The sequence below is a fragment of the Bacteroidota bacterium genome (assembly GCA_013360915.1).
In the GTDB taxonomy this organism is placed as follows: domain Bacteria; phylum Bacteroidota; class JABWAT01; order JABWAT01; family JABWAT01; genus JABWAT01.
The window spans coordinates 115343-160093 of record JABWAT010000006.1 but is presented as its reverse complement, the minus strand read 5'-3'; the positions used below and the strand labels follow the sequence as shown (position 1 = coordinate 160093).

Below are 44751 nucleotides of genomic sequence, written 5' to 3'. Positions count from 1 at the left end.
AAATACATGTGATTGGTAAAACCCGGACCCTGAGGTTCTCGAAGGGTGAGGGGTTTTTCCCAGTTAAAAGTTAAGAGTTAAGAGTTAAAAGAAAATACAAGTGATCGGTAAAACCCGGACCCTGAGGTTCTCGAAGGGTGAGGGGTTTTTCCCAGTTAAAAGTTAATAGTTAAAAGAAAATGCGAGTGATCTTAAAAACCCGGACATTGAGGTTCTCGAAATGACCGGGTTTTTCCCAGTTAAAAGTTAAAATAATTCATTAAAAAACCGTTAAATGAGCAACCAGCGATCAGAGAACAGGCACTGACGGATTTTCACCTCCTGTCTCCTGACTCCTGTCTCCTGACTACTGAATAATATGTCACAAACTGCAATACAAGTCGACAACATTTCCAAACTTTACCATCTGGGTAAAAAAGCGTCCGGTTCCCTGCGTGAAACCATTTCGGCAGCTACCAGCCGGCTCCTTTCACGTAAAGACCACGAACAACCCGATGAGACCGAGTTCTGGGCATTGAAGGATATTTCCTTCACCGTTAACCAGGGAGATGTGGTTGGGATTATTGGCAAGAATGGGGCGGGAAAAAGCACCCTGCTGAAAATTCTTTCCCGAATTACCGAACCAACCACCGGACGAATTCTGATCAATGGCCGGGTCGGCTCCCTGCTCGAAGTCGGGACCGGATTTCACCCCGAACTTTCCGGTCGGGAAAACATCTTCCTCAACGGATCCATTCTGGGAATGCGGCGCAGCGAAATTCAGGCCAAATTTGATGAAATTGTTGAATTTTCCGGCATAGAGAAATTCATCGATACTCCGGTTAAACGGTATTCCTCGGGAATGTATGTGCGACTGGCATTCTCGGTTGCAGCCCATCTGGAACCCGAAGTCCTCATCATTGATGAAGTACTGGCTGTCGGCGACGCCGAGTTTCAGAAAAAGTGTCTGGGAAAAATGCAGGATGTGGCCGGTCATGGCCGTACCGTCCTGTTCGTCAGTCATAATATGACGGCGGTCAGGAATTTGTGTACCAGAGGCGTGTTGCTGTCTTCGGGAAAGATTAAAAGCATCGGCGCCGCATCGGATGTCATCAGCCACTACGAAGAAATATACCTTGAGACCGAAAACCGGCTGAAATTCCAGCATCCGCATCCGGACCGGGAAAAAACCCAGATAACCACCGTTCACCTGACAGTGGATAACTCCACCATCAGCAAAGTGCCTGGAAATCGAATTGATTCCTTTTCAAAGCTGTCTGTTGACTTTGAACTGAATGTAACCGAAAAACGACCGGGTGTTACAATCGGATTTTACCTGTACCGCAATGACGAACATTTATTTACCAGTTTCGATACGGATCAGAATCCGGATCTGCTGAATCAGATACGCACCGGTGCATTCAGATTGCATGTAAACCTGCCCTCTCCTCTGAAAGCCGGACATTACCACATGGATGTTTTTGTCGGATATCTGAATGGCTCTCCCGTTGATTTTCATGAAAAAGCACTTGTTTTTCAGGTCGAGGAATTGTCCTTTGACCCGGCATTTCACTCCATGTCAGAAAAACGACGTGGTGTCATCCCGGTACTAAACAAATGGCAACAGGTTTAAATGACAACCTCCCCCATTTCCAGACTGCTGATTGATTGTAAATCAGAAATACTCGCTGCCCTGCCCGGCATCCTGGAAAAACGTTTTCAGTTTTCTTTTAAACCGGATAACAGTCCGGTAACCCAGTCTGATGTACTCATCGAAAATCTGATCATCGCCTTTTTTAAAAAGTGGGATCCTGATATTCAGGTTATTGCAGAAGAATCGTTCCGGAATCATTCACCGCTGCCATCAGGCAGAATTCTGGTCATCGATCCCATTGATGGAACCGAAAATTTCCTGTCCGGACTGAAGGAATGGGGTGTCTCGGTGACAGTCTGGAACCAAGGGCTTCATGAAGGAAGCATGTTGCTTCTTCCCGAATTGGGTGAGGCGATTATTTCGGGTGAACCGGTCAGCCGGTTTAATTCACGGATTACCGGTTTTTCTTCTTCTTTCAACGAAGCAATTGCCGACGGAATCCGGTCTGCGGCCGAGTATCGGGTGACCGGTTGTGCAGTGTATAATCTTTTCTGTGTCATCACTGGCAGGTTTCACCGGTTCGTGAATCCGAAAGGTGCCTACATCTGGGATTTGTTACCCGGCATCATGCTGGCCCTGGAGCATGGCTGCCTGGTTAATTTAAACGAACAATCCTTCGATGGAACTCATTTTCTGGACCCAACCTGCCGGTATCGGGTCGACATCACCAATCCGAACTCCATCCTGAAAGTCTGATATGGAAATCACCTTATCACATCTCGACACACATCTTGAACATCTGGCATCGTCCTACACCACCGATACCATCTTTATTCTGGGAAAGGGACCCAGTATTGACCAGATTGATCCATCGATTTTTAAAAATTGTTTTACCATCGGAATCAATGACTCTGAGCGGATTCATCCTGTGGATGTTTCCATCTTTCATGCCGATTGGGCAGAAAAGGCAGTCTCTGAAAACGGTCAGAAATCCAGGTTTTATCTGATGGCCGGTCAGCCCTCCCTGCTGACCCGTGATTATTCTGTTCTTCCGTATATCCCCCTTACTCAGGCTTCGTCTGACCTGATCATGCAACGTTTCCTGGCGGACTCACTTGAGATCGAGGACATCATGTTCCTGTCTGCCCTGAAGGTGGCCCGGAAAATTGCCGACATCCGGAAAAGACCGCAGACGGTGTACCTGGCCGGATTCGATTTTGATCTGAACGCAGGTTTCAGCACAAAACTGGGGAAAGTATATGCAACCGAATCGTTCGAGGAAGGATCGATCCGCGTTCTGATTCAGGAAAATTATTTTCTGAGTGCGCTGTATTTTCTGAAAGAGTCAAACCTGCGTGTTTTTCATGTGGGAGGCCGTCCCTACAGCGCACTGTCACCTGCTGAACTCAATTCAAGACACTCGAAGACTTATGCAAAAAGTCAGTATGTCGGCAATGTTCTGATTGTGGCCGAACTGACAACCAACCATTTCGGCGACCGGATGCGTCTGGAAAGAATGATCAGAGCCAGTAAATCGGCTGGTGCAGATTTCATCAAATTACAGAAACGGGACGTGGACTCTTTCTACACACCCGACCAATTGAAATCTCCCTACTTTTCCCCCTTTGGAAACACGTTTGGTGATTACCGGTACCAGCTTGAACTATCAAAGGACGATTTTGCCTTTGTCGATCAGCTTTGTAAAGAAATCGGGATCGGATGGTTTGTTTCGGTGCTTGATGAGCCCTCTTTCTATTTCATGCTCGATCTGAAACCGGCCATGATCAAACTACCAAGTACCATTTCTGAGAAAAAGGATTACCTGAAGTTTGTGGCCGGTCATTATCATGGTGATCTCGTTCTTTCCACCGGAATGACTACCATGGATTATGAGCAGTTTGTCATTGAAAATTTTAAAACCAACAATAAATTGTATCTGCTGCAGTGCAATTCTGCCTATCCCACACCCCTGCACGACTGCCATATCGGGGTGATCAGGCATTACCATGAACTGTCCCGGCAATATCCAAGAATCATACCCGGCTACTCCAGTCATGATCTTGGCTGGAAGGCTTCTGCATTAGCGGTTGCTGCAGGTGCCAGAATGCTCGAAAAGCATGTAAAATGGGGCAACACTGAATGGGCACATTTTGATGCCGTGGCGGTGGATCTCACCACTCAGGCCTTTACAGAATATGTGGATCATGTTCGCGAAGCCGAGCTGATTGTAGGCAGTGAAATCAAAACCATTCAATCCAGTGAGCACCACAAATACTAAAACCATACATATAGGAAGTTAAATATGCAGATTAAAAGTCTTTTCTCTAAACCTATATATGAATACAATAAGGTCCAGTTTTTTATTTCACTTTTAAGAAGAAATTCAAAGCTACAATTAAATCAGAGTGATAATCGTAAATACCTTAACGTTGGTTGTGGAGCTAATATTTATCCACAATTTGTAAATCTTGATTGGCAATGGAGACCTGGTGTTGATTACTGTTGGGACATTCTTCGTGGATTACCGTTTAGCAATGAACAATTTATTGGAATTTACTCCGAGCACTGTCTTGAACACCTTCCTTTTGATCGAATTCAATTTGTTTTAAGTGAGTTTTATAGGGTACTAAAAGCTGGGGGAGTTGCACGCATTGTTTTGCCTGATGGACAAAAATATATTGAAACATATTATAAAAGGATGAACGGTGAATTTGTTGAATTCCCATATGAAAATGATTTAACATTAAAAACCCCTATGATGCATGTCAATTCTGTATTCCGATATCATGGGCATTTGTATTGTTACGATTTTAATACATTGAAGTTATTACTTGAGGAAATTGGATTCGTTAATATTGTTAAATCCGGTTTTAACGAGAGTCAGGACTTAAATTTCAAATGTGACACAAAACACAGGGAAAATGAATCTCTTTATCTCGAATGCACCAAATGAATTAGCAATATTGAAAATATCTGCATACGTGAATTGGAAATATAATTGACCGTATTATTTATGCAATATTACATTGCTTTTTTAATTTTACTTGTCTTTTTCTAAATTAGTTTTAACCCAATTACCATGAATCATAATCTGGTTGCAGTCATACCTGCAAAATCAAACTCAAGTCGGGTTCCTAATAAGAATTTCAAACCATTTTATGAAAGCCAGTCTTTGCTGGAAATAAAAATCAGACAGGCATTGGATTCTGGTATTTTTTCAGAAATCTATGTTTCCAGTGATTCTGATGAAGCCCGGCATATTTCTGAGCGACTGGGCGTTAAATTTCTACTTCGTGACTTTTCTTTATGCGTCGATGAGACACCATGGGGAACTGTTTTGCGTGGTATTCTGAATCAGGTCCCGGTCAGTCAGGACACATTGATTGGATGGTTAATGCCAACCTCACCTTTGTTTTCTGATTTCAAATCTGCTTATGCACGCCTCTTAGCTGAGCCTGAAAAGGATTCATTATTAACAGTGACACGTTTGAAACACTTTTACCTGAACGCTGATTATATTCCAATTAATCATCAATGGGGAGTCTGGCATTCCTATTCACAGGGAATCCGTCCCATTTTCCACATGAATCTTGCCTTTTTTATTTCACCAAAGAGTATGATGATGGACAATCAATACCAGATCGGGAATAAACCCATCTTTTATGAAATTGGTCCGATTGAAAGTCAGGATATTGATACGCCGACAGAGTTCGAAACCTGTCAGGTTCTTTATCAGGCAATTATTCAGAAACGAATCACACTGTAAACCAGATGGTTATAAAGATTACTCCTGCCATTTTAAACCTGCTTGAAGAAACCGGAGTTGCCCATCAGTACACGATTGGTGATTTTGACCGGTCAATTGGCTGGATTAAACCTGGTGACGATTACGAGATCAATTCCAGAATTGTAATCGAAGGACCATGTGCTTTTTATGGTGGACCTTACAATCCCTCTCCGTGGCAAAAGTCTGGTTTTTTATGTCAGATGGGTGCCTGTTCCTATTCTCATTCTGCTTTGCCGGAAGGATTCATTGTTGGTCGCTACAGTTCTGTGGCAAAGGGTCTTCGTTTCCTTGATTTTTCTCATCCAACCGATTGGCTATCCTCATCTGTTGCCTTTTTTAAACCAGAAAACACTCCGCATCTTACCACGATTCATCATCTGATCGACCGGCAGTTGGCAGAAACCACCATTCGAAGACATGAATTTGACCCGAAAACGGGAAAACAATATCCGGTTATTGACCATGATGTATGGATTGGTGAAAATGTAACCCTGGGAATGGGAATCCATATCGGGACAGGAGCCGTCATCGCATCGGGCAGCATTGTTACCAGAAATGTTCCCCCCTATGCTATTGTGGCAGGCATACCGGCCACAGTAAAAAAATACCGGTTCGACCAGGAACTGATAAAATCGCTTCTTGCTTCGGAGTGGTGGAAATACAGCTATGCTGACCTGCTCGAATTGGATTATAAAAACCCAGAGAGATTTCTGGAACAATTCCAGGAAAACCGAAATTCAGGAAAATTACAGGAATGGAAGCCAAATACCCTGATCCTGCCTGAATCATTCGAACGACTTACCTGATTTACCAATGAATATTCTTCTTCTCATTGAATCAGATACCAATACCAGTCTTGAAATACAGCGACTCGTCAGTTATATCCCTGTGTTTTCCAGATTGATCATCCGGCGCCAATTTCTGATTACCGATTGGCTACTTTTCCCGATTGTTATTGATCTGAGAACCACCAATTATACCAAAACATACGGATATTCAAGGTTTTTCCGTAATCGTGTGTTCCGTTTAAATCCGGAATTGTCTCCTTTTGGCGCCTGGGTGTTATGTGACATTGGATTCAGTATTTTTTCAACAACCGTATTCAGCCAGGAAAAGATTATCCACGAATCCAAATCCAGATTGAATCAGATTCAGAAGGAACTTGCAGGCAAGTCTGGTGGTTCTCCTGTTTTCATTTTTGGGAACGGACCATCACTTCAATTGTTTGATTTATCTAAAACGAAGAACTCTGTAACCATTGCAAGCAATGCATTTATAAAGAATTCTGCTGCCATTTCAGCATGTGAACTCAACTTTATCGTAGCATCAGATGCCGCCGTATACTTTGGACCATCCACTCTGGCGAAATTGTTTTTGAACGATTTATCAGAAAGACTTTCATCTAACAATCATTTGTTTTTTGTTTATCCACTTAATTTTCACCAGATTCTGCACTTTAATATCCCTGCCTCACTGCACAGCCAATTAATTCCTGTACCCAGATACAACAACAAATCTCTGACAGCCCTCAGAGACCATTTCGAACTCACCGATATCGGAAACACTTTAAATACCATTCTCTTACCTTTGTCCTTGCTTTTCTCCAAAACAATTATTCTGGTTGGCTTTGATGGAATTGGATCACCGGCGGTCAAAGGTTCTGTTACCGCTAACTACCAATGGAGTTACAGTGACGCATTTTCCTATGGGACTTACTCAAAAAGCACCCGGTTATTCGAACCCGGCTTTACAAACGAACATAAAAAAATGATTGATAACGGAACCTATACTGATATTTATTTTGGCAACGATTTTGAAAATAATCTGGCACATCTTGAGGACCAGGGTTACCAGATTTTTTCTGTTAACCGTTCAACAGTGCCCTCCATCGAAAAACGATTTAATCCTATTTTAGCCGAGAATTATCTTGCACACTAATCCTCTTGTTTCTGTCATTATTCCTTGCTACAACTCAGAGCTCTTCATTAAGGACACCATTGAAAGTGTTCTGAACCAGTCCTACAGCCCAGTTGAGCTTATCATTGTGGATGACGGTTCTGTGGACAAAACAAAGCAGATCATTGAAGAATGCATTGCTGAAAACAAGAATATTTTCCTTTATTGCCACGAAGACAACAAGAATCTTGGAGTCAGTAAATCTAGGCAATTGGGTGTAAAGAAAGCCACGGGAAAATATATCGCCTTTCTTGATGCAGATGATGTCTGGCTTCCGAATAAATTATCCGGGCAGATAGATATTCTCGAAAAGGATTCTACTATTATACTCTGCCATTCCAGTGTCACCCCGTTTTCAGATGACTCTGAAGCCAAAACAAGCGAACTACATGATTTTATATATCAAAACAAAAGCTGCAAGTATCATATAAAGTATTTGTCATTTCTTGTTCATAACCACATTTGCAACTCAACTGTGGTTTTAAGAGCTGACGTTTTGAAGGGGATCACCTTTTCAGGTTCTTTTCTCTTTCAGTTCGAAGATTGGTTATTGTGGCTACTGATCGGAAAAAAGGGATATTTTTATTATCAAAATGATCCGCTTATCCGATACCGGTATCATGAGTCCTCCTCAACAATGGGAATATTGAAGAGCCCAAATCAATTAAAGCATAATTACAGCCGGATTGAGCTTTATATTTCTTTTCTCAAGTTTAGCAGGCAACCACTTTATGTACCTTACGTGTTATTCCTGTTAGCGAAGGAGATTCTTCGCATTTACCGGAAGTATTGATAAAAAAATCACCAGAATTCAGTTGGTCGCCTTTTCTTAATTCTGATCTTACCATTTCTGAGATCTTTAAATGTCATCTTTAAATAGTTTTATTGTTTCTACCAAACCGGTTTTCAGATTTTTCCAATGAAAATCCTCTTTATCGCCCATGAGCTTTCCCGTACAGGAGCACCCCGGGTGCTGTTTCTGTTTATCCGGTGGCTGAAACAACACCATCCGGAATGGGAGGCCGACCTTGTTGCCTTGCAGGGCGGACCGCTGATCGGGGAAATCAGGCCTCTGGTCGGAAACCTGATTATCTGGAATCAGATACAGCGCCCGGGCCGTCTGAACCGTCTTATCGCCCGGCTTGCCTCGCTTGCAGGAATTGATACCGGTCGGCTCGCCACCAAAAGAATGGTCAAGAAGCTTGCTTCTGCCGGATATCAGATCATTTATGGTAATTCAGTGCTGACCACTGATCTTGGGATTGAGATTAAACAGGCAACCGGAGCCAGATTGCTCATCCACGTTCACGAACTGGAAACCATTATCGGGTTGTTTGCTCCTGGTTTTGCCCGCCAGGTTCCCTCGGTCGACTGGTTGGTTGCCGCCAGTCAGCTGGTAAGGCAATGTCTGACCGATCGGTTTAACGCCACCGACCAGCAGTTAAAGGTCGTGTATGAAATGTCAGAAACCGGGCTGACGCCGCCAACCAGACAACCAGGTAACCGGTTTGTAGTCGGGTGTTCCGGGGTGGTTCACTGGCGGAAGGGTGATGACGTGATGCTGCAGGTCGCCCGGTATCTGAAAGCGCACCACCCTGATGTTGAGGCCGAATTCTGGTGGACCGGATTTATAACCCCCGATCAGCAATTGATACTGGAAGCAGACATCAGAAAACTGAATCTGGAATCCACCATCCGGTTTTTAGGCCCGGTGGCCGACCCCATGCCACTTTATCAGCAATTTTCGGTCTTTTTTCTTCCTTCAAGGGAAGATCCCTTTCCGCTGGTTTGTATTGAAGTGGGGCTTATGGGAAAACCGATCATCCTTTTTGAAGGTGCAACCGGAATTGCCGAAATAACCGGCAACGAGGGAGGTGTGGTCGTCCCGTATCTGAACATTGAAAAGGCTGCCGATGCCATTGCTGCCTATTTCAGAAACCCTGCTCTGGCAGAACAGCACGGGGACTATAGCCGGAAGGCCTTCAGTGCCTTTACCCCTGATCAGATTTCACCACAGTTATATGCTGTTTTCGGAGGTTCCGATTGACCCCTCAGGTGTCGGTGATTATTCCCAATTACAATCATGCGGATTTCCTTGTTCAGCGCATCGAATCGGTTCTCTCACAAACCTACCAGGACTTTGAAGTCATTCTGCTCGATGATGCTTCCACTGACAGCAGCCACGAAATCCTGAATCGCTTTCGCAACCACCCAAAAGTCAGTCAATTGATTATAAACACCACCAACAGTGGGTCCACCTTTCATCAATGGAAAAGGGGAACATCGCTTGCCACCGGCAACTGGATCTGGATCGCCGAGAGCGATGACTGGGCGGAACCCACCTTTCTGGAAACGGTGATGTCCTTTGTGGCGGAGCATCCGCAGGCAGGAGTGGTCATGACCCGTTACCAGGTGGTATCTGTGGAAGGGGCAGTCAAGCATGATGGTCTGATGTATCAGGAATTGTATGGCCCACCCGGCCGGTGGAACCGGACCTATTGCTGCAGCGGCCATGAAGAAGTGGTTACCTGCATGAACCATTTCAACTCCATTCCCAATGCGAGTTGTGTGGTTTTCAGAACCAAGTACCGGGAACTGATATCCACTCTTCCCGGATTCCGGTTTAAAGGAGATTGGTACTTCTGGTGCCTGGTACTGGCTGATACCTCTTTCGGGTTTATCGATTCGCTCCAATCTTATTTCAGATTTCACAGTTCAACCACCCGAAGCAAGGCAGATCTGGATTCCAGATTAAAAGCTCATAACGAAGAGCTGGCCATCGTCTGCGAAATCAGCCATCGCTATGGGACCGGTAATCGTCGTTTTCTGCAGAAAACCCGCGATTGGTACCAGCTGGCCCTTGCCTTTTACTGGGTCCCGCCCGGGTATCAGGTCCCTTCCCTGACGGGTCAGTTCCGGTGGATGTTTCTGGCTTCCGGTTTGATTTGGACCCCATTTTACTGGTACCTTAGAGTACAACATAAATTTTTACGTTCATTTTTCTCCGGAAATCAGCCATAAAGGACGTTTGTCCGTTTCCGACTAACATGATAATCAGAAGCCATTCGACTTCCGGGCTGCTTGTGTGGTGTCCACTCAACCCACGCTCTGGATACAGCCGACTTCCGGAACAACGGACATGAATCATCCCACCATTGGTTATGTATTGTGCGGACCTGCCGGCTCCTACTTTTCTATTTGCACCCGTGTATCGATTTCCACCCTTCGCCTGACCAATCCGCACCTGAAAGTGGTTTTGCTGGTTGATCCGAAAACACATCGGTCTTTGTTAGCAGGCTCTGATCCGGTTCTGAACCTTCCCGATGAGGTTATGCCGGTTGAAACGCCATATCAGGATGATATGATGAACAGCCGGTACCTGAAAATTATCATGCGGTACCTGGTTCCGGAAGGTGATCTGCTTTACATTGACAACGACACCGTGATCCGCGGCCCGATTGATGGCATACCGGGTGGAGATTGTGATCTGGCAGGTGTAAGGAATCACAGTCAGGATTTAAAGCGAAAACAGATTTCGCCCGAGGATCAGGACATCCTGAACCGGATGAATGTCACCATCCACCGTGATATTTACCTGAATGCCGGTTTGGTTTGTTCGCTTCAGATCTACAGGGATCAGCCTTCATTTAACGCCGCCATCAATGAGGTTGACGCAAACATCCTTTTCATGGATGACCGTTATAACGCACAATTCCTTACCAGAAACCAAACGGCCGCCAATGGCATTATCCTTCACTACTATTCCTCTTACCGTACAAAACCGGTTACCAATTTTGATGATTATGTCATCAGGGTACTGAACGGAGAACCATTCAGCGACAAAGCCATCAGACAGTTGGTGCGCGCACGCCATCCATGGAGAACCCGTATTCCCTTCCTTGATGAATGGTATGGCCGCTATCTGACCAGAAAACCATATCTGACCCCGCATGACTGGAACTGGCTGCAGGGGAAGCGACTTCAATCGATCTGGGATCGGTTGTCCTTCGTAATTTCCTCTTTCCTGTTACATCTCAGAAAAAAAGCCGGCTTTCACCGGTCAGATTCCACCCCAGACTGATCCTGACTGATTTTCATGAAAACCAACCGTAAACAATCTCTCTGCGTCACCATTGACAGCTACCATGATGGAGGGGCCGAAGCCTATGCCATCCGGTTAGCCAATGCCCTTTCTGACCGGTACCGTGTGGTATTTATCGAGTTATTGCCCGAGAGAACCCATAAGAAGGGCATGAAAAACCTGCTGAATGCCGCCATCAGCAGCTATCAATTATTCTCATTCGACCGCTGGATTTTCAGAAACCGGTTTTACCGGGTAACCTTTCCCATCGTGAAATACATTCAGCTGAGATGGCTCTTCCGGAAACATGACATCCGGACTGTGCTTTCTCATTCTCACTATTCTGACAGTTGCCTGACCAAATGGGCACCGGCCAACACCTCGATTGTATCGTTTTTCCACGGACACTACGAAATGGAAATGGAAAAACCCGATGTCATCTTCAGTCAGATACCATCCATCATCCGCCGGTTAAATGCCGTGATATATACCAGCCGGAATCACCTGAGGACTTTATCTGAACTCGGTTTTCCTGCCAGCAGGCAACTGAAACTGTTTTATGGGTATAACGGTACCCGAGCCAGTCAGTTAACAAAGTATCAGCCAGGAAGTCCGCTCAGACTGGGTGTCATCAGCCGGGCCATTGAAGGCAAAGGATGGGAAACCACGATCCGGCTTTTTTCCGACTTAAGCAGGGAATACCCCGGGCGTCTGGAACTGCACATGGTCGGCGATGGTCCTGACTACGAACGGTTTAAAAATCTGGAAAGTGAATCCATCCGGTTCTACGGATTCCAGGTCAATCCCAGGCCGGTGCTCGACACCCTTCACGTGGGCATTCTTCTTTCGACCTATACGGCTGAAAGCCAGCCCAACACAGTGATCGAATACCTGTTTGCTGGTAAACCGGTCCTGGCCACCAACATGGGGTCTATAGAGGATATGATCACCATTGACGGAAAAACGGCAGGTAATGTGATACCCGTTACTGACCAGGGCATCGATGAAGTTGCATTTTTGCAGGCAGTCCGGTCCTATCTGTCTGAACCAGGTCTGATAGAACAACAGTCTGCGCTTGCTTTGGAATGTACCAGGCATTTCGACATGGCTGCCATAACCGGCACATTGATGAATTACATAGAAAAAAACCTCAATCCAGAGATTAAAGAGGCACTGACTGAACCATCCGGCCATTAAAACAATCGGTTTCTTTGTAAACCCGAACCCAAACGAACAGTCAGGCAATCTGCCTGATCAGTTTTGACCACTATCTAAATCAGTCGGATCCGTTTTATACATGACGCCAACAACCATTGCCTTCACACTCTGCTCGAACAACTACCTGGCCATGGCAAAAACCCTGGGCGAGTCGGTGCTGGCGCAGCATCCCGACTGGACCTTCGTCACCGGTCTGGTGGACCATCCGGAATCTGCCATTGATTATTCGGCCTTTCCCGGCTTGGTAATTCCCGTAGAAGAACTTGGAATCGGCGGCTTTGACCGGATGCAGCTGAATTACAACATTATCGAACTGAATACCTCGGTCAAACCTTTTTATTTTCAGCACCTTTTCAAAACCAACCCATCGGCCGATGTGGTGGTGTATCTCGATCCGGATACCTATGTGTATAACCGTCTGGATGCGGTGTTGCCAGCCGGCGGGACCGATCTGATTGTTCTGACTCCCCATATTTCACAACCCATTCCGCTGGATGGATTATACCCCGACGAAAATCTGGTTCTGAATCACGGGATTTACAACCTGGGTTTTCTGGCCTTACACCGTTCCGGCGATGCGGATCAGTTACTAACCTGGTGGGCTGAACGAATGGTGGATCATTGTAAAATTGACCTGGTTAACGGATTTTTCACCGATCAGCTGTACATGAATCTGGCACCCCTGTTTTTTAACGGTGTCCGGATCGAAAAACATCCCGGTGTGAATCTGGCTTTCTGGAACCTGCATCAGAACCGGTTAAGTTTTCACGGGCAGCAGATCAGGGTCAATGAAACGTTTCCGTTGATTCATTACCATTTCAGTGGTTTTGTGATGGATGGCGGAGAAAAAGTCAGCAAAGGATCCACACGGTTCCGCATCAGTGACAATCCTGTTCTTGTGAAACTGTTTGCAGATTACCGGGAAAAACTGATAGCAAACGGCTGGTCCACCTACCGGGCCTTCACCCCCTGGTACGTGATCAACCGAAACCGGCACGCAGAAGCACAATACCAGGCCAAGCTGTCGAAATACCCGGTTCTTCGGGTGGTTCACTGGATCAAGAAACTCATTCCCACCACTTTGCTGAACCGGTTACTGAGCCGTTTCCGGTATTCAAACTATGCCTAAAGATCTTATCATTACATCCGGGAACAGCCGGTACGACCTCCTGCTCAGACGGTTTGTCTGGTCGCTCCGGCATGAAGGTGAATTTACCGGCGATATCATCATTTGCGACAACGATGTTGCAGGCACGTGGGATCAACCCGGCAAGGCTTCCGATCAACCCTCATTTACTGAGGACTCGACGGTTTTTTTTAAAGATCTGCAGGTGACGGTCATTCCATACGTCGGATTGCTGCAGGAAAATGATATTCTTCGTGAAACCATCGATCAGCTTCCCTCGGCCACTCAACGGTATCCGCATAAATTTGTTTACACAGCCCTGATTTCGAAACGGTATCCCGATTACAACCGGATTTGCTACATGGATTCTGATATTCTGATCCAGGCCCCGGTGCAGGCTTTGTTTGATGCCATGAACGGACCGGGCATATTTATCGGTCCGGAAAACCAGCCCATCGGGAAAAACGGCTATCTGAGTCAGTGGATCCGGCACACCCAATTCGGTGGTCTGAGCGATCAGAAACAATATGAAGCCACCATGGATGGATCCCTGAATCTTTGCACGGGACTCTTCGGAGGGACTGGCAGAGATTTTCACCGGTTCTGTTTGCTGAATCTGGTTCTGGCCTCGAATCAATTTATCAGGTTTTACAGTGATCAGCCTTCGGTAAATATTTTGACTTCCTTTTTCGGATATCCGCTCAACCTGCTTAATTCCGGACATGTGGTGCATTTGGGCGATATCTATGCAGAAGATATATCGGTCAGCAACGGGCAGATCATGTATCAGAGCACCATTCCTGTTGCAGTTCATTTCAATGGCGGATCGAGAAACTGGTACGATATTCTGTTCCCCGACGGGGGGCACGTTCGGTCAGACTTTTCTCATCATTGGTCACTAAAAGGACGGATGGAAAAAAAGTTAAAGCGCTGGTTGGTATTGATCTACAGCAAAACCATCTTGAATTTCAAAAGAAAATAACACAAACCAGGTACCGGCCAACGGTCACCGGGAAAGAAGGGCCAGGAACTTTTCCTGTGCCACCAACATAATCAGGAGTCAGAAACATGTCGGTCGTCATCATCACCGGTTCAGGTGGTCTTATCGGAAGCGAATCGGTGCGGTTTTTCCATGATAAATTCGACAAAGTCATTGGTGTGGATAACAACATGCGCGCCTATTTCTTTGGTCCGGAATCATCCACCGATTGGAATGTGAATGCATTGCAAAAAGCGTATCCCAATTACGAACATGTGCAGGCCGACATTCGTGATTACTCCCAATTGGAAAAAGTGTTCGGCAAGTATGGCCGGGATATCCGGCTGGTGGTGCATACAGCGGCTCAACCCTCGCATGACTGGGCCGCCCGCGAACCGCTCACCGATTTCTCTGTTAACGCCACCGGGACACTGAACCTGCTCGAACTGACCCGCATTCACAGTCCGGAAGCAGTCTTCATTTTTACCTCGACCAATAAGGTCTATGGCGATACCCCGAATTTTCTGCCCTTGGTTGAACTCGAAAAACGCTGGGAAATTGATCAGAGCCATCCGTATTTCAAAGATGGAATCGATGAAAACATGACCATCGATCAGAGCAAACACTCACTGTTTGGTGCCTCTAAAGTGGCGGCTGATGTTCTGGTTCAGGAGTACGGAAAATATTTCAATATGAAGACCGGTATTTTCAGGGGTGGGTGTCTGACCGGACCCAATCATTCGGGCGCTCAGTTGCACGGATTCCTGGCTTATCTGATGAAATGCGCCATCACCAAAACACCCTATACCATTTTCGGTTACAAAGGGAAACAGGTACGTGATAACATCCACAGCTGGGATCTGGTGAACATGTTCTGGCATTTCTATCAGAATCCCCGGTTTGGAGAAGTGTATAATGCCGGCGGTGGCCGGTACTCGAATTGTTCCATGATCGAGGGAATTGAGGCCTGCGAACTGGTTTCGGGAAATAAAATGAATATCACCTATTCTGAAACCAACCGGATTGGTGATCATATCTGGTATATCAGCGATGTGAACAAATTCAAATCGCACTATCCTGCCTGGACCTGGAAATATGGTCTCATGGATATCATGAATGAACTTCATGACGGACTGACCAGCCGTGTACAGGTAACCAACTGTCCCTGACTGAATGAAACCATCCATTTTATACGTTTCTGAAACGGTTCCCGGCAATACCATTGCCAGTTCAGTCCTGATTTACCGTCATCTGACCTGGCTTGAAGCACGTGGATATTCCATCACGGTATTTCCTTACGGCGACAAGTGGAAATCTCAGAACCTGCCCGGCACCTGGAAGGTACTCAGCACCACCATCCGTAAATGGTGGTACCTGCCTTATCGTCCCGATTCCATCCTGCGGTGGGTGCGCTACCGCATGTTGCTTTCCGATTACCGGAAAGCCATTCTGGAAACAAAGCCGACCGCCATTTTCACGCATCTGAACGGGCAGTATTACAGCGGATTTGCGGCCTTTCTTTCTGAGCAACTGGGCATACCATTGTACGTTTTCTATCACGACAATACAGAGAAAATGAATTACACCAGCAATCCTGCCATGTATGAACTGCAGGTTGCCTTTAATAAACGGATTGTGGGACAGGCCAGCGCCATCTGGTCCATCAGTGATCAACTGGTGTACCCTGGAACCGAAATAAAAACTCACCGGGTCTTTCCTGTGCCGGAACTGATCAGCCGGAAGGCCGTCTGGAAACCAACTTTCAGCACATCACCCGTGGTTGGTTTTGCAGGATCTCTGTACGATCAGATTGTACCAGCCACCATCCGGTTTGTGAAAGTGCTGGAAAAGTTAAACGGAAAGCTCATCATATTTTCTCCGGTTGCCCGGAATGTTCAACTGCTGCAGGAAGCCAGTCAGGCCGTTGTGGTGATGCCGGTGAATACCACCCGTTTTGTATGCGAGTATATGATCGATCATTGTTCATCCTTTCTGGTCAATTACCCGGAAACCGTGGCCGGAATGCCCTGGATTGATTCCAACTTTCCGAGCAAGTTCCCTCAGTTTTTACAAACCGGCCTGCCGGTTCTCTGTCAGGTCCCTGCCGATTCTGCCATTGGTATCTGGTGCAAAAACTCGGGGTACACGGCTTATACCGACCGTTTCGACGAGGATGGAACCGCTGAGTTAATCAGGCAAACCACCGACGAGACCCGTTGGAATCTGCTTGCACAGGAATCCATCCGCTTTTCAGAAACCGAATTCAATCCGGAAACCATAAACCAGGTGTTGATTGGTGATCTGGAAAGGAAGAATCGGTCAGGAAATTAAAACACCCCGGGGTTACAGGTTATCAGCCCCTTCCCGGCACGGTTGATCGGTTCATCCTGCATCGGGGTTCTGGTCCGAACCGGGTGATAGTCCGTTAACCAGTCCGCACAGTTATTTCAACGTCTGTTAAAGTCTGCAGTTTCTCATATGCCCCATACCATGCAAATCGTTGTTGATTCAGTTTACCGGAAACCCCGGAGCCAGTTCCGTGAAATCATGCATTTGGGCGGACCGATCAACTGGCTGCGAATGAAGGCCGGAATCAATCAGATGCAGCAGGCCTCTCTGAACCTGACCGTTACGGCTCCCGGCGATCTGACCCCCGACTCGCCAGCCATCCATTTCCTGACGGGAAAAAAATTCTGGTTTCAGACCATTTTCTGCATGGTTTCCCTTCAGAAAGTCAGTCCGGTTGCCATCCGGTTTCATGTCCATGACGATGGCAGTTTTGATGATTCTCTTGAAAAAGTGATTCACCTTCAGGTACCCGGTGTGGTGATCCACCGGAAATCCGACACCGATGAACGGCTGAGAAAAGTGTTACCTGAATCGAAATATCCCTATCTGAATCACAAGCGAAAGGTCTATCCTCACATCAGAAAACTACTTGATGTTCATGCAGGAAGCACCGGATATAAAGTGGTGGCCGATTCAGATATGCTTTTTTTCAGGACACCCGTCCTTTTATTCGACTGGCTGAAAAATCCGGACCGGCCTTTTTACATTCCCGACAAACTGAATTCCTATGGCTTCACCAGTGAACGGATTTTTTCAGTTCTGGGTCAGCGGATTCCCGAAAAGGTTAATGTCGGACTTATCGGACTGGATAGCGGCTCGATTGACTGGGACCAGATGGAACGGTGGGCCACTGAACTGGAGCGGGGAACACTGGGATCTTACTTTCTCGAACAGACCCTGACTGCCATGTATCTGGCCGGAAAATCCTGCGTGATTGGCCCGGAAGCCGACTACATTGTGATGCCCACCCACAAACAGGTGAAACAAACCGAGGGCGTGCTTCACCATTACGTGGACACTTCAAAACCCGATTATTTTATTTACGCATGGAAAAAAATCCGTTAGTTTCCGTCATCATTCCGACCTGGCGCATTCAGCCGGAGCTGGCTGAGACACTGGCCTGCATTCAGAATCAGACGTACCAGAATCTGGAAATCGTGGTGGCCTGCAGTGGTGAACTCCCCGATACGGCTGCTTACGGGACCGATCCCCGGTTGCGGTTTGTTCAGGTGCAGGCAAAAACCGCAGCGGCCACCCGGAATGCTGGTTTTCAGCAATCAACCGGCCTTCTGATCAAATTCATGGATGCCGATGATCTTCTCAGTGAGGGAGCCATTGAAGCGCAGGTAAAGCTGGCCGTGACCGACCCCGATTGTCTGGTATCCTCGGCCTGGGGTCGTTTTTACAACAATGACCTGACCACCTTCCGTCCCAATGAAGAAGCCGTCTGGCGTGATCTGGATTCCATGGATTGGCTTGCCGGATCCCTGGTCGGCGGCGGAAACATGACACAATGCGGGATGTTTCTGTTTCACCGGGATCAGCTGATCAGACAGGGAGCGTGGGACGAACGGTTGACCCTGATCGATGATTTCGAATTTTTCACCCGCCACATCACCCGGGTGAAACGGGTCCGTTTCTGCCCGGAATCCATTCTGTATTACCGGTCTGGTTCGGGAGCCACACTGTCGGCCACCCGTGACAGGAAGGCATTTGAATCGGCCTATCTTTCCGTTGAACTTGCCTGCCGCTGGATGCTGGAAGCCGAATCGAGCCCGAGAATCAGACAGCGGTGTGCCGATGTGTGGCAACTCTGGGCGTATAACGCCTGGCCAGCCTACCCCGACCTGACGAAACGCGCAGAAGACGAAGTAAAAAAACTGGGCGGCAGCCAATTGCCACTTCCATCGGGCCAGGCAGGCCGGCTGATAGCCACCCTTTTTGGTTGGAAAGCAGCGGTTCGATTTAAAAAATGGGTGGGAAGGTAACATGAAACCATCCAACCGTTATACCGGGATGGTCTGTGCGGTCCGTTTCGGTTCATTCAGGGGCCTGTTATGAAAATTCTCCTGACAGCCGACCCCGAAATTCCGGTTCCACCAGTTTTATACGGCGGGATAGAACGGATCATCGACATGATCATCCGGGAGTACCATTCATTGGGGCATGAGGTGTTTCTGGTGGCTCACCGTGATTCTCAGACACCCGCCACACTGATCCCTTATCCGGGAACCTCCCCGCGCCGTCTGACCGATACAGTTCAGAACCTGCTGACAGTCCGCAAAGCGCTGGCGGTCCGGCCCGACGTGATTCACAGCTTCGGGCGTCTGGCTTACCTGCTTGCAGCACTTCCGGCACGGATTCCGAAAATCATGAGTTACCAGCGTGAGCCAACGGCCCGGACGGTTCGTCAGGCAATGATGCTGGCCCGTAAAGGCACACTGAGTTTTACAGGATGCAGCGATTATATCACCCGGCAGATTCAACCGTTTGCACCTGCTGCCACTGTTTACAATGGCGTCCCGACTGACCGGTATCAGTTCAATCCGTCCGTGTCCGTTGATGCACCCATGGTTTTTCTCGGACGGCTGGAACCGGTGAAAGGACCGCATCTGGCCATTGAACTGGCAAAGCGGACGAACCGGCGACTCATTCTGGCAGGAAACATCCCCGATGAACACCGTGCCTGGGTGGAATCGGAAGTGCTGTCTCAGGTGGACGGATCGCATATTACCTATATCGGACCGGTGAATGACACGCAGAAAAATGACCTGCTCAGTCAGGCAGCCGCCTTTCTCATGCTCATCGACTGGAACGAACCCTTCGGCATTGTCATGGCCGAGGCTCTTGCCTGCGGAACGCCGGTGATCGGATTGGCAAAGGGCAGTGTTCCTGAAGTGGTTCTGCACGGGAAGACGGGTTTTGTCTGCCCGGATATGGAAACTGCCATCCGGTCGGTGGAGCAACTGCCCGGACTTTCCCGGGAAGCCTGCCGTCACGATGCAGAAAACCGGTTCAGTCAACAGGTGATCGCACAGGCCTACCTTAAGCTTTACCGGGAGAAAATCGGTTGAAAATCCGGGTTGCTCATCCCAACGTACCTCCTCATGTGAGACAATCGGTGCTGGCCTATCATGAGGCAGGCGTGCTTGATTTGTACTATACCTCCTTCATGGATCATCCGGATTACTGGCTCTCCAATCTGATCAGGCGGGTGGCACCTCCTCTCCGGTCCGAACTGCGTCGCCGCCATGCCGGAGAACTCCCTTTCGAGTCCATCCGTAACTTTCCCTGGCGCGAAATAATGCGGACTGCTGCATCACGTTATGCCTCACCCACCATGACCGACCGCGTCTGGGAATGGGCCGAACTGGGATTTGACCGGTGGGTGGCACGCCATCTCGACAGGTCGGCCCAGGTTTTGCACCTGCATGAACATTGCGCGCTTTTTACCATGCAGCGTGCTGCCGAACTGGGACTGTTCACCGTTTATGAGCAACCCAGCCAGCATCATGCCTTTTTCACCCGGATTGCCAATGAGCAGATCGACCGGTATCCCGAGCTGGCTGGAGAGGGCACCCAACTTCTGATTGATGAAAAGGCCGCCAGGCGAAACCAACGGCGTGATCAGGAACTGGCTCTCACCAACCGGATTGTTTGCAATTCCTCCTTCACCCGGCGAACCCTGACAGCCAACCACATCCCGGAAAGCAAGATTGATGTCATCCCGCTCGGATTTCCCGAACCGGTTGCCGCCCTGCCCGACCGGAACTGGGATCGGCTGGTGTTTCTGAATGCAGGAACCCAGAACCTTCGGAAAGCACTCCATTTGTTGTATCGGGCCTGGCGTCTTGCTCAGATTCCCGAAAAGGATGCCGAACTCTGGCTGATCGGTAAAATGAATCTGCCCGAAAGCACACGGGAAGGATTACCGGGAAAAGTCACCATCAGAGAATCCATTCCTCAGCCCGATCTGATGGACCTTTACCTTAAGGCCAATGTCTTCATTTTACCTACTCTGGCCGATGGCTTTGGCATGGTGATCACAGAAGCCATGTCGCGTGGGTTGATTGTGATCACCACCGAAAATTCAGGGGGACCCGATCTGATCACCCACGGCGTGGACGGATTGATCATTCCGGCCGGAAGCGAAGAAGCCATCCGGCAGGCCCTAAGCTGGTGCCTTGAGAACCGGGATAAACTGCCCGACATGTCCAGACGCGCCTGGTTGCGTGCGGCAGGTTGGCAATGGTCCGATTACCGGCGCGGAATCGTCAAATTGATGACAAACCGGTTTGAAGAATTTCAGGGGACCCACCAATCATGACCATTACACTGGTCACACCGGGACACCTTTCCAGCAATCCCCGCCTGGTCAAGGAAGCCCAGCTGTTTGCCAAAGCCGGGTATCAGGTCCGGATTTTCTGCACATGGTACCTTTCGTGGCAGGCAGCTCATGACCAGCAGTTAATCAACCGGCATTCCGACTGGCAGGTCACGGTTACCGACTGGACCGGCGGTTCTTTCTTTTCCCGTCTGAACCGGCTCTGGTCGGCTGTGCAGAACCGCTGGAATCGTCTGATCTCACGATGGGACCATTCCCCACGCCGTGCAGCCCTTCTGCTTAACCGTCATGTCTGGAGACAGTCCAGGCAGATGACGCGGGTCCCGACGGATCTGATCATTGCCCATAATCTCGGAGCCCTGCCTGCCGCAATCCGTGCGGGCCGTTCACACAAGGTTCCCGTTTGCTTCGATGCTGAGGATTTTCATCGTGGAGAACCAGTTGCCTCCGGCCCCGATGGTTGGGCCCTTCACCTTGTTGAAAACACCTTTATTCCGGCCTGCCATGCCACCTGGAGTGCCAGTCCATCCATCGGAGCCGCCTACCAGACTTTGTTCCCCTCACTGGCCTTCACTCCGGTTTTGAACGTGTTTCCGGAGGCTGCCATCACAAACAACCGAATCCAGGACCCCTCAGCTGAATCGCCGCTTAAACTTTTCTGGTTCTCTCAGACCATCGGTCGTGACCGGGGACTGGAAGATGTACTCAGAGCCATGTCAGCGCCCGGGTGTGAAACGCTGCACCTGACCCTGGTCGGATTTTTAAGCCGGGAGGATGAGGTCTATTTTCGCAACCTGGCCGGATCGGCGGAAAATATCTCCGGCCGGATCACTTTTCTCAAACCGGTGGAGGAAAAGGAATTGTTCAGTCTGGCAGCACAGCATCATGTCGGATTGGCACTTGAACGACCCGCTCCTCTCAACCGCGACCTGTGTCTGACCAATAAAATTTTCACCTATCTGTGCGGCGGAATGGCCATCGCCTATTCTGCCACAACGGCTCAGACTGCCTTTTATCACGACCACCCAAAAACTGGTTTTCTGTATGAACCGGGCGATTCAAAGGCACTTGCAGGCTGGTTATCCTCCCTGTTGCAGCACCCGGACCGGCTGTCTGCCCACCGGCAAGCCTCGCTGGAACTGGCGATTCATCGTTACCATTGGGAGAAAGAAGGAATTCGCGTGCTTTCCATCATTGAATCTGTTATGGGAAAGCCACTCCCATCATGAAAACCGTTCTGATCATTTCCCCCTATTTTCCGCCGGTTAATGCGGCTGATATGCAGCGAATCCGGCCGGCCGTTCATCATCTGGGCAGCGAAGGGTGGTCCCCGGTGGTCCTGGCCGTTGATCCCGGTGCCACCGAAATGGGGACCGATCCGATGCTTATGAAAACAGTCCCCTCCGATCTGCCGGTATATCACAGCGGCGCCTTTCCCACCCGCTGGACAAGACGTATCGGACTCGGCGCGATTGCACTCCGGTCCCTTCTTCACCTGGCCAGTCTGGGGTCGGATCTGATTCTGAAATTCCGTCCGGATGTGGTGTTTTTTTCAACCACCCAGTTTCCGGTCATGATACTTGGCCGTTATTGGAAATGGCGTTTTGGTGTTAAAGTGGTTCTCGATTTCCAGGATCCCTGGCTGTATGATGAACTCCGTCCTTTACCCGCCAGTCAGCGTCCGCCGAAGTATTGGTTCGCCCATCAGATCAACCGCCTGCTGGAACCCCCGTCGGTTAAAGCAGCGGATGGAATTGTGGCCGTTTCAGAGGCCTACTGGCAGGATTTAAAACGACGATATCCTTCCACAAAGCATACACCCTGCCTCACCCTGCCGTTTGCCGGATTCAGCAAGGATCTGGATGTGGCTGCTGAACTTCCCACTCAGCGCAGCCCCGATGAAACCAGGTTCATCATCCGCTACATCGGGCGCGGGGGAACCGACATGCATCCGGCCTTCACCCTGATTCTTCAGGCCATCCGGCTCGGAATGACTGAACAGCCAGCCGTTTTCAACCGGATCAGGTTCGAGGTGGCAGGAACCAGCTACGCCCCGGCAGGAAAAGGAATACCCAGTATAGAACCGGTGGCCAGACAACTGGTACCTGAACTGGATTTTGTGGAAACACCCGACCGGCTTCCCTATTTCACCAGCCTGCGTTACCTGCTGGATGCAGACCTGATTTTTATCCCTGGTTCCGATGATCCCCGTTATACTGCTTCCAAGATTTATCCGTACCTGCTGACGGAAAAGCCGGTGCTTGCGGTTTTTCATACTTCCAGTCCGGCCATTCCGGTTCTCGAAACGGTTCTGGGAGAGGATTGCATCCGGTTTGGTCAGGAAATCCCCGACGATCCATCCATCCGCACGATAATGCAACGTCTGAGCGGCTACCTGACAGGTGCCATTACGAAATCCGGCACCAACCGGTCCCGCATGGAGCCCTGGATGTCTGAAACCATGACCCGGCAACTCGCCGCGTTTTTTAACCGGATCTGATCACCATGAAACCCCGCCTGGCTGTCATCACCACCCACCCGATTCAGTATTATGCACCGATTTTCAGGTTGATTCAATCCAGGGGAAACATTGACTGCCGGGTTTTTTATACGTGGGGCGATACATCCACCCAAAAATATGACCCGGGTTTCGGACAGGTGATCTCCTGGGACATTCCCCTGCTGGATGGGTATGAATATGAGTTTCTGGATAACCGGGCGGCCGATCCCGGAACTCACCGTTTCATGGGAATCCGTGCCCAGAATGCATACGAAAGGGTAAAAAGCTGGAACCCCACCCATCTTCTCGTGATTGGGTGGAGTTGGTACACCCATCTGGAATTAATGATCCGGTTTCATGGGAAAGTACCCGTGCTCTTCCGGGGAGACTCCCATCTGCTCGATCCGGTTTCACCGATGAAAAACCGGTTAAGACAGTGGTTTCTGACGGGAATTTACCGGTTTGCCGATCTGGCGCTGGCAGTCGGGTTGCACAATGAAGCCTATTTCCGGTGGGTTGGTATGAAGCCCGGTCAGATTCGCCGGGTTCCACATGCCATCGACAACGACCGGTTTGCCAGCCTGACGGATGCACAGGAACGGGAACTCAAAGAGTGGAAACAGGAACTTGGGATCACCGATGGACAGGTCGTATTTTTATTTGCTGGTAAATTTCAACGAAAAAAGGGAATTTTCGACCTGATCACTGCTTTTTCCTCCATCCCCGATCCATCCATCCGACTCATTCTGATCGGTAACGGCGAAGATTACAACGCCATCATGGAGGCCATCCGTCCGGATACCAGAATCCAATGGCTCCCTTTCCAGAATCAAAGCCGGATGCCGCTTGTTTACCGGCTCGGGCACTGGTTTGTCTATCCGAGCCACGGCCCCGGTGAAACCTGGGGGCTGGCAGTCAATGAAGCCATGGCTTCGGGCACTCCCTGTATCGTGTCGGACCGGGTGGGTTGTGCTCCAGATCTGATCACCGAGGGTGAAACAGGGTTTACCTATCGTGTTGGCAATCAGCCGGCTCTTGCCACTCTGATCGGAGAAATCACCTCATCCCCTGAAGAATGGAGCCGCCAACAACAGGCCTGCCGTCAAAAAATTGCCTCCTATTCCATTGAAGCCATTGCCACCGGCATCGAAGAGGCTGTATCCGCATGAGAGGATTACTCTGGGTCACCATTGTTCTGATCGCCGTCCTGACCGGATTCCTGGTTTCTTCAATTCCTTACCTGGCCTGGTGGACCTGCTGGATTTCCAGTCTGGGCATTTTTTTTCTGACCATCAGCGGAAAACTGATCAATCTGCCCACCGATAGTCCGATCCTCGGCCAGTTCTTCAGACCCTACTTTCTTGCATTTACGTTTTTTACGGGATTCGTGGTACTGAGCCCCATTTTTCACTTTTTCTCGCTGCATGGTTACGAGTTCCTCGATAAGATTTATGATATCACACCTGATGAGGATACCCTGTTCCGGACCGTTCAGGCACAGTGGTTCTATCTGGTTGCACAAATCAGTTATGTCTTCGGAATGTCGCTTAAACGACCAGCCTTTGGTAAGCCCACGTTTTCTCTGAACCGGATCCAGCTCACCGATCTGTTTATTATCCTGTTTCTCGGACTGCAATTCCTGGCACTGGTTTCAGCCTTTATTCCCGGATTGGTTCAGGTTCTCGTCAAACTGACCGATATCGCCAATATTGTCGGGGTCCTGTTTCTCGGTGTGGCCATTCAGGAAAACAACCGGACCAAGATCCTGCTTGGACTGGTCATTGTGGCTTACGCGTTCATGGTTGCCCTGCTGAGCGGAATGAAATCGGCTCCGTTGTTCATCGCCATCATTCTCGGCTCCTTCCTGATTCAGAAGTACCCAAAACTGATTATTACAACCGGTATTCTGGTTTTTGTCATTTGGGCCACTTATATCCCCTATTACAACAACGTCTATCGTCAGGTAGCCTGGTCGGAAGGATTCGATCCCATCGAGGCAAACCGGGTTGCTCAGGAACAGACCCTCAGTGCCAGTTCAACCGAACTTCGTGAAGCTTCCTGGGCCATGCTTGAAAACAGGCTCAGCGAAGTGAATATGTTTATCAAATACACCTATTTCGTTCCGGCCTATCACCCCCATTACGGAACGGATATTATCCAGCAATCGGTCATGTCGCTGATACCACGGTTATTCTGGCCCGAAAAACCCGACATGGAAGCTCTCATCATGGAACGGGTGTATACGGCCGGTGTGGTGGAATCCTATTCCATGGTTTCTGCCAAACCTGCCTACATTGTGGATGCCTACCTCACCGGCGGACTTCCCATCATCATTCTCGCCTATATTGTCCTGGGTTGGCTGAATATCTATCTCTCCATCAAAGCAGAAAACTGGTTCGGTGGTTACCTGCTTGGATCGGGCGTCATCTTCAACGGATTGTTCCAGATTGTGTGGCTGGGAAACAGCTTCGAATTTCTTGCCAACGTGCTGTTCTGGAGCTTTATCCTCATGTTCGCCATACGTTTCGGCCTGCAGCGAACCGGCTTACTGGTGAGGACATAACGTGGCCAGCGCCAACCGGATTGACCTGCTGGACAGCTGCCGCGGGGTGGCTGCCATGGTGGTCGTGATTCATCATATCCATGTGCTCTTTCCTGATACCATCCGCACCATTTCCGGTTTTTCCGAACTGACCGGGAACCTGATCATTTTTATTTCGGGATTGAACAAAGAAGCGGTCCTTTTTTTCTTTATCCTCTCCGGATTTGCCATTGCACTCAGTTCCGGCCGGATCAACCTGACCACCCGCTCCGGCATCAACACCTACTTGTATAAACGGTTTAAACGGATTCTTCCCCTTTACTGGTTTGCACTTGCCCTGACTGCTCTGTGCGGTTTTGTGGGTCAGTGGACAGATGATCCGTCCTTTTCCTGGTATCATTTTTCCGGCAATCTGTTCATGATGCAAGCCTCTTCCATCACACAGGGCGTCTGGTTCATTCCCTTTGGAAAAAACGGTCCGCTCTGGTCCATTTCTTATGAAATGTTTTATTACCTGTTTTTTATTGGCTGGATTTTTTTAAGTGTCCGGTATAAAAACCGGTGGGTATCAGATCAGAACCTGTTTCTGGCAGCCGTCGCACTGTCGGTTCTTGCAGTCGGATTTCAACGGCTGATTTTCATCCCATGGACTTTCTTTATGAACAGTTTTGCCATCTGGTACATGGGTGTCTATTTATTGCAGCTTTACCGGGAAAAACAAACCAATCATCTTCTGTTCACCTTCCTGGCTGCGGGGCTTTTTACCATCGACCTGGTTGGTTATTTCAATCCGGATCTGAAACTGGCTCACCTTTCAGATACCCTTAACCAACTGAAAAACGGATTGTGGATCGGGGTCCTTTTTTACGCCGTTTACGCATTCTGGATTTACAGACCTGCCACAGGCAACCACCTGCTTTTGCACTGGTTCAACCGGATCTGGCAGCCCATCGGTGATGGATCCTACACCATTTACCTGATTCACTATCCCGTGCTGCTTCTGGCCTCTGAACTGGCCGGAGACCACCTCCTCATTGTCTTTTTGGTGACCGGCCTTTTGATGATCGCATCGGTATTCATTGAACGACAAGTGGTGAAACAACCCTTTTTATGGCTAAAACGGCCTTATCTCCGCGCCTGATTGGCTGGCTGCTCGTCCTGTCGCTGGCAATTAACGGAATCATCGTCGGTGGGATTTTTTATTTTAAATACATCCGCTATCCGGCTTATTACCGCGATACCGTTAAACTGGCCGGGTTCAAAACCCCATCAGGGGCTTCAACCCTGTTTGCCGGCGATTCCTTTGCAGCCCTTTATAAATGGCCGGTTCTTTCAAAACATACCAACCTGGCCATCTATGGTCTGGGCGGATCTACCACCACCGACTGGAAAAAGTGGGTCACTGAACTGACCGCTTTGCCTGCCGATACGGTTATTCTGTGGCTGGGAACCAATGATCTGCTTCAGGGACACTCTCCGGATTCCACCGCGGACCGGCTGGCTGGCCTGACCAATGAACTGATTGGTATGAAAAAAACCGTGGTGCTGTTGAAGGTTCTGGGACCCAATGGCTCGTACACACTTCCCGATCAATCCACGCCAGATGAATTTTCCCGGTTGAACCACCTGATGGACAGCCATCTTTTTTCCTCCTGTATCCGTATCGACCTTTCAGCCTGGCTTGCAGATTCTTCGGGAATACTGCCGATGTACAGCCACGATGGCCTGCACCTGAATCCGGTCGGCTACCGGATCGCCGATGTCCTGATCACACTCGCTCTGTACGGGAAAGAAAAGCCATGAGAAAGCAGTCATGAAAAAGTGTTTATTACTGCTCAGTTCAGTCGATTCACGGCGGGGTGGTATTCAGCGTTACAATTTCAGTCTGATCCGGATGATTAAAGCAGCCGGAATGGATCCCGTTGTTCTGTCGGTAAATGATACCACCAACCCCGATCCACAATTGGAAAATTTCACGGGGTTCGGCAGGAAGTGGTCTGCTCTGATCCCCTCTCTTATCCGTCACAGCTTCTCTGCACCGGTCATTCTGATCGGTCACCGGAATTTTCTTCCGCTGGTTCCCCTGATCCGGTTGTGCCGTCCGTTCGCAACCATAATCCTGATCACCCACGGAATCGAAGTCTGGTCACATCAACCGTTTCTCTACCGCATGTCCCTGCTGATGATCAGTCGTATCTGGTCGGTCAGCAGTTACACCCGTGATCAGGTCAGGAACCGATTCCGTACTCAAAAACCCATCAGCCTGATTCCGAATGTGGTTCCCGAAGCCATCCGGCTGCAGGCCGAAAAAGGCAACACCACGCGGCAGGAAACATCTGGTCCTCTCGTTTTCCTGTCGGTCAGCCGGCTGATGAAAGAAGAAAATTACAAGGGCCTGGATCTGGCCATTCCTGCCGTTCTTCAGTGGGCTGGTGAACAACCATTTATCTGGCACCTGGTCATTCAGGGCAATGACACCGATCGTCACCGCCTGCTCGCAATGGAATCCGGGAAGAATCACCAGTTTGTTTTTCATGAAAACCTGTCCGATTCAGACCTGAAACAGTTGTATAGTCTGGCTCACGTTTTCATCCTTCCATCCACCGGTGAAGGATTTGGAATCGTATTTTTGGAAGCAATGGCACACGGGGCCATTGCCATTGGTGCTGCCACCGGAGGAACCCCCGATGTGATATCGGATGGTGTCAATGGTTTACTGGTTCCGGTACCCGTCACCGTGGAAGGAATCATCGGCACCCTGAACAAACTGAATTTTCCTCAGGACCGGATCCGGCTTGCAGAAAATGGATTGGCCATGTTGTCCCGGTTTACCGAATCTGCGGTGACCACTTTAATCCGAAAGGAACTCGGCACCTGATATGTGCGGAATTGTTTTTTCAGAAAAATCGGCGGTAGACCCGTTTCTTTCCACCCTTTCTCACCGCGGTCCCGATGGAAACGGGTTGTTACCCGAAGGTGCCGGCCAATGGGGTCACACCCGCCTGGCCATCATCGATCTGAATCCGGAATCATCGCAGCCCATGGTATCAGTAACCGGTCACTCGGTTCTGATTTTTAACGGTGAAATTTACAACTATCAGTCCCTCCGGTCAGAATTGGAACTGGCAGGCTGCCAGTTCAGGAGTAAAGGCGACACCGAGGTCGTGCTGAATGGACTGGAAACTCACGGGGCCGCATTTGCCCACCGGCTGGATGGCATGTTTGCCTTCGTTTTCCTCGATCGGCGCACCGGAACCATCCTTCTGGGCCGGGATACGGCTGGCAAAAACCCCATGTATTATTCCACTGTCAATGGATTGATGGTGGCCTCAGAAATCAGGACGTTACAAAAATTGATTGGACAACCTCTCACGTTGTCCCAAACCGGACTTCAGCAGTACATCCGGTACGGAACGATTCCTGAACCCGATACGCTCTGGCAGGAAATCAGGATGTTCCCATCTGGCTGTACCGGCAACTGGAATGGTTCCTCCCTCACGGTTACTCCGATTCCCCTTCCCACTGTTCAGGCTGCCACTGGTGCAGACTCTCCGGAAACCATCCGGGCCTCGGTCAGGGAACGGGTAATCCGCGCAACGGAACGCCGTCTGGTGGCGGATGTTCCCGTGGCCACCTTCCTTTCAGGCGGAATTGATTCCAGCCTGCTGGTCGGCATCCAGAGCAAAGAACTGGGCCGCAAGCCCATGACTGTCTCGGTCATTTTTGATCAGAAAGAACACAGTGAAGAAGACCGGATAAAAAAAATTGTCGATCACTGGAAACCCGACCACCAATATTTGTTTGTAGGTTCGGAAACAGTTCTCGACCAGATTCCGGAGGCCCTGGCTGCCTATGACCATCCATCCATGGATGGGGTGAACACCTGGCTGGTGAGCAAGTCGGTCCGGGCGAGGGGAATCAAAGTTGCTCTCAGCGGAGTGGGCGGTGATGAACTGTTCCAGGGATATAACACGTTTAACCAGGCCAGAAAATTGCAGCAGCTCAGACCGTTGCTGCACGTGCTTCCATCCACCCTGGCCGGCAAAAACCGTCAATGGCAGCGGGCCATTGAATCGGCCACCGGCTACTCACCGGCTCAGCCCATGGGTGCCATCAGGGCTTTATATCCCGAATCAGAAATCAGAAACCTCACCGGTCCGGCTTATGACGGTTGGCGTCCGTTTGTGTCAGCCATCGATCTGGACCGGCTGACCAACCTGAAAGGTGATTCGCTGCTGATTGCTCAGGAATGGTTTGGTTATATGAAGCAATTGCTGATCAGGGACACCAACATCATGTCCATGGCCAGCAGTCTCGAGGTCCGGGCCCCGTTTACCGACCGTGACTTACTTCAGTATATTTTATCGGTTCCCGATGAGATCAAGCGTCCCAATCAAACCAAGAAAGAGTTGCTGACCACCTCCTGCAGCGATTTTCTCATTCCTTCCATTGTGCAGGCACCCAAAAGTGGCTTCCTGCTTCCCATGACACGTTGGATGCTGGGTCCGCTGAAACCCCTGATGCTCAGTCATCTGGAATCCCTTCGTCTGGTCAATGATAATGATGTGCTCTACCGTTTTGCCAAATCCGAATGGACACGCCTCGACTCCGGAACCACCACCTGGTCACGGGTCTGGCAATGGGTGGTGCTTGGTAAGGTGTTAAGGGACGGACTCTCTTGAAGATTCTTCACATCACACCTTCCTATAAACCAGCCTACCTGTATGGAGGTCCTACCGTCTCGGTTTCCCTGCTGGCGGAAAACCAGGTGAAGGTCGGGCATCAGGTGACCATTCTGACCACCACTGCCAACGGACCAGCCGATTTTCCACCTTCACCCAATGGTGAAACCCTCGATGGTGTGACCGTTTACCGTTTCCCACGGTGGACAGGTGACCATACCCATTTTTCACCCCGGCTGCTGCTGTGGATGATCAGAAATCACCAGTCATTTGATGTGATTCATGTTCATTCCTGGTGGAATCTGGTGGTTTTGCCGGTCGTGCTCTGGTTTCGTCTTACCAGCCGGACCTTTGTGTTTTCTCCCCGTGGCATGTTCAGCGGTTACACGGTACGGTCAGGCCTCCGGATGCGTTTCCAGAAAGGACTGGCTTCATTTTTACTTAAAACAGCCCGGCTTCATGCCACCAGTCAGACAGAAGCTCAGGATCTTCTGACCACCGTTCCCGAGGGCCCGCTTTTTATACTTCCTAATTTTATTCCATTGCCTGCACCCGGTCTGCAAAGAGTGCCCCCGACAGACGGATCTGAAACGATCAGACTGATTTTTTACTCTCGGATACATGATAAAAAGGGACTTGAACTCACCTTCCGGTGTCTGGCCGCCTGCTCCCGGCTTCCCTGGCATTTGTCTGTGGCAGGATCTGGTGAACCTTCATATGTGGAATCCCTGAAAAAACTTGCTGAATCCCTGGGTCTTTCCTCACGCATTGATTGGGTGGGATTTGTGGAAGGTGATGAACGGTTCCGGCTGCTGCAACAGGCCGATCTGTTTATTCTGCTTTCAAAGAACGAAAACTTTGGCAATGCTGTCATTGAAAGTCTTGCCATGGGTGTACCGGTTCTGGTTTCCGATCAGGTTGGAGCCGGTGAATGGGTTCTGGCACGAAAGTGGGGTTGGGTGGTTCCCCTCGATGAGAAACAGATCATCAGCCAGATGGAAGAGATTCTTGCCTCGCCAGACGTTCTTCACTCCATTGGCTCAACCGCCCGCCTCGATGTTCACCAGTTTTACAACGATGGCACCCTGATCCAATCGTATCTCGACCACTATCGCCCCGCAGGTCTACCATGATTCAACCCAAAATCACCTTCGTGTTCCTCACCTTTAACGAAGAGAACAACCTCCCGGCCGGACTCGATTCCATTCCGCCTGACCTTGGTTCTGTTCTGATTGTGGACTCATTTTCCACCGACCGGACTCTGGACATCGCCCGACAGCGGGGCATTCCGGTTCTTCAGCATCCGTTTGGTAACTATGCCCTCCAGCGAAACTGGGCACAGGAACAGGTAACCACAGACTGGGTTTTCCCCATCGATGCCGATGAACGACTCACCCCAGAACTGGTGAATTGGATCCGGAATGATTTTCCTGGACTCGCAGAAAAATATAACGGATTCTTCTTTTCCCGCCGGACCCTTTTTATGGATCGATGGATCCGCCATGGAGGACATTATCCCAATTTCCATCTGAGACTGTTTCGCCGCGATTCGGTCCGGTGCGAAGAAAAGGCCTATGATCAGCATTTTACAGACCGGGTGGGCGGAACGTATCTCACCATCCGGAATGCCGACCTGATCAACATCGTTTCGGAAAGTCTGTTTCAGTTTACACACCAGCACAACCGTTGGTCCGACCTCGAGGCGAACGAAATTGTCAACCCGGGCAAGGAACTGAATGACGGTGTCAGACCTACCCTATTCGGAACGCCGGTTGAACGACGTCGGTGGCTGAAAACCAGGATTTTTATGAAAAATCCTCTCTTCGTCCGCCCGTTTTTATATTTCATCTACCGCTATTTTTTCAGACTGGGTATTCTGGATGGAATTCCCGGTCTGATCTTTCATTTCCTGCAGGGCTTCTGGTTCCGGTTTCTGGTCGATGCGAAAGTCTGGGAACGAAAACATCTCTCCGGAAATCGCCCATAATCCGGCAGAAAAGGGCCCACACCACATGAACCAGCAAACCAGTTCCTCCAAAATCCAAAGCATCGAAATGCTCAGGGGAATCGCTGCGTTTCTGGTTGCCTGGTATCATTTTACTCAGGGAAATCACCAGTTTCTATCCGATGGATGGTTGAAATCCTCCGGTGTCTGGGGCTGGCTCGGTGTTGAAATGTTTTTTGTCATTTCAGGTTTTGTCATTCCTTTTGCTCTGTACAAAGGACAGTTTATTTTTTCCACCGATTGGTACCGGTTTTTGCTAAAACGGATTACCCGGATCGATCCGCCCTACCTGGTCAGTATCGGACTGGTGGCCGGTCTATGGTACCTGTCTGCCCTGACCCCGGGTTTTCAGGGCCTTGCACCCGATATTTCATGGTATCAGGTTGCTGTTCATCTGGGCTATCTTACCGATTTTCTCGGGATGAACTGGCTTCAGCCCGTTTATTGGTCACTGGCCATCGAATTCCAGTATTATTTCCTGATCATGCTGGTGATTCCCCTTCTGATTCATCAGAACCTCACCATCAGACGAATGGCCATTCTGGTCCTGATTCTGATTCCGGTGATCGGATTTTCAAAAATTCTGGTTTTTTACTGGTTGGCCTTGTTCGGTATCGGAATCACCGGTTTTCTGTTTTATACCGGTCTTCTGAACCGCGTGGAGTTTTCTGTTTTTCTCAGCCTCAGCAGCCTGATTTGTGCATGGCGGATCGGTATTCCTGAAACCATTGCTGGCCTGCTGACTCTCTGGCTGATTTTCTTGCTGAAAAATGTGTCCATTCGTCCATTGCTTTTTATGGGGACCATTTCATACAGTCTGTACCTGGTTCACGTCCCCGTTGGTGGACGAATCATTAACCTGTTCACCCGTCTGGATGACTCCCTCTGGATTCATCTGGCTGGTTTGTTGGCAGCTTCTGCCGTTTCCATTCTTTTCTCGTGGATGTTTTATCATCTGGCCGAAAAACCATCAATCCGGCTGGCTTCCCGGATTACCTATTAGGACGTTTCTGATGACACGATTCAATCTGCAGTCTTTCTCGAATCCGGAATACAAGCCCGGTCCTCTCCCGAAACGGCTGATCTGGCTGTTTATTTCAATGGCCTTTTTCGAAACCGGATTCCCATGGCCGTCTTCCCTCAAACGATTTCTGCTGAATGTATTCGGAGCAGTCATCGGCCAGGGTGTTGTGATTAAACCGCACGTCCGTATCAAATACCCCTGGTTTCTGAAAGTCGGCGATTTCTCCTGGATTGGTGAGGAGGTATGGATTGATAATCTCGGGTTGGTTACAATCGGAGCCGATTCAATCCTTTCACAAGGCGTGTACATCTGCACGGGAAATCATAATTATAAAAAAGAAACATTCGATCTGATGGTGGGTCCGGTGTCGGTCGGGCATTCCACCTGGATTGGAGCAAAAACCGTTATCGCGCCTGGCGTAACGATCGGAGATGAGATTGTGGTGTCGTTGGGGTCTGTGGTAAAATCTTCCCTGACCATTCCGGGGATCTATTCAGGTAATCCAGCCATTCAAAAAGGTAACTCTGCAACCGCCTGAAACAAAAACGGGCAGCTGGTTTGGTTTCCAACTGCCCGCTTTATCAGGGATCGGGTGGCTTGTCTGATCCGTCTCATTTGACTACCCCATCAGCCACCAGCCGGTCATGGGCACGTTGTCCCAATCCAAGCCAGAAGTCAGTGGGGTCTTCGGTAGGTGCTAACTGCTTAAACCAATACGGGTCCTGCAAAGCTGCGAGGGTCAGGTAAGCCATGTATCGTTGTGCCCGGGTGGTTCCGGTCTGGCGGATCTGATCAACCTTTTTGTGCAAGGCACGAAATTGCCAATCCGGATTCTCCAGCTTAATCCGGGTAATCAGGCGCAGGGTTCCTTCCACCACTCCTTCATTATCCGAATTCAGGTTTTCCAGAAGCATATCCGTCAGTTTCGGATCAGCTTTGGTCGGTTCGATCGATGCTTTGGCTTCTTTCACGTCCAGTGAATGAGCCAGATGTCCGATCTGGGCCTGGGCGGGTACTGCGATCAGCAGGCCGGTTGCCAGTACCATCAGCAGAGTTGTTCTCATGGTCGTATCCTTTCTTTTTTTAAGCGGGAAGGGACTATCCCATTCCCCGATGCAAGTTTACGATGATTTTACAACACTTTTGTTCGTTCCTGATTGATCGTACGTCAATGCCTGTCATTTGTTTATCACCACCGGGAAATCAGCCGGAAAGAAAGGCATTTTCGTGAGAAAGCCGACAGAAGGACGGTTCTGTCAACAGGGAATTGCGGAAATCCGACAAGGTTTTACAATCAGTGGAAGCGCTTTTACTGCGAATAGAGGTTGAAGTGTGTCTTGGAAGGAAGGTCAGTGGCAGATGTTGACAAACCGGGACATCTGTCATCTGTTGTTCATGCTGATTGGCAATTTTTAACGGTCAGCCGGGAACTCGCTTTGAACAGAAAACCGAAGGGACCTGATTTGAACTGAATCGGGTCTGCTTAATTCAAGCGCCACGTGGTGACTGATTTGCAATTGGCCCGCAACATTGACATGTGTGTAATCATAGAACAGGTTGGAATCGGACTGCAGGGTAATGATTGTGGCAGGAACCAGTCCAAGCTCCCTTTCCAGCCCGTTTCGTATGGCTGAAATCCGCTCCGCAATGCCATTCTCCCTTGCCTTTTTCCAGAAGTTGGGATGTAAGGGAAACTCGATTAACAGAATTCTGCAGCCACCTCTCCGAAAATTCTCAATGGCAGAAATGAACAGTTTCGATTTCACCTCATCGATATTGGTTTCATTCTGGTCGGCCATTGACCGGATAATCCCTTCGTTCCGGAAAATTGGTTCGGGCTGATACGGAAATGGTTCCAGCGGGGCAGGTAACAACTTATTGGGCCGCAGATTGTTTTCGATCAATTGTTTGATCTGGTAAGGGGGCCAACCCATTTCTGCCATGGTGAATACGGTCGGCAAAAAAAGAAATCCCTTATCCACTCCCCATTGCGACCTGATCATTGATTGGGCCGAAAACCCAACCACCACCAGCGATGAATCCGGAATTAAAAACGACATGGAATGAAGGTTATACAGCCCCGAACCCGGCCGAACCACCGCAAAGGTTTTCATTCCGGTCTCTTTTGAAAGCTGATCCGTTGAAACACCGCGATATAGCTGCGAATCTCCAAATAAATAGATAGAATACCGGTCCATCTGTAACAGATCCGGATTCTTCCGGAGGACCAAAGCGAGGTAAAGAACCGATATCAGAATACCAGCCCCCACTACAGCCACACCGGTTTTAAACAGAAACCGTTTCATCATCAGAATTGAAAATAGATGTAATCTTTGGCGTCTTCGTGAAACAGGAAAATAACGGCAATCAGTACCATGTAAAATCCCCACCGGACCCATCGGTTAAGCGTTCCTGGTTTCCATTCCAAAACATGGTGAGAGTCCCGTCTGAAAAATTCAATGAGGAGAAATCCACCGGTCAGCAGAAGGACCCGCTCGGAATATAACTGACCGGAAGCCGCTCCATGGTTCATCAGGATTCCGGCGTAATAGGCCATGACGGTTTCGAGGTTTCCGGCTCTGAATAAAATACCGAGCATCGCAGTCAGACAAAAGGTGAACATCACAAGGATAATGGGTGGAATACCTGGAAAAGCCGAAGCACCCATGGCTCCCGGAAGTCTGAGCCGGCCGGCCGGAAAATACCCGGGAATGAAAAAGAGGGCGTTGACAAACCCGAATACAACAAAAGTCCAGGCGGGTCCGTGCCAAAAGCCAATCAGAACAAACAAGATGATCACGGCCGGTATTTTTACGGTCAGCCGGTTTCTGCCACTGGTCATGGGAATGAAAACATAGTCCCGGAACCAGTTGGTCAGCGAAATGTGCCACCGTCTCCAGAAATCGGGTATACTATCGGCAAAGAGGGGAAAATTAAAATTCCGGGAAAGCCTGAAACCAAAAAGGCGGGCCGATCCGATGGCCATGTCACTGTAACCCGAAAAATCACCGTACAACTGGACCAGAAACAACATCGCTGTCAGAATCAGAGTCAGGGAATCATAAGCAGAAGGATTGGAAAAAACCTGGCTGACCGGCCCGGCAAGTGAATCGGCTATGACAACTTTCTTAAGGAGACCCCAGGTCATTTGTCTGATGCCGTCACTGGCCTGCTCATAATTGAACGGCGCAATGGTTCTGAATTGCGGAAGCAAGGATCCTGCTCGCTCAATGGGACCGGCCACCAATTGGGGAAAAAAGCTTACATAGGTCAGAAACGAAATCAGGTTTCTTTCCGGGCTGATTTTCCCCCGATACACATCAATGGTGTAACTCATGGTCTGGAACGTGTAAAAACTGATTCCGACAGGCAGAATTATGGATAATCGCTCTGTGGCAAGCTGATAGCCAAAGAAGGAAAAGGCTGCAGCAAAATTCTCTATGAAAAAATTGAAGTATTTAAAAAAACCAAGGATAGCCAGGTTGGAAAAAACACTGACCATCAGGATCATTTTCCGTTGCCGGTCCTCCCGGTTACCAGACAACCAGATTGAAACCAGGTAATCTATCATCGAGCTGAGGAAAATCAACCCGAGAAAACGCCAGTCCCAATACCCGTAGAAAAAGTAACTGGCCAGAAGAAGAAATCCATTTCTGAAACGGATACTTCTGATACCGATTGTCCAATACAGAATGAAAACGACCGGCAGGAAAATAAAAAAATCGATGGAATTAAATACCATTACATCCGCAACATTTCAGGTCGTCCTTCCGATCAGACTGTTCTCATCCGGAACAGAATATCAAATTAAGACCAATTCAAAACAAAATAAAGAAAGGAAGCGGCTGGGCAAAAAAAATCCGGCCCCAAAAACCGGGACCGGATTAAAAAGGAAGGGGAAAAGCGGAAATCAGTCGCGGCGGGCGCCGAAGAACTGAAGCAACATGATGAACAGGTTGATGAAATCCAGGTACAGGCTCAGGGCACCCAGAATAGAGGCACGTGTCTGAACGTCCTGTGACTCTCCCTGAAGCTGATGGCTCATTTCCTTGATTTTCTGGGCATCATAAGCCGTAAGTGCAGTGAAAACCAGAACCCCGATACCAGAAATGATATAGTGCATAACCGGACTTTGCAGAAACCAGTTAACAACCGAGGCGATAATTAGTCCGATCAGTGCCATGAAGGCAATATTACCCACTTTGGTCAGATCCTGATTGGTCACAATTCCGTAGGTGGCCATTACGCCAAAGGTGGCCGCTGTGATCAGAAATGTGGTTCCGATGGAAGCGGAAGTATACACCAGAAAGATGGGGGCCAGTGTCACACCAGTCAGGGCAGAATAGACCAGAAACACAAGAATGGCTGTGGTCGGCTGCATGGACATCACCCGGGCCGACAACCAGAATACCAGTCCCAACTGAACGAGGAACAGGACAATCATGGTCATGGGGGTCAGTTGCAGGATCAGAGGGCTGGAAGCAAACCAAAGCGCTGTGGAACCGGTCAGGGCCAGACCCACGGTCATCCACATGAACACTTTGTTCATGATTTCACTGGCAGCTGCCGTTCCTGCCTGACTGCCTGCGGTTGCAGAATGGGAAGGACTGCTGCTCACGGTTTCGTATGATTTTAATTCACTCATGGTGGACTCCTTATAAAAGTTGTTAAAATACAGAGCAAAATCTTTGCCAAACAGGTAACAGATGGCTATTCTGGTCAGAATTTCTGCTTTGAAGCTGGTTAACCGGTCTGTTTTCCCTGCATTGACCAGAAAAATAACCACTCATTGTCTGTTCTGCTGACAGGAAGTCAGGCCGGAAAGTTCCGTTCAGCTAAAAATGGGGACTTTCACCATCCGGTTATCAATGAGGCGGGTCGATCCGAACCAGGCCGCACCAGCAAGCAGCACGTCGGTTCCCGGTATCAGTTCATCGATGGAAGCAAGGGTCACCGGATTTACGATTTCAAGATAGTCCAACCGGGCCCCTGTGTAGGCTGTGATCAATTGCCGGCCGGCCTCAGTAACCAAAGGAGCGTGACTTTCACCCGTGTTGATCATGGCTTCCATGTGTGTCAGGGCACCGACCAACCGGGTTGCTTCGGACCGTTCTTCTGAAGACAGATAAGCATTCCGTGAACTCATGGCAAGGCCGTCGGCTTCGCGGCAGGTGGGAACAGCCAGTATTTCCACCGGAATATTCAGATCTTCCACCATTCGTTTGATGATAATCAATTGCTGACGGTCCTTCTCGCCGAAGGCTGCCACATGGGGTTGTACAATATTGAATAGTTTTGCCACCACGGTGGTCACGCCGTCAAAATGACCCGGACGCGATTTTCCGCATAAACGCGTGGAAAGCTCTCCGACAGTGACCCTTGTTTGTGACCCGGCAGTATACATCTCAGCAACTTCAGGGATAAATAAAAAATCCACATCCTGTTCTTCGGCCAGGCGGGCATCGGCTTCATGAACCCGTGGGTATTTTGAATAGTCCTCATTAGGTCCAAACTGGAGCGGATTAACAAAGACGGATACCACCACACAATCACAGTGTTCAGAAATGGCCTCAATAAGGCTCAGATGCCCCTCATGAAGGGCTCCCATGGTGGGAACCAAACCGATACGCCGGCCGGCCTGACGGGCAATTGACAGTTCATGAATCAGATCGGATTGTGTGTGAATAATTTCCAAAACGGCACCTGTGCTTATTTAGAGTCTCTGTTTGTAACCCGTATTATGACGAGTAATTCCTTCAATAAAATTAGTACGTCAAATGAAGGGTATCAGAACAAATCCGGGTGTTTCCTGTTTTTCTAATCAAATCCCAATCCATTACTTTTTCCAGGCAGATAAGTCCCGTTGGACCAGGGACTCCAGCTTACGGATATCACCCACAAAAAAGTCACGCAACTCTCTGCGGATGGCCGGAGTCAATTGATCTCCTTTTATCATCGATTGTAACATGGGCTTCAGGATGGACCGGAATGACCCCGGAACGATATTTTTCAGCCAGGTAATCGCCTTTTGCCTTTTAAGCAGATGAATTTTATCCGATTTATCGCTCACATTGCGTCTTTCCTCCACATTGGGCACATGGGAATCATCGACTTCAAGAAACCGGTATACAGAGCGCATCGTGCCCAGCGGGTCTTTGTTTAAATCCTCAAAGAATATGACATGTACCCGGTCCTTTCCAAAGGCACTCAGATAACCGGCCAGTCCTTCTGCATACATTCCGTATTGCAGGTAAGGGCGATGACCATAGGAGGAACCGGAACGGATCGATTCCATTTCTTCACGGATGGCCTTGCTGAAGGTCCTGTTTTCAATTCCGCGGGCCACATAATCTCTGTAATTGGAATAGGCCCGTTCAATGGGATTGCGAAGAACGGCCACAATCCGAACATCCGGAAGCAATTCCTTGATCCGTGGAATGACTTTTAAATTGGTGAGGTAACCGGTAGAACACTCCCCAACTGCCTTTTCCCCGTCCACTGTTTCAAAGAGTTTCTCATAGTCCTCCAAAGTTGTGGCATAAGGTGCCAACTTTCTGGTTCCAGGAATAAACGGGATTTCTTTCCCTTCAAAAATGAAAAAGGAGGGTTCCTTTGCTGGTGATACAAAGATGTCGGGATGACTTTTCAGGTAGTTATATATGGAGGTGGTACCACCTTTATTCGCACCGATCAGTAAAAAATTTGGCCTCAAACCGGGTCTCCGTGTGTATTCTGTTTGGTTCACTTTTTCATAAAAACTGGTTGAATGACTCCCTTCACATTCAACCATCTCAAGTCAGTAAATCACTGAAATTGTCCATTCCTCCTTCCACATTCATTCGTTTTGCGTCATTTTCTGAATGAAAAACCGACGCGGCGACCAGATCAACCTGGCTGATGTCGGGCGCATATGAAGTCGTTCCGGAATGGAGAAACGATGGACTGGTTTTTAGATTTCTGCCTTAATCCATCAGAAAAGGCAGTCGGAGTCAGATTGGTATTCCTATTAACCAGGTAAGATTTCGACTCCGGCGCCGAAAATACCGCTTTACTTTTTTAGGCACAAACGATTCCTGACTTCCAGCTTTGGTTTTTCCGCAAGGAAACCCGATTAAAAAATGCAGCCGCTGAAAAAAGGCACCCATTTCCACCCGCGCCAGTCAAAAGGAAATCAGAATCCAGATTCTACTTATTCAGGAATCTGATCATGCAGGCCCGGATTACAAAATGGTTTTCCCTAATGCACTGGCCACCATTTCAACAGCCACCTCAGCCGTTTGATTTCTGATATCCAGAATCGGATTGATCTCGGTGATTTCCATGGACCCGACCAGACCGGTTTCAGCAAGGGTTTCCATGATCAGATGGGTCTCCCGGTAACGCAACCCGCCCATGACCGGTGTTCCGACACCCGGAGCCACGGCCGGATCCATTCCATCCACATCAAAACTGATGTGAAGAACATCGACCTGCTCCTTCAGAATGGAAATGGCCTCATGAATCACCTGATAAATTCCCATCCGGTCAATGTCGGCCATGGTGTAGGCATGAATGCCCATGGCCCTGACATTTTTCTTTTCATCTTCATCCAGGTCCCGGATACCGATCAAAGCGACATTTTTCGGATCGACCTTTCTGAAATCACCATGTAAGCTGGTCAGTTCCCTTGCTCCAAGACCCACATTCACTGCCAATGGCATTCCATGGATATTACCCGTTGGAGAGGTTTCTGGTGTGTTCATGTCGGCATGGGCATCGACCCAAACCACCCCCAGGCGTTTTCCTTGTTTGCGGTAATAGGCAGACAATCCCGCAATGGTCCCGATGGCAATGGAATGATCTCCGCCCATCACAATGGGAAAGGCACCTTCTGATTTGGCAAGTTCAACCCGTCTGGCCAGATGTTCACAGGCGGTTTGAATTTCTCCAATGAATTTCAGTTTGGGATCCGATATGTGGCCGTGCTCTGGTATGGGCACAAAAATATCATCCTGGTCATCTTCCACATGGAAACCCATCCGGTTGATTTTTTCCTTAATTCCGGCCAGTCTTAAGGCAGAAGGTCCCATATCGACCCCACGCCGTCCCGCCCCAAGATCCATGGGGACATCAATTAATCTGATTTTCATTCCGTTTCCTGTCTGTCAACCTGGCGCTAAGATAACAAGGATTCACAAACCTTGGTTCTCCGATGCCTTCTTGTATACCCGTACCGTATTTTTAAGTATGAAACCCGATGTAATCATTGTTGGTGCCGGTGCGGCCGGACTGATGACTGCCATCTCGGCTGCCAGACATGGTGTCCGGACAGTTCTCCTGCTCGATCAGAGCCAGCGCCCCGGCCTAAAAATCCTGATGTCGGGCGGCGGTCGGTGCAATCTGACCAACGGGGAACTTGACCTGAACCGGTACCGGTGTGCCTCGGTCAACAGTCTGAAAAAGGTGATTCTTCAGTTTCCTCCCAGCGAGGTCATCGCTTTCTTTAACCAATTGGGCGTATCAACCAAAACCGAGGAGCCGTGGAAAAAGGTCTTTCCGGTTTCCGATCAGGCCCAATCGGTCCTTGCGGCTCTGTTGGGTGAAATCAGACGGGCCGGAATCCGGTTCCAATTCCCGGAATCTGTCCTGAAGTTGATGCAGCAGCCTGATGGCTGGATGGTTGAAACCAACCATGGCCGGTATCTGACACCACGGGTGGTTGTGGCCTCAGGCGGATTTTCCTATCCGCACACCGGCAGTGACGGACGGCTTTGGAACATGCTGGACAAGCTGGGAGTCCCCATGACAGCGCCCATTCCGGCCCTGACCCCTCTTCACACCAATGGCCGGCAGTGGCATCAGCTTTCCGGAATGACCCTTCAGGCCGCATTAACTGTCACCAGAAATGGGAAACCACTCACCACCCGGACCGACAGTCTGTTATTCACCCACCAGGGAATCAGTGGTCCGGCCGCCATGGACGTGAGCGAATGGTTCGCTTCAGAATCCGGCGGAACCAGGCTCACCGTCAATTTTCTTCCAGGAACCGATCTGCAAACAGCAGATTCCACCTTTCTTGCCTATGCAAAATTGCATCCCGATCAGATGGTTGTCACCTGGCTGAACCAGTTCATTCCGGACCGTCTTTCCCGTTTACTCGCAGAACTTTCGGGAACCGCCGGAATACGCCTTAATCAGATTACACGGAATCAGCGACTGACTTTACTTGGATTGCTGACGGGATCGGAATTGCCGGTCAGCGGAACAGGTGGGTATAAAAAGGCCGAGGTAACCGCTGGTGGTATTGAACTGGGGACCCTCAATCTGAAAACCATGGAAATCAGAACCCATCCGGGTCTGTATACAGTGGGGGAAATTGTTGATGTCCACGGCCCCATCGGAGGTTATAACTTCCAATGGGCGTGGAGCAGCGGATGGGTATGTGGAAAAGGACTCGCTGTTTAGGCGACGTTCTGTTCCCGCAGGAGAAATTCCGGTTCAGAAGTACCGAGAATAACCCCCTCATCAATGATGCATTTCCTGACATTTTTCCGGCTGGGCAGATCGAACATGACCGGAATCATTTTCTCTTCCAGAATGGAACGAAGCCCGCGTGCCCCGGTTCCACGTTCGATTGCCTGACGAACAATCACCTTCATGGCAGAATCGGTGATGACCAGATCGGTTTCTTCCAGTTTGAACAACTTCTGATACTGTTTTACCAGCGCATTTTTGGGTTTGGTGAGAATCTGAAGCAGCATCTCATCATCCAATGGTTCAAGAGCAGACACCACAGGCAGGCGACCAATAAACTCTGGAATCAGGCCGTATAACAGCAGATCTTCCGGCTGTACGAACTTCAGAATGGTGTGATCTTCCTTCATCCTGACTTCCTGGCTGACTTCGGATTTAAACCCAATGGTGCCCCGGTTCAGACGACGGGCAATGATTTTTTCCAGTCCGTCAAAAGCGCCACCACAAATAAACAGGATATTTTTGGTGTTGACGTTGATCAGACTTTGTTCGGGATGTTTTCTGCCACCCTTGGGCGGAACCCCGGCCACCGTGCCTTCCAGAATTTTCAGAAGGGCCTGCTGAACCCCTTCACCTGATACATCGCGGGTGATGGAGGGATTGTCGCTCTTGCGTGCAATTTTATCGATCTCATCAATGTAAACGATTCCGCGTTCAGCAGATTCCAGATCATAATCAGCAGCCTGAAGCAAACGGACCAGGATGCTTTCCACGTCTTCACCCACATAACCGGCCTCGGTCAGCGCTGTGGCATCGGCTATGCAAAACGGGACATCGAGTACCTTAGCCAGGGTCTGGGCCAGGAGTGTTTTTCCTGTTCCGGTGGGCCCAACCAGAAGAATATTCGACTTGTCTATATCGACCTGATCAAATTCCTTGCTGACCTTTTTGTTGTCAATCCGTTTATAATGATTATAAACCGCCACAGACAAAGCCACTTTAGCCTCGTCCTGGCCGATCACGTACTGGTCAAGTGCCTCTTTAATTTCCCGTGGCTTCAGCCGGCGAACGGTCTGTGCCGGTTTATCGGAAATGGACTGGGTTTCGGAGGACTTGGCATTGTTATAAATA

Annotated in this window: 41 protein-coding genes (1 of these 41 running past the window's edge); 33 read left to right on the top strand and 8 right to left on the bottom strand. The window is 49.2% G+C overall.

What is annotated here, in order from left to right:
• The first annotated feature begins 358 nt into the window (after window positions 1-358).
• From HUU10_09455 to wcaF, 32 genes are all read left to right on the top strand, one after another.
• Window positions 359-1612: an ABC transporter ATP-binding protein gene (locus tag HUU10_09455; GenBank protein NUQ81822.1), complete on the top strand. Its 1254-nt coding sequence runs from the start codon at window positions 359-361 to the stop codon at window positions 1610-1612.
• Window positions 1613-2329 (top strand): inositol monophosphatase, encoded by a 717-nt coding sequence (locus tag HUU10_09450; protein ID NUQ81821.1) that lies wholly within the window; start codon window positions 1613-1615, stop codon window positions 2327-2329. It abuts the gene before it with no gap.
• 1 nt (window position 2330) lies between these two features.
• Window positions 2331-3851 carry an N-acetylneuraminate synthase family protein gene (locus HUU10_09445; protein NUQ81820.1) on the top strand — a complete coding sequence of 507 codons (1521 nt, stop codon included), beginning with the start codon at window positions 2331-2333 and terminating at the stop codon, window positions 3849-3851.
• A gap of 24 nt (window positions 3852-3875) precedes the next feature.
• Window positions 3876-4526, top strand: a complete 651-nt coding sequence (locus tag HUU10_09440) for a methyltransferase domain-containing protein (protein NUQ81819.1) — start codon at window positions 3876-3878, stop codon at window positions 4524-4526.
• Window positions 4527-4652: 126 nt separating this feature from the next.
• Window positions 4653-5339, top strand: a complete 687-nt coding sequence (locus HUU10_09435; protein NUQ81818.1) for a capsular biosynthesis protein — start codon at window positions 4653-4655, stop codon at window positions 5337-5339.
• A gap of 5 nt (window positions 5340-5344) precedes the next feature.
• The gene (locus HUU10_09430; protein ID NUQ81817.1) at window positions 5345-6166 is read left to right on the top strand and encodes a CatB-related O-acetyltransferase; all 822 of its coding nucleotides are present in this window, start codon (window positions 5345-5347) and stop codon (window positions 6164-6166) included.
• Window positions 6167-6500: 334 nt separating this feature from the next.
• Window positions 6501-7298 (top strand): hypothetical protein, encoded by a 798-nt coding sequence (locus tag HUU10_09425; protein ID NUQ81816.1) that lies wholly within the window; start codon window positions 6501-6503, stop codon window positions 7296-7298.
• On the top strand, window positions 7288-8109 hold the full coding sequence (locus HUU10_09420) for a glycosyltransferase (GenBank protein ID NUQ81815.1): 822 nt from the start codon (window positions 7288-7290) through the stop codon (window positions 8107-8109). The genes HUU10_09425 and HUU10_09420 overlap by 11 nt, the downstream gene beginning before the upstream one ends.
• Window positions 8110-8235: 126 nt before the next feature.
• Complete coding sequence (locus tag HUU10_09415; protein ID NUQ81814.1) at window positions 8236-9363, top strand: glycosyltransferase family 4 protein; 1128 nt, start codon at window positions 8236-8238, stop codon at window positions 9361-9363.
• Window positions 9360-10337, top strand: coding sequence for a glycosyltransferase family 2 protein (locus HUU10_09410; GenBank protein NUQ81813.1), 978 nt, complete (start codon window positions 9360-9362; stop codon window positions 10335-10337). Before HUU10_09415 ends, HUU10_09410 begins: the two co-directional genes overlap by 4 nt.
• A 118-nt stretch (window positions 10338-10455) precedes the next feature.
• Window positions 10456-11397, top strand: coding sequence for a hypothetical protein (locus HUU10_09405; protein ID NUQ81812.1), 942 nt, complete (start codon window positions 10456-10458; stop codon window positions 11395-11397).
• A gap of 15 nt (window positions 11398-11412) precedes the next feature.
• Window positions 11413-12594, top strand: a complete 1182-nt coding sequence (locus HUU10_09400) for a glycosyltransferase family 4 protein (protein NUQ81811.1) — start codon at window positions 11413-11415, stop codon at window positions 12592-12594.
• 100 nt (window positions 12595-12694) lie between these two features.
• Window positions 12695-13744, top strand: coding sequence for a glycosyl transferase (locus HUU10_09395; GenBank protein NUQ81810.1), 1050 nt, complete (start codon window positions 12695-12697; stop codon window positions 13742-13744).
• Entirely contained in the window at window positions 13737-14723 is a 987-nt protein-coding gene (locus HUU10_09390) for a hypothetical protein (GenBank protein NUQ81809.1), read from the top strand. Before HUU10_09395 ends, HUU10_09390 begins: the two co-directional genes overlap by 8 nt.
• A gap of 86 nt (window positions 14724-14809) precedes the next feature.
• Complete coding sequence (locus HUU10_09385; protein ID NUQ81808.1) at window positions 14810-15889, top strand: NAD-dependent epimerase/dehydratase family protein; 1080 nt, start codon at window positions 14810-14812, stop codon at window positions 15887-15889.
• A gap of 4 nt (window positions 15890-15893) precedes the next feature.
• Window positions 15894-17051, top strand: coding sequence for a hypothetical protein (locus tag HUU10_09380; GenBank protein NUQ81807.1), 1158 nt, complete (start codon window positions 15894-15896; stop codon window positions 17049-17051).
• 159 nt (window positions 17052-17210) lie between these two features.
• Complete coding sequence (locus HUU10_09375; GenBank protein NUQ81806.1) at window positions 17211-18134, top strand: glycosyl transferase; 924 nt, start codon at window positions 17211-17213, stop codon at window positions 18132-18134.
• Window positions 18116-19057 carry a glycosyltransferase family 2 protein gene (locus HUU10_09370; GenBank protein ID NUQ81805.1) on the top strand — a complete coding sequence of 314 codons (942 nt, stop codon included), beginning with the start codon at window positions 18116-18118 and terminating at the stop codon, window positions 19055-19057. Before HUU10_09375 ends, HUU10_09370 begins: the two co-directional genes overlap by 19 nt.
• Window positions 19058-19126: 69 nt before the next feature.
• The gene (locus tag HUU10_09365; GenBank protein NUQ81804.1) at window positions 19127-20143 is read left to right on the top strand and encodes a glycosyltransferase; all 1017 of its coding nucleotides are present in this window, start codon (window positions 19127-19129) and stop codon (window positions 20141-20143) included.
• Window positions 20140-21396: a glycosyltransferase family 4 protein gene (locus HUU10_09360; GenBank protein ID NUQ81803.1), complete on the top strand. Its 1257-nt coding sequence runs from the start codon at window positions 20140-20142 to the stop codon at window positions 21394-21396. The genes HUU10_09365 and HUU10_09360 overlap by 4 nt, the downstream gene beginning before the upstream one ends.
• The gene (locus tag HUU10_09355; GenBank protein ID NUQ81802.1) at window positions 21393-22643 is read left to right on the top strand and encodes a hypothetical protein; all 1251 of its coding nucleotides are present in this window, start codon (window positions 21393-21395) and stop codon (window positions 22641-22643) included. Before HUU10_09360 ends, HUU10_09355 begins: the two co-directional genes overlap by 4 nt.
• On the top strand, window positions 22640-23914 hold the full coding sequence (locus tag HUU10_09350) for a glycosyltransferase (protein NUQ81801.1): 1275 nt from the start codon (window positions 22640-22642) through the stop codon (window positions 23912-23914). Before HUU10_09355 ends, HUU10_09350 begins: the two co-directional genes overlap by 4 nt.
• A gap of 5 nt (window positions 23915-23919) precedes the next feature.
• Window positions 23920-25083 (top strand): glycosyltransferase family 4 protein, encoded by a 1164-nt coding sequence (locus HUU10_09345; protein ID NUQ81800.1) that lies wholly within the window; start codon window positions 23920-23922, stop codon window positions 25081-25083.
• Complete coding sequence (locus HUU10_09340; protein ID NUQ81799.1) at window positions 25080-26477, top strand: hypothetical protein; 1398 nt, start codon at window positions 25080-25082, stop codon at window positions 26475-26477. The genes HUU10_09345 and HUU10_09340 overlap by 4 nt, the downstream gene beginning before the upstream one ends.
• Before the next feature lies 1 nt (window position 26478).
• Complete coding sequence (locus tag HUU10_09335) at window positions 26479-27597, top strand: acyltransferase (GenBank protein ID NUQ81798.1); 1119 nt, start codon at window positions 26479-26481, stop codon at window positions 27595-27597.
• Window positions 27567-28259 carry an SGNH/GDSL hydrolase family protein gene (locus tag HUU10_09330; protein NUQ81797.1) on the top strand — a complete coding sequence of 231 codons (693 nt, stop codon included), beginning with the start codon at window positions 27567-27569 and terminating at the stop codon, window positions 28257-28259. Before HUU10_09335 ends, HUU10_09330 begins: the two co-directional genes overlap by 31 nt.
• Window positions 28260-28269: 10 nt before the next feature.
• Window positions 28270-29334 (top strand): glycosyltransferase family 4 protein, encoded by a 1065-nt coding sequence (locus HUU10_09325; protein NUQ81796.1) that lies wholly within the window; start codon window positions 28270-28272, stop codon window positions 29332-29334.
• A 1-nt stretch (window position 29335) separates the two neighbouring features.
• Window positions 29336-31138 carry an asparagine synthase (glutamine-hydrolyzing) gene (gene asnB / locus HUU10_09320; protein ID NUQ81795.1) on the top strand — a complete coding sequence of 601 codons (1803 nt, stop codon included), beginning with the start codon at window positions 29336-29338 and terminating at the stop codon, window positions 31136-31138.
• Complete coding sequence (locus HUU10_09315; protein ID NUQ81794.1) at window positions 31135-32271, top strand: glycosyltransferase; 1137 nt, start codon at window positions 31135-31137, stop codon at window positions 32269-32271. The genes asnB and HUU10_09315 overlap by 4 nt, the downstream gene beginning before the upstream one ends.
• On the top strand, window positions 32268-33125 hold the full coding sequence (locus HUU10_09310; protein NUQ81793.1) for a glycosyltransferase family 2 protein: 858 nt from the start codon (window positions 32268-32270) through the stop codon (window positions 33123-33125). Before HUU10_09315 ends, HUU10_09310 begins: the two co-directional genes overlap by 4 nt.
• Complete coding sequence (locus HUU10_09305) at window positions 33079-34146, top strand: acyltransferase (protein NUQ81792.1); 1068 nt, start codon at window positions 33079-33081, stop codon at window positions 34144-34146. Before HUU10_09310 ends, HUU10_09305 begins: the two co-directional genes overlap by 47 nt.
• Before the next feature lie 10 nt (window positions 34147-34156).
• Entirely contained in the window at window positions 34157-34705 is a 549-nt protein-coding gene (gene wcaF / locus HUU10_09300) for a colanic acid biosynthesis acetyltransferase WcaF (GenBank protein NUQ81791.1), read from the top strand.
• A 73-nt stretch (window positions 34706-34778) separates the two neighbouring features.
• On the opposite strand, the gene HUU10_09295 is transcribed toward wcaF, so the two are convergent.
• The 7 genes from HUU10_09295 to rocF form a co-directional block, all read right to left on the bottom strand.
• The gene (locus HUU10_09295) at window positions 34779-35231 is read right to left on the bottom strand and encodes a hypothetical protein (protein NUQ81790.1); all 453 of its coding nucleotides are present in this window, start codon (window positions 35229-35231) and stop codon (window positions 34779-34781) included.
• Window positions 35232-35579: 348 nt separating this feature from the next.
• Entirely contained in the window at window positions 35580-36476 is an 897-nt protein-coding gene (locus tag HUU10_09290) for a hypothetical protein (protein NUQ81789.1), read from the bottom strand.
• Window positions 36476-37909, bottom strand: coding sequence for an MBOAT family protein (locus HUU10_09285; protein ID NUQ81788.1), 1434 nt, complete (start codon window positions 37907-37909; stop codon window positions 36476-36478). Before HUU10_09285 ends, HUU10_09290 begins: the two co-directional genes overlap by 1 nt.
• Before the next feature lie 168 nt (window positions 37910-38077).
• On the bottom strand, window positions 38078-38812 hold the full coding sequence (locus tag HUU10_09280) for a Bax inhibitor-1/YccA family protein (GenBank protein ID NUQ81787.1): 735 nt from the start codon (window positions 38810-38812) through the stop codon (window positions 38078-38080).
• 186 nt (window positions 38813-38998) lie between these two features.
• Entirely contained in the window at window positions 38999-39862 is an 864-nt protein-coding gene (locus HUU10_09275; protein ID NUQ81786.1) for a pantoate--beta-alanine ligase, read from the bottom strand.
• Window positions 39863-40003: 141 nt separating this feature from the next.
• Window positions 40004-40879: a sulfotransferase gene (locus tag HUU10_09270; protein ID NUQ81785.1), complete on the bottom strand. Its 876-nt coding sequence runs from the start codon at window positions 40877-40879 to the stop codon at window positions 40004-40006.
• A 508-nt stretch (window positions 40880-41387) separates the two neighbouring features.
• Complete coding sequence (gene rocF / locus HUU10_09265) at window positions 41388-42296, bottom strand: arginase (GenBank protein NUQ81784.1); 909 nt, start codon at window positions 42294-42296, stop codon at window positions 41388-41390.
• A 97-nt stretch (window positions 42297-42393) separates the two neighbouring features.
• Here rocF and HUU10_09260 point away from each other — a divergent pair, with 97 nt between their 5' ends.
• Entirely contained in the window at window positions 42394-43611 is a 1218-nt protein-coding gene (locus HUU10_09260) for an aminoacetone oxidase family FAD-binding enzyme (GenBank protein ID NUQ81783.1), read from the top strand.
• Here the strand turns inward: HUU10_09260 and clpX are convergent.
• Window positions 43608-44751: the 3' portion of an ATP-dependent Clp protease ATP-binding subunit ClpX gene (gene clpX, locus HUU10_09255; protein ID NUQ81782.1), read on the bottom strand. The gene runs 128 nt beyond the window's last position; 1144 of the gene's 1272 nt are visible here — the last part of the coding sequence; its start codon lies off the right edge, out of view; its stop codon occupies window positions 43608-43610. The genes HUU10_09260 and clpX overlap by 4 nt on opposite strands.

Coding starts and splice junctions, on each gene's coding strand:
- HUU10_09415 (NUQ81814.1), top strand. CDS start 8,236: ATGAAAATCCTCTTTATCGCCCATGAGCTTTCCCGTACAGGAGCACCC.
- wcaF (NUQ81791.1), top strand. CDS start 34,157: ATGACACGATTCAATCTGCAGTCTTTCTCGAATCCGGAATACAAGCCC.
- HUU10_09345 (NUQ81800.1), top strand. CDS start 23,920: ATGAAACCCCGCCTGGCTGTCATCACCACCCACCCGATTCAGTATTAT.
- HUU10_09435 (NUQ81818.1), top strand. CDS start 4,653: ATGAATCATAATCTGGTTGCAGTCATACCTGCAAAATCAAACTCAAGT.
- HUU10_09330 (NUQ81797.1), top strand. CDS start 27,567: ATGGCTAAAACGGCCTTATCTCCGCGCCTGATTGGCTGGCTGCTCGTC.
- HUU10_09430 (NUQ81817.1), top strand. CDS start 5,345: ATGGTTATAAAGATTACTCCTGCCATTTTAAACCTGCTTGAAGAAACC.
- HUU10_09390 (NUQ81809.1), top strand. CDS start 13,737: ATGCCTAAAGATCTTATCATTACATCCGGGAACAGCCGGTACGACCTC.
- HUU10_09400 (NUQ81811.1), top strand. CDS start 11,413: ATGAAAACCAACCGTAAACAATCTCTCTGCGTCACCATTGACAGCTAC.
- asnB (NUQ81795.1), top strand. CDS start 29,336: ATGTGCGGAATTGTTTTTTCAGAAAAATCGGCGGTAGACCCGTTTCTT.
- HUU10_09350 (NUQ81801.1), top strand. CDS start 22,640: ATGAAAACCGTTCTGATCATTTCCCCCTATTTTCCGCCGGTTAATGCG.
- HUU10_09445 (NUQ81820.1), top strand. CDS start 2,331: ATGGAAATCACCTTATCACATCTCGACACACATCTTGAACATCTGGCA.
- HUU10_09280 (NUQ81787.1), bottom strand. CDS start 38,812: ATGAGTGAATTAAAATCATACGAAACCGTGAGCAGCAGTCCTTCCCAT.
- HUU10_09305 (NUQ81792.1), top strand. CDS start 33,079: ATGCGAAAGTCTGGGAACGAAAACATCTCTCCGGAAATCGCCCATAAT.
- HUU10_09285 (NUQ81788.1), bottom strand. CDS start 37,909: ATGGTATTTAATTCCATCGATTTTTTTATTTTCCTGCCGGTCGTTTTC.
- HUU10_09405 (NUQ81812.1), top strand. CDS start 10,456: ATGAATCATCCCACCATTGGTTATGTATTGTGCGGACCTGCCGGCTCC.
- rocF (NUQ81784.1), bottom strand. CDS start 42,296: ATGAAAATCAGATTAATTGATGTCCCCATGGATCTTGGGGCGGGACGG.
- HUU10_09295 (NUQ81790.1), bottom strand. CDS start 35,231: ATGAGAACAACTCTGCTGATGGTACTGGCAACCGGCCTGCTGATCGCA.
- HUU10_09365 (NUQ81804.1), top strand. CDS start 19,127: ATGAAAATTCTCCTGACAGCCGACCCCGAAATTCCGGTTCCACCAGTT.
- HUU10_09290 (NUQ81789.1), bottom strand. CDS start 36,476: ATGATGAAACGGTTTCTGTTTAAAACCGGTGTGGCTGTAGTGGGGGCT.
- HUU10_09380 (NUQ81807.1), top strand. CDS start 15,894: ATGAAACCATCCATTTTATACGTTTCTGAAACGGTTCCCGGCAATACC.
- HUU10_09455 (NUQ81822.1), top strand. CDS start 359: ATGTCACAAACTGCAATACAAGTCGACAACATTTCCAAACTTTACCAT.
- HUU10_09325 (NUQ81796.1), top strand. CDS start 28,270: ATGAAAAAGTGTTTATTACTGCTCAGTTCAGTCGATTCACGGCGGGGT.
- HUU10_09260 (NUQ81783.1), top strand. CDS start 42,394: ATGAAACCCGATGTAATCATTGTTGGTGCCGGTGCGGCCGGACTGATG.
- HUU10_09340 (NUQ81799.1), top strand. CDS start 25,080: ATGAGAGGATTACTCTGGGTCACCATTGTTCTGATCGCCGTCCTGACC.
- HUU10_09355 (NUQ81802.1), top strand. CDS start 21,393: ATGACCATTACACTGGTCACACCGGGACACCTTTCCAGCAATCCCCGC.
- HUU10_09370 (NUQ81805.1), top strand. CDS start 18,116: ATGGAAAAAAATCCGTTAGTTTCCGTCATCATTCCGACCTGGCGCATT.
- HUU10_09440 (NUQ81819.1), top strand. CDS start 3,876: ATGCAGATTAAAAGTCTTTTCTCTAAACCTATATATGAATACAATAAG.
- HUU10_09385 (NUQ81808.1), top strand. CDS start 14,810: ATGTCGGTCGTCATCATCACCGGTTCAGGTGGTCTTATCGGAAGCGAA.
- HUU10_09375 (NUQ81806.1), top strand. CDS start 17,211: ATGCAAATCGTTGTTGATTCAGTTTACCGGAAACCCCGGAGCCAGTTC.
- HUU10_09310 (NUQ81793.1), top strand. CDS start 32,268: ATGATTCAACCCAAAATCACCTTCGTGTTCCTCACCTTTAACGAAGAG.
- HUU10_09450 (NUQ81821.1), top strand. CDS start 1,613: ATGACAACCTCCCCCATTTCCAGACTGCTGATTGATTGTAAATCAGAA.
- HUU10_09395 (NUQ81810.1), top strand. CDS start 12,695: ATGACGCCAACAACCATTGCCTTCACACTCTGCTCGAACAACTACCTG.